The organism is Pseudomonas syringae group sp. 243L2 (assembly GCF_032587875.1).
In the GTDB taxonomy this organism is placed as follows: Bacteria; Pseudomonadota; Gammaproteobacteria; order Pseudomonadales; family Pseudomonadaceae; genus Aquipseudomonas; species Aquipseudomonas amygdali.
This window is the reverse complement of the sequence record NZ_JAWHPL010000040.1, coordinates 1-55,977: the sequence shown is the minus strand read 5'-3', so window position 1 is coordinate 55,977 and position 55,977 is coordinate 1. Positions and strand designations below refer to the sequence as shown.

Below are 55,977 nucleotides of genomic sequence, written 5' to 3'. Positions count from 1 at the left end.
CGGTGACGAGGAAAGCGCGCGTCAATTACTGCGTGAAAAACGCCGTTTTCGAGCCCAGGAACGCCGTCTGGCACATGCTCACGTCAGCCGCCTGCGGCAGAAGGTTGTGCAGAGTATCGAGACCAGTTCGCTGCACCTGGAACTGATTGCCGACATGAAACGCCTGAACTCACTGTTTTGCAGCAGCGCTTATGTGGTACTGGAAACGGCCGACACCGGGGCCTTGTCGAGCGAGAGCGAGCCCGAACGATCACTATGAACGTAAGGGCCGAGGTGAAGTCTGTTAAACATACCGGCCCGCCAGGAAAGCTGTTTTATGCGTTGCCTGCTGTTCGCTTGTCTGCTCCTCGGTTCACTCCCTTCGTTTGCCCTTGACCGCCTTCAGGTCGAGGGCTATCTGCTGCCCAATGGTTTGCAAGTCCTTCTCAAGCCCGGCTCCGAAAAGGGTCACGTCGCTATCCGCCTGGTGGTGGGTATCGGCTTCGATGACTTCCCGTGCCAGGACAAGGAACTGCCGCATCTGCTGGAACACTTGCTGTTCAGCGGCGTGGATGACAGCGGTGAAGGGGGGCTGGAGGAGCGCATGCAGGCACTGGGCGGCGAGTGGAACGCATTCACCAGCAATGCCGATACCACCTTCGTGATTGAAGCGCCCGCGCGAAACCAGCGCAAGGTGCTCGACCTGCTGATGGAGATCATGACCAGAACCGAGCTCAGCCAGGCACGACTGGACGGCGTCAAACGAGTCGTAGAACGAGAAGACGGCGGACACTTTTCACACTTGCAGCGCCTGCTTGACCGGCGTGACTCGGGGCGCAGCGCCAGCAGTCAACTGGCGGTGGAGCTGGGCCTCAAATGCGCCGAGCGTCCTGAAGTGGATGGTATCAAGCTGGGCCATATCGAAGACGTCTTCGCCAACTGGTACGCGCCCAATAACATGACGCTGATCGTGGTTGGCGATCTGGACAAGCTGTTGCCGGCCTATCTGGAGCGCACTTACGGCAAACTGGCACCCACCGACCCCATCGATCACCCGCCGCTGGCGCAAAGCACGGGTTCAGCCGAGCCGCGACGCGAGCTTGAGCGCGGCGGGCTGGGCGAGAGTGCCAAGCTGCACCTGATCTACCCCGAGCCACAACTTGACGACCAGCACGACGAAACCTGGGAACTGGTCAAAGCCTATCTGGACTGGACGCTCTACACTGAGCTGCGTCTGAAACACAGCTTGTCGTACGGTCCTTCTGCCGAGCGGGAAGTGTTCGGCGATGTCGGGTTTTTGAGCCTGAATGCCGATGTCGAACGTGACGATGCCGATGAAGCCGAGCGGGACATCCGCAATATGGTCGAGCGCCTGCAAAAAGAAGGTATGCAGCCCGCTACATTTACGCGGTTGCAACAGCTCGCCATCGACCGGCAATCGTGGGCCACACAGGGCAATAGTGCACTGGCCGACTATTATTGGAGCGCGCTAAATGATTACGAAAACGGGCGCTTTGAGGACCCGGCCAAACGCATCAAGGCGGTGAAACTGGAGACAGCCAGTCAGGCCATGCGCCAGCTGCTCGCCCAGCCGGGCTACATGCGAATTGAAAAGCCTCTGTTCAGTTATGACGGCCTGTATTGGCTGATTGGTGGGGTGCTGGGCCTGATAGCCTTGTTGGCCGTGTGGCGCTGGCGTGTACGCAATAAATAGAATGCTGACGCCGAACTGCATTGGTGGTGTTGGCTGCGCGCCGCGCTTGTTACGCTGCGCGGTTTTTTGTATGAACAGAACCGAGTGAACCCCCGAATGTTTGACGTGAACCGCTATGTGACGCCCGTGCTCAACTTGATGCAGCGCTATCCGGGGCTCATTGCGGCGTTTGGTTTCGTTTCAGGTATCGCCAGTTTTATCCTGGTCGATCGCCAGGCAGGGCTGGCCACCTGGATCGCCGTGGTGATGCTGATCAGCTGGCTGTGGCTGATGGTCGAAAACACCATGGTCGGGCTGCTCAACAAGGCGCTGGGCCGCGAGATTCCGCAGGGTTTGCTGCGCTACGGCACGCAGATGATCCATCAGGAAAGCCTGTTTTTCGTATTGCCGTTCTTTTTCATCACCACCACCTGGAACAGTGGTCAGGCGGTATTCACTGCGGTGCTTGGCGCCGCCGGGCTTATCTCGATCATCGACCCTCTCTACTACAAGTGGCTGGCGCCCAGACGCTGGCTGTTCATGACGTTGCACACTCTGACACTGTTCGCGGCACTGCTGACCGCGCTGCCGATCATCCTGCACCTAACCACCGCCGAGAGTTACAAACTGGCGCTGGGCGTGGCGATGGTGCTGTCGGCACCCAGCCTGATGTCGAACTTCCCGCTCAACACTTGGCGCAGCGCACTGGCCGTGATCAGCATCATCCTGGCCATCGGCGCGGCGGGCTGGTTGCTGCGCTCCTGGGTGCCGCCTGCGACGCTCTGGTTGACCGAAGTGGCGGTCAGCCCGGACTTCGATAACAAGAACCGCACACCAGGCGACAGTATTTCGCTGATCAGCGCCAAACAGCTGCGCAACGGCGGCCTGTATGCGTATACCGCTATCAATGCGCCGCGCGGTCTGGACGAGCGTATCTACCATGTGTGGTGGCATGAAGGCGAAGAGATGGACCGGATCGCGCTGGACATTCACGGCGGACGCAAGGAAGGCTATCGCGCCTGGACGCGCAAGCAAAACTTCCCGGAGGACGTGACAGGGCGCTGGCAGGTGAGGGTGCTGACCGAGGACGGCCAGATGATCGGCGTGCTGCGCTTTGTGGTCACCGACAACGATCAACCGGCCGTGAAACGACCTACAGGCCGGATAATCAAACTCAAGCCGGGCGGCGACTCGGCTGAGGAAGCCACACCTGAATCTGCACCCGCCGATCAGCCGAAGCAGGAAAAGCAGGAGGCAGCGCCTGCCGAGTCGGCACCTGCGGAATCTGCACCTCAGGCTCCGGCGCAGTGAGCTGTCAGGAAGCGGTCGCGCCGAAGAACCAGTAGCAGACGAAGATCGCGGCCACCACACCGGCAAACTCGGCCAGCAGTGCGCAACCCACTGCGTGGCGAGCGCGCTGAATGCCCACGGCGCCGAAGTACACAGCAAGCACGTAGAACGTGGTTTCGGTGCTGCCCTGAATCGTTGCGGCGGCCAATGCCGCGAAGCTGTCGACGCCTTGGGTCTGCATGGTTTCGATCAACAGAGCACGGGCGGCGCTACCGGAGAAGGGTTTGACCATCGCGGTCGGCAACGCATCGACGAAGCGTGTATCCAGCCCCAGCCACTGCACCACATGCCGAATGCCTTCCAGGCCAAAGTCCAGCGCGCCGGATGCGCGCAGTACGCCCACTGCACAGAGCATGGCGACCAGATAAGGCAACAGGCTCTTGGCGACGTCGAAGCCTTCCTTCGCACCTTCGACGAAGGCCTCGTAGACCAGCACCTTGCGTAACGTGCCGATGATCAGAAACATCATGATCAGGCCGAACAGCGTGAGGTTACCCAGAATGGACGACAGTCCCGCCAGCGCAGCTGCCGACAGTGTGCCGAGAAAGGCCATGAAAGTACCCAGCAGCAGGGCGCCGGGGATCAGGTAAGCGAGCACCACCGGGTCCCAAAGCCGCAGGCGCTGCATGAACGCCACCGACAACAGGCCGACGATGGTCGAGACGCTGGTGGCCAGCAGAATCGGCAGAAATACCAGGGTAGGGTCGGGAGCACCCTGCTGGGCGCGGTACATGAAGATCGTTACCGGCAGCAGTGTCAGCGAGGAAGCGTTGAGCACCAGAAACAGGATCTGCGCGTTACTGGCGGCGGTCTTGCTCGGGTTGAGTTCCTGTAGCGAGCGCATGGCTTTCAGGCCAATCGGCGTGGCGGCGTTGTCGAGACCCAGCGCGTTGGCGGCGAAGTTGAGGGTGATCAGCCCCAGTGCCGGGTGGCCGGGCGGCACTTCCGGCATCAGACGCAGAAACAGCGGGCCGAGAACCTTGGCCAGCCAGTCGACGATGCCCGCCTTTTCGGCGATGCGCAAAAAGCCCAGCCACAGCGTCAGTGTGCCGAACAGCAGCACCATCACCTCGACCGACAGCTTGGCCATCGCGAAGATACTTTCGACCATCGCCGCAAAAATGCCGGCGTTGCCCCCCACCAGCCACTGCACCAGCGCGGAAATCGTCGCCACGACAAAAAAACCAAGCCACAGGCCATTGAGCATCGGATAAGTCCCTCACAAGATGCGGCGATGATAGCGGCGAGGTGCGCTGGAGGGAAATCGGCGGAAGCCGTACGGCGCAATCAAGAGCGGACGCAGAGCGTCCAGAACGGCATGCGACGCGGAGCGTCGCACGATAGTAGGGGTCATCGTTCCTCACGCTCCAGCGTGGGAATGCCGTGGGTGACGCTCTGCGTCACAAATCTGCGCTGCGCCGCACACTCAAGAGCGGACGCAGAGCGTCCAGAACGGCATGCGACGCGGAGCGTCGCACGATAGTAGGGGTCATCGTTCCTCACGCTCCAGCGTGGGAATGCCGTGGGTGACGCTCTGCGTCACAAATCTGCGCTGCGCCGCACACTCAAGAGCGGACGCGGAGCGTCCAGAACGGCATGCGACGCAGAGCGTCGCACGATAGTTGAATGGTCGTTCCTCAGGCTAAAGGAATGCCTTGGTTGTATTCAGCGCCCGGCCAGCAGTTCCTGACCGCGGACCACGGCGGCGCGGACCTGTTCGGGTGCGGTGCCGCCGATGTGGTTACGGGCGTTGACCGAGCCTTCCAGGGTCAGCACGGCAAACACGTCCTGCTCAATCTGGTTACTGAACTGACGCAGCTCTTCCAGGCTCATTTCTGCCAGGTCCTTGCCGGTTTCCACGCCATATTTCACGGCATGACCGACGATCTCGTGGCAGTCACGGAACGGCAGACCACGGCGCACCAGATAGTCGGCCAGATCGGTCGCGGTCGAGAACCCGCGCAGCGCGGCTTCACGCATGATCGCGTGCTTGGGTTTGATTGCCGGGATCATGTCGGCAAACGCACGCAGCGAATCACGCAGAGTGTCGGCAGCGTCGAACAGCGGTTCCTTGTCTTCCTGATTGTCCTTGTTGTAGGCCAGAGGCTGGCCTTTCATCAGGGTCAGCAGGCCCATCAGGGCACCGAACACGCGGCCGCTCTTGCCGCGTACCAGTTCAGGCACATCGGGGTTTTTCTTCTGCGGCATGATCGAGCTGCCGGTACAGAAGCGGTCCGGCAGATCAATGAACTGGAACTGCGCACTGGTCCAGAGCACCAGCTCTTCGGAGAAACGCGACAAGTGCATCATCGCGATGGACGCGGCCGAGCAGAATTCGATAGCGAAGTCGCGATCCGATACGCCGTCCAGCGAATTACCGCCCACGACATCGAAGCCCAGCAGTTTGCAGGTCAGTTCGCGGTCGATCGGGTAGGTGGTGCCTGCCAGCGCAGCGCTGCCCAGAGGCATGCGGTTGAGACGCTTGCGGCAGTCGACCAGACGCTCGTAGTCGCGGCTGAGCATTTCGAACCAGGCCAGCATATGATGACCGAATGTAACGGGCTGGGCGGTCTGCAAATGGGTGAAACCGGGCATGATGGTTTCAGCTTCGCGCTCGGCCTGGCCCAGCAGGCCTTGCTGCAGACGCGTGATTTCGCTGAGGATCAGGTCGATTTCGTCGCGCAGCCACAGACGGATATCGGTGGCGACCTGATCGTTGCGGCTGCGACCGGTGTGCAGCTTCTTGCCGGTGATACCAATGCGATCGGTCAGGCGTGCTTCAATGTTCATGTGCACGTCTTCCAGATCGACGCGCCACTCGAAATTGCCGGCCTCGATCTCGGCCTGGATGGTGTTCAGGCCGTCAACGATGGTGTCACGCTCGGCGTCGGTCAGAACGCCCACCTTGGCCAGCATCGTGGCGTGGGCGATGGAGCCCATGATGTCGTGGCGATACAGACGTTGATCGAAGGTGACGGAGGCAGTGAAACGCGCGACAAACGCGTCGACGGGTTCACTGAAGCGGCCGCCCCAGGACTGATTGGTCTTGTCGGTGCTCATGGATTCGCTCGTTGCTAACAGAAAGTGGCGTGCCCGTTACCTGGCACAAGGGCGATTGCGATGATAACAGGGTTGATGCATTTTTATCCCCGGACAGCTTGCCGCTGACGAGGCCAGGGCAGAGACTGGAGGCATGCGAATCGAACCTGTGAAACACGAAGCCCGGCCTGTGCCCGGCAAAGACTTTTTCCTCCCCGAACTGTGCCTGCCGCAGGCATTGCTGGTGCTTGTCGTTCTGGCGGAGCTGCTGGTGCTGGTTCTGGTGCTGGTAGAACCGATGCGTACCGGCTTCGACTGGGTACGTCTGGCGCTGATGTCGCTGTTCGTGCAATGGATCGTGCTGCTGTCCGCAGCGCTGCTGTGTGGTTTGCGACCCTGGCTGGCGCGCCTGACGCCGGGGCTGGCTGGCATGCTCAGTTGCCTGCTGGTGGTCGGCCTGACGTTGCTGTGCACAGCCGTCACCGATGTCTGTCAGCTCACCGGACGGATCTCGATCGGCGGGATGGTCGAGCGCTACCTGCGCTACTCGACCATCGCGTTGATCATGTCCGCCCTGATGCTGCGCTATTTCTATCTGCAGAGTCAGTGGCGCAAGCAGCAACAAGGCGAGCTGCGCGCGAGGATCGAATCGCTGCAGGCGCGGATCCGCCCGCACTTTCTGTTCAATACCCTCAACAGCATTGCCAGCCTGGTTGCCAGCAACCCGGTCAAGGCAGAGCAGGCGGTGCTCGACCTTTCAGACCTGTTTCGCGCCAGTCTGGCCAAACCCGGCAGCCTGGTAACGTGGGGCGAGGAGCTGGCATTGGCAAAACGATATTTATCGATTGAGCAATATCGTCTTGGCGAGCGTCTACAGTTGGACTGGAGGGTGAGTGCAATTCCCGATGACTTGCCGATTCCCCAGCTAACCTTGCAGCCATTACTTGAAAACGCTTTGATTTATGGCATTGCTCCGCGAGTCGAGGGGGGCGTTGTAACGGTCGAAGCGAACTATGAAGGGGGAGAGTTCATATTGAGCGTCAGTAATCCCTATGAAGAAGTTGCCAATCGGCAGACTTCCAACGGTACTCAGCAGGCTCTGACGAATATAGGCGCACGTATTGCGGCACTTTTTGGCCCGCACGCCAGTCTGAGCGTGGAGCGCCGTGACGGTCGTCACTACACCTGTCTACGCTATCCTTGTGCGAGACTCACGCAGGAAGCCAGAGCTATATGAATGTCCTGATCGTTGATGACGAACCCCTGGCCCGCGAGCGATTGAGCCGCATGGTCAATGAGATTGAGGGTTATCGAGTACTGGAACCCAGCGCCTCCAATGGTGAAGAAGCCTTGGCGCTGATTGAAACTCACAAACCGGACGTGGTGCTGCTCGATATCCGCATGCCGGGTCTCGATGGCCTGCAGGTTGCAGCGCGACTGTGCGAGCGGGAAGCGCCGCCTGCGGTGGTGTTTTGCACTGCCCACGATGAATTCGCCCTGGAAGCTTTCCAGGTCAGTGCAGTGGGCTATCTGGTCAAGCCTGTGCGTTCCGAGCACCTCGTCGAAGCATTGAGGAAAGCCGAGCGGCCAAACCGCGTGCAACTGGCGGCGTTGACCCGTCCGGCTGCCGAAAGCGGATCGGGCCCACGCAGCCATATCAGCGCGCGGACTCGCAAGGGTATCGAGCTGATTCCACTCGATCAGGTGATCTACTTCATCGCCGATCATAAATACGTGACCTTGCGTCATGAGGGTGGCGAAGTGCTGCTGGACGAGCCGCTCAAGGCGCTGGAAGACGAATTCGGCGACCGTTTCGTGCGTATTCACCGCAATGCACTGGTGGCCCGTGAGCGAATAGAACGGTTGCAGCGCACGCCGCTGGGGCATTTCCAGCTGTTTCTCAGAGGGCTTAATGGCGATGCGTTGATCGTCAGTCGCCGCCATGTAGCCGGTGTACGCAAGATGATGCAGCAGCTCTAGCGCCTCGCCGCTCTGGAGCCTCTGGGCCCAGACCGAGTCATGGAACGGGAGAGAATTCCGGCTCCATGTGCTTTTCGGCTGGCCTACGCGCAGCCTTTCCAATGCGCCCCTCAGCCACTGCCGATTGATTGATCGGCTCAGTGTCTGACGCAAGTTTCAATCAGCGCCGAAGCCGCCCTGACCGGGATTGAGCTGTTATTATCCGTCGCATTCACTCAGTACGGATTGTTCAATGTCCTCTCGCGAAATCCGCATCGCCACGCGCAAAAGTGCGCTGGCACTCTGGCAGGCAGAATACGTAAAGGCCCGTCTCGAACAGGCTCATCCCGGCCTGCTCGTGACGCTGGTGCCCATGGTCAGTCGTGGTGACAAGCTGCTCGACTCCCCACTGTCGAAAATCGGCGGCAAAGGCTTGTTCGTCAAGGAGCTGGAAACAGCGCTTCTGGAAGACAACGCCGATATCGCCGTGCATTCGATGAAAGACGTGCCGATGGACTTTCCACAAGGCCTGGGCCTGTTCTGCATCTGCGAGCGCGAAGACCCACGCGATGCGTTCGTGTCCAACACCTTTGCCAGCCTGGACGAACTGCCAGCTGGCAGCATCGTCGGCACCTCCAGCCTGCGCCGTCAGGCGCAATTGCTGGCACGCCGCCCCGATCTGCAGATCCGCTTCCTGCGCGGCAACGTCAATACGCGCCTGGCCAAGCTCGATGCCGGCGAGTACGACGCCATCATTCTTGCCGCTGCGGGCCTGATCCGCCTGGGCTTTGAAAATCGTATCACCTCGGCAATCAGCGTCGACGACAGCCTGCCTGCGGGCGGGCAGGGCGCGGTGGGTATCGAATGCCGCAGCGTCGATGCCGAAATTCATGCCTTGCTTGCACCTCTGCATCACGAAGACACCGCCGTGCGCGTGATTGCCGAACGCTCGCTGAACAAGCACCTCAACGGTGGCTGCCAGGTGCCTATCGCCTGTTACGCCGTGTTGGAAGGCGATGACGTCTGGTTGCGCGGGCTGGTGGGGGACCCGGCCGGGAGTGTATTGCTGCACGCCGAAGCCCGCGCGCCACAGACATCCGCCCAGGCGCTGGGTGTGCAGGTGGCCGAAGCACTGCTGGCGCAGGGTGCCGCCGACATTCTGAAAGCGGTGTATGGCGAGGCCAACAACGAATGAGTACCTGGCGCCTGTTGCTGACCCGCCCGGCCGAAGAATCGGCAGCGCTGGCAAAAGTGCTGGCCGAGGCCGGTATCTTCAGCAGCAGCCTGCCTTTGCTCGAGACCGAGCCATTGCCCTTGACGCCTGCACAACGTTCGATCATTTTCGAGCTGCTCAATTATTGTGCAGTGATCGTGGTCAGCAAACCTGCGGCGCGGCTGGCTATCGAGCTGATCGACGAAGTGTGGCCACAGCCACCCATGCAACCCTGGTTCAGTGTGGGTTCAGCAACCGGACAGATACTGCTTGATTACGGGCTCGATGCGAGCTGGCCGGAGCAGGGCGATGACAGCGAAGCCTTGCTCGAGTTGCCGCGCTTGAAACAGGCGATTGCCGTACCGGGAAGCCGTGTGCTGATCATGCGCGGCGACGAAGGACGCGAACTGTTGGCCGAGCAATTGCGCGCGTTGGGGGTGGGAGTTGACTACCTGCCGTTGTATCGTCGCTACCTGCCGCAGCATGCCCCCGACGCCGTGCCGCAACGTGTTGCGGTGGAACGCTTGAACGGGCTGGTGGTCAGCAGTGGGCAGGGTTTTGAACATTTGCTTCAGCTGGCGGGTGATTCTTGGCCAGACCTGGCCGATTTGCCACTGTTCGTACCAAGCCCCCGGGTGGCCAGCATTGCGCAGGCAGCTGGAGCCCGGACCGTTATTGATTGTCGTGGCGCCAGCGCCACGGCATTGCTGGCAGCGTTGCGGGATCAACCTCAGCCTGCCGTCAAGGCGTAATGATCGACACTTGTCGTTTACGCTATTACGCCAAAATGCAAAGGATGGGATACGTGAGCGAAACAGCCTTGCCTAAAGACGAAGAATCGGTGTTGAAAACGCCTGCACCCAAGCCTGACCCAGTACGTGCCGAGCGCACCGGCAGCCGCAGCAGTGGCTTGGTATTCCTGGCCTTGCTGCTCGGTATCGCTGGTGTCGCGGTCGCAGGCTGGGGAGTCTGGCAATTGCGCATGCTGCAAGCCGGCCACCAACAGCAGCGCGGCCAGGTTGAAGACATCGCCGAGCAGACGCTGGTACTGGCTCAGAATGATCAGCAGCTGAGCGCACGCCTTGCGCAATTCCCGCCTGCCGATCAGTTGGCAGACAGCAGACGTCTGGTCGCGCAATTGCAGGGCGATCAGCAGCGTCTCAGCCAGCGACTCGAAACCGTGCTGGGCGCGAGCCGCAAGGACTGGCGCCTGGCCGAGGCCGAGCATTTGCTGCGTCTGGCCAGCCTGCGTCTTTCAGCGCTGCAGGACATCAACAGTGCTCAGGCGCTGGTTCAGGGTGCCGACGAAATTCTACGTGAGCAGGACGATCCCGGCTCCTTTGCCGCCCGCGAGCAACTGGCCAAGAGCCTTGCCGCCTTGCGCAGCGTCGAGCAGCCAGACCGCACCGGACTGTTCCTGCAACTGGCCGCCCTACGCGAACAGGCTGAGCAGCTCAATAAGCTGGCACCTGAATACGAAGACAAGGGCGAGTCTCTTCTGGGCCTGACCGCCGACAAGACTGAACAAAGCCGGTGGACGCAGTGGTGGGACGAAATTTCCCACTACTTCCGTATCGATTTCAACGCCGACAAGGATATACGCCCGGTATTGGCAGGCCAGAGCCTTTCCCAAGTGCGCCTTGCCCTGAGCCTGGCGCTGGAGCAAGCGCAATGGGCGGCGCTCAACGGCGAGCCGCAGGTCTATACCAAGGCCATCACCGAAGCACAGAGCGTTTTGAAGGCCAACTTCGATCAGGACGACCCACAGAGCAAAGTGCTCGCCCAAGGGCTTGAGGCGCTGGCCAATCAGCCTGTGTCGGTCAAGACCCCTGATCTTGCGCAGAGCCTGAGCTCGGTGCAGGCCTACCTTGAACGCCGTCATGCCGCGGGCCAGCCAGCCGAGGCGCAACAGGGGACCAGCCGATGAAGCGCTTTTATGTGCTGTTATTCATCGCTATCGCCGCTGCGGCGCTGATTGGTGTCGCCATCGCCGAGCATTCCGGCTACGTGCTGATCGCCTATCAGAACTTCCGCTATGAATCGAGTCTATGGGCAACGCTGGCATTGCTGGTCGCAGTTCTGCTGGTGATCGCCCTTCTCAGGCTGGTCATCACGCTGCTGACGACGTCAGGCCGCGTGGTCAACCCATGGTCGCGTCGTAACCGCCGTCGCCGTGTGCAACTGGCTATCGAGCATGGCCAGATGGACCTTGCCGAAGGACGCTGGGCCAGCGCACAACGTCATCTGCAACGGGCGGCCGAAGCCGATGCCCATCCATTGCTTTACTACATTGGCGCCGCCCGCGCGGCCAATGAGCAGGGGCGTTACGAAGACTGCGATGCCTTGCTGGAGCGTGCGCTGGAGCGTCAGCCGCAAGCCGAGCTGGCAATTGCCCTGAATCACGCTCAACTGCAACAGGATCGTGGCGACACCGAAGGTGCGCTCACCACGCTGCTGGCAATGAAAGAGCGTCATCCACATAACCCTCAGGTGCTTCGCCAGTTGCAACGGCTCTATCAGCAACGTGGCGACTGGTCCGATGTTGTCCGTCTGATGCCGGAACTGCGCAAGGACAAGGTCCTGCCAGCCAAGGAGCTTGCCGAGCTGGAGCGCCGCGCCTGGGGCGAGAACCTGACCCTGGCGGCCTACCGCGATGGTATCGAAGGCTCACCCACCGGGTTGCCTTCGCTGGAAAGCGCCTGGCAAGGACTCGGCTCCGCACAGCGTCAGGAGCCGCAACTGGTGCTGGCGTATGCCGATCAATTGCGTCGTCTGGGCGCCGAAGCTCAGGCTGAAGAGGTGCTGCGTAGCGCCCTCAAGCGCGAATACAACAGCCATCTGGCGCGTCTGTATGGCTTGGTGCGCGGCAGCGATCCGCTGAAGCAACTGCAAACGGCAGAAGGCTGGCTCAAGCATCATCCTGCCGATCCAAGCCTGTTGCTGAGCCTGGGGCGTATCTGCCTGCAAGGCCGATTGTGGGGCAAGGCGCGGGATTATCTGGAGAGCAGCCTGCGTCTGGAACGCAATCCCGAGACCTGCGCAGAGCTGGCTCGTCTGCTGGCCCAGCTGGGTGAGACGGATCGCAGCAATACGCTGTTTCAGGAAGGCCTGGGCCTGCTCGACGAACGCTTTCTGTCGCGCCCTGTGCCTGTGCTGACCAAAGCATAAAGCTGCCGGAGAGCCCCGTACGAGGGCTCTCCATTCTGTCTCGAAGACCATCAGAAAATAGTGCGTGAGAATCTTCCTACGCCGATGTGTAAAAGAACCACGCAGTAGTGTGTTTGTTTTCCCAGGTAAACAGCGACGTATCCGCACGCCGCCACCTTGAATGCGCCGTACCCTTTCCTCTACCGTAATCGCCTCGTCCTTTGTTACGGATTTGCCATGTATCTGGCTCGCACACGCTTCCTGTTTTTCCTGGCATCGCTGGCCTGTGCATCAATCATTGGCACCGCCTTTTATCTGCAGCAAACCTTCGGCCTCGACCCTTGCGTCCTTTGCCTGATACAACGCGCGGCAATCATCGCCTGCGGTGTGTTGGCATTGTGCGCTGCCTGCCACGCTCCCGGCCCGACAGGCATGCGGCGCTACAGCCTGGGCTTTCTGCTGATCGCGCTGACAGGGCTTGTTACGGCAGGCGCTCAGGTATGGCTGCAAACCGCCTCGGCAGATCAATTGATACCTTTCATTACCAGACTGGAGCATCTGTTAAGCCTGCTCTCACTGGACATGTGCATTGACCGGCTGCGAAGCGATGCAATGTTTTGCGCAGAAATCACCTGGACCCTGTTCGGTATAAGCCTGCCGGAGTGGAGTCTGCTGGCATTTACCGGCCTTGCGCTCTTACCCCTGTATCCTCTTTTCAGCGAATTCAGCCACTGGCTGGCGACCAAAGATCGGGCCAGGTATTAAACGCTTGTATGAACTTTATCTCCTGCGTACCTTGAAGGCCTTGTCGAGCGGGCATAATCTGGCCCGCACGCGTCACTGGAAATATGCTGTCCTGGCGCATCTATCAGGCCAGGTACAGGCTAACCGCCAGGACCGGCCCAGGACTGCATGCCCCTGAAGGGAAGAGAGAAGACCATGCTGGAAAGTTGTCAGAATGCTCAGGAACGCTGGGGCGGAGTCAATAAGCTGATTGATCGCTGGCTTCAAAGCCGCCTCGAACTGGTCGAAGCCTACGATGCGCTGGGCGACACGCCCCAGGCTCTGGCAGCCGACCGTGAAGGCTTGCAGAACTTCTGTGGAGTTCTTGTCGATTACGTCTCGGCCGGCCACTTTGAGGTCTATGAACAGCTGGGTGATGAAGCCCGTGCGTTCAACGACGAGCGTGGGCTCGAGCTGGCTGACACGATCTACCCGCGCCTGGACGTCATTACCAAGTTTGCGTTGACGTTCAATGATCGTTGCGACAAGGGCGACTGCTCGGACGCTACGGTGGTGGCCAAGGAATTCAACCAGCTGGGGCAACTGCTGCACGAGCGCTTCGAGCTGGAAGACTGCCTGATTGAAGTGCTGCACAACTCCCACAAGGAAGAGATCGCCGCGCAGGTGTGACCGCTCGCGTGCAGAGGCTACAAACCGCCAAGGGTGCTTTTGCACCCTTTCGCGTTTCTGGATTCCGGATTTACATCCGCTTACTGTGAAACGGCAATCAGCTCGATTTCAAATACCAGCGGAGTGAACGGATCGATCAGGTCGCCAGCACCCTCAGCGCCGTAGGCTTGATCCGAAGGAATCACCAGTCGCCATTTCGCGCCGGTCGGCATCGTCTGCAATGCGCTGGTCCAGCCGCTGATCACGCTGTCGAGCCGGAACCATTGCGGCTGGGTGCTCTGATCGAAGATCGTGCCGTCCGGCAAACGACCCACATAGCGCACTTCAACCCTGCCATTGGCATCAGGTTTGGGCCCCGTGCCAGGTGTCAGCTCGGTCATGAGAATCCCGTCCGCCAATACCTTCACACCCGGCTTGGCCTTCTCGCTGTCCATGAACGTGCGCTCTGCCTTCAGGGCTGCTTCGGTAGGCGCGTCTGTGCCTGCGGTCTCGGCCTGCGCGATTGCGGCGTCATGCTCACGCAGGACCTGGTCGATACGCTCCTGCTTGAGTGCCAGCGGCTTGCCCTGATAAGCCTGTTTCAGACCGTCGACAAGTGCCTTGAGATCAAGGTCAGGGACTTCCTGATGCAAGCGTTCACCCAGGCTTGCACCCAGGCTGTAGGCGAGATCATGACCATCATCGGCCGCCGCAGGTGGTGCTTCGGCAGCTTGAGCCAGGGGTAGCAAGAGGAACAACGACGTTAACAGGTAGCGCGACATTAATGCTCTCCGGCCTGGGAAGGCAGCGATTATGCCAGCGCCAGCGCGTGTAGTGACGAGTCTTGCCAAGTGAATTTCACAATGCCTGTGCATCGTGTCAGGCAATCATTTTTTGCAGTATGCAACAGCGCCCCCTGGATGCTGTCAAGATGCGCTAGCGGCGATGCGCGCAGAAGCCTAGTATGAGCCGCAATTTCGTCACCCAGGAGGTAAGTCATGTCGGCCAAAAAGAAGCCAGTAAATACTCCGTTGCATTTGCTTCAACAATTATCGGGCAGCTTGCTTGAACATCTGGAAGACGCCTGTTCCCAAGCCTTGGCTGATGCCGAGAAATTGCTCGCCAAGCTTGAGAAACAACGCGGCAAGGCGCAGGAAAAACTGCACAACTCCCGCATCAAACTGCAGGACGCTGCCACCGCCGGAAAATCCAAGGCACAGGCCAAGGCCAAAGACGCCGTTTCCGAGCTGGAAGAGTTGCTCGATGCTCTCAAGGATCGCCAGACCGAAACCCGCACCTACATTCTGCACCTCAAGCGCGATGCCCAAGAGAGCCTGAAGCTGGCCCAGGGTATCGGTCGCGTGAAAGAGGCGGTCGGCAAGATCCTCACCACTCGCAATGCCAAGCCTGCTGCCCCTAAAGCCGCCACCAAAGCAGCGACTGCCGCTACAGCAAAAGCACCCGCAAAAACCGCAGTAAAAGCGGCCGCTGCCAAGCCAGTCGCCAAAACTGCTGCCAAGCCTTCGTCGGTCGCCAAGCCTGCAGCCAAACCTGCGGCAACCAAGGCCCCGGTCAAAGCTGCCGCCAAACCTGCCACCCGGGCAGCGGCAGCAGCCAAGCCTGCCGCGGCAAAAACAGCCGCCGCCAAGCCAGTTACGGCTAAACCTGCCGCCACCCGGCCGGCTGCCAAAGCGGCTGCGGCCAAGGCACCTGTCGCCAAAACGACGGCAAGCAGCGCTGCCAAACCAGCAGCAGCAAAAACTCCGGTAGCTAAACCAGCGGCCAAAGCCCCGGTAAAAGCGCCCGCGAAGGCCGCGACCAAAGCACCAGTCAAGGCACCTGTGAAAGCAGCAGCCAAGCCTGTCGCAAAACCTGCGGCCAAGCCAGCAGCGAAGCCGACCGCCGCCAAACCGGCTACGCCAGCGCCTGCTGCCGCTGCCAAGCCGACGACGCCTGCACCTGCCGCGCCATCTGCTGCACCGGCAACACCTGCCAACGGCGCAACGCCAACCAGCGCTTCCTAAGTCTGGTCGACGGCATGTCCAACCGCGATGCGCAGCACCTGCAGCGCATCGCGGTTTTTTTCTGCCTCTCCGTCAGCGAGCTCGATCAGCCATTCCTCTGCACTTCTCGCCTCACCCGCTGGCCAGTCTCCAGCCAGTGCCTCAAGCTTCAGCATCAGACTCTGTTCGGCCTCCAGCTCCAGCGCCTTGACCTTCATTCGCAACGTCATCAGCACCGCGTCCTCAAGCGCTGCATTGCGCCATTGGTTACGCAAATCCCGCAGCGGACGCACCACTTCATCGTGCCAGGGTGTCGCCAATTGCCTTATTTGCGTTAATCGCTGCGCATTGCACGCCACTTCGCGCGTGCCGAGCCAGACCCCGCAAAGCACCATGCACACGTTGGCCCCGTTGGCTTGCAGCGTCAGACAAGCCTGCTCTACACCCGGACGGGCGTAGAAATCGAGGGTGAAACTCCAGAGCGCTGAAGGCATAGTGATCCACCTGTTCAGGACGAAGCTGGTAGACTCCGCCGCCATTATGATTCGACTTCAAAGCCTTACCTTACAGCGTGGTCCGCAACGTCTGCTAGAAGACGCCGAGCTGACCCTGCACGCCGGCCATAAAGCCGGCCTGATCGGTGCCAATGGCGCCGGTAAATCCAGCCTGTTCGCCTTGCTGCGTGGCGAGCTGACGCCCGATGCCGGTGACTGCCTGCTGCCCGCCGACTGGCGTATCGCGCATATGCGTCAGGAGGTCGACACCCTTGAGCGCCTGGGCGTGGACTACGTACTCGACGGCGACGAGCGCCTGCGCGAGGTGCAGCGTCTGCTGGCCGAGGCGGAAGCCGCGCAGGACGGCGCTGCTCAGGCGCGTCTGCATTCGGAGCTCGACAGCGCCGACGGTTACACCGCAGATGCGCGGGCACGCAAGCTGCTGGCAGGGTTGGGCTTCACCAACGAACAGATGGAACGTCAGGTCGGCAGTTTCTCCGGCGGCTGGCGTATGCGCCTGAACCTCGCGCAAGCGCTGATGTGCCCATCGGACCTGTTGCTGCTCGACGAACCGACCAACCACTTGGACCTGGACGCCATTCTCTGGCTTGAAGACTGGCTCAAAAGCTACCCCGGCACCTTGCTGCTGATTTCCCACGACCGGGATTTTCTGGACGCTGTGGTCGATCACATCGCCCATGTCGAGCAACGCAAGATCACGCTTTACCGTGGCGGCTACAGCGCTTTCGAGCGCGCTCGTGCCGAACGTCTGGCCCAGCAGCAACAGGCCTACGAGAAGCAGCAGGCGCAACGCGCGCACATGGAAAAATACATCGCGCGCTTCAAGGCCCAGGCCACCAAGGCCCGTCAGGCCCAGAGCCGGATCAAAGCACTGGAGCGCATGGAAGAGCTGTCCGCCGCGCACGTCGATTCGCCGTTCAACTTCGTTTTCCGTGAGTCCGACAAGATCTCCAGCCCGTTGCTGGATCTGTCAGACGCGCGTCTGGGTTACGGCGACAAGACCATCCTCGAGAAGGTCAAGCTGCAACTCACGCCCGGTGCACGCATCGGCCTTCTGGGTCCGAACGGCGCAGGCAAGTCGACGCTGATCAAAAACCTCGCCGGCGAGCTCGAGCCGCAAAGCGGTCGGCTGGTGCGTGGCGAAAACCTCACCGTCGGCTACTTCGCCCAGCATCAGCTTGACTCACTGGACGCCAAGGCGACCCCGTTGCTGCACTTGCAGCGCCTGGCACCGACCGAGCGTGAACAGACGCTGCGCGACTTCCTCGGCGGCTTCGATTTCCGTGGCGCACGTCTGGATGAGCCCGTGCTGAATTTCTCCGGTGGCGAGAAAGCGCGTCTGGCGCTGGCGCTGATTGCCTGGGAAAAGCCTAACCTGTTGCTGCTCGATGAACCGACCAACCACCTCGACCTGGAGATGCGTCTGGCGCTGACCATGGCCTTGCAGGAGTTCGGTGGCGCGGTACTGGTGGTGTCTCACGATCGGCACTTGCTCAAGAGCACCACCGATGACTTCCTGCTGGTGGCTGACGGCCGCGTACAGGAGTTCGACGGCGATCTGGATGACTACACGCGCTGGCTGGCCGATTACCGCCTGCGCAACGCGCCGGTCAGCACCACGCCAGTCAACGCCGACAAGACTGACAAGAAAGCCCAACGTCAGCAGGCAGCGGCCTTGCGTCAGCAACTGGCGCCACACAAGCGTGAAGCCGACAAGCTGGAGCGTGACCTTGGGCTGGTGAATGAAAAACTCGCCAAGGTCGAGGAAGCGCTGGCGGACAGCACCAACTACGAGGCGGCCAACAAGGACAAACTGCGCGACCTGCTGGCCGAGCAGGCCAAGCTGAAAGTGCGTGAGTCCGAGCTGGAAGACGCCTGGATGCAGGCGCTGGAACTGCTGGAGTCCATGCAGGCCGAGCTGGAAGCATTGTCGTGAGAGAGGCGGGGGAAGTGATGGACATGTTGGGCCTGCCGGTATCCGCGTACTGGCTTGAACCGCTGCTGGTGGGTGCGCAGATTCTGCTGATCCTGTTGGCCGGTTACGTATTGCAACGCATCGTGGGCGGTTTTCTGACCGGTCTGGGCGAGCGCTATCCATTGCCGCCAGAGCTGCTGGTGCCGGTGCGTGGCGGCCTGCGCTGGTTGATCATGGGCAGCGCGTTTGTTCTCGTCCTCGGCCGCCTCGGAGTTTCGGCCACGGTGCTGTGGACGGCACTGTCCGGCTTTGTAGCCGTCGCGGCGGTGGCGTTCTTCGCCATGTGGAGCGTGCTGTCGAACCTGCTCTGCGCCATTTTGATCTTCACCATCGGCCCGTTCCGCATCGGCGACATGGTCGAGCTGGTCGATACGCTGGACAAGCCCGGGGTAAAAGGTCGCGTGGTCGCTATCAATCTGATGTTCACCACCCTGATCGAGACCCCGGAAGCCGGTGGCGCGCTGGTTCAGGTGCCCAATAGCCAGTTTTTCCAGAAGTCGGTCCGGCGCTGGCGTGGCAGTGATCTGTTTCCACAGATGGTGGTTGCGAAGCAGCCTGACGAGCAGGATTAAAAATAGTTAGCCTTCCAAAGCGTTAACCACTAATTTATCGGGCATTCGACTTTGCTTGAGGTGCGTGATGGCGCTTGAAACGTGGTTGGGCTTCTTTGCGGCCTGCTGGATTATCAGCCTTTCCCCTGGCGCAGGCGCTATCGCCTCCATGTCCTGCGGCCTGCAATACGGTTTCTGGCGGGGCTACTGGAATGCCTTGGGCTTGCAGATCGCGTTGGTGGCACAGATCGCCATTGTCGCGGCAGGTCTTGGCGCAGTGCTGGCGGCCTCGGATATGGCGTTCACGCTGATCAAGTGGTTCGGCGTCGCGTATCTGGTCTATCTCGGCATCAAGCAATGGCGCGCTTTGCCAGCCGACTTGGCCGATGAATCTGCCGTGCGCCCGGTGGGCAAACCGATGACGCTGGTCTTTCGCGGCTTTCTGGTGAATATCAGCAACCCCAAGGCACTGATCTTCATTCTGGCGATCCTGCCACAGTTCATCGACCCGGCCGCTCCGCTGCTCATCCAGTACGCGATCATCGCAGCGACCATGGTGGTGGTCGATCTGATCGTGATGGCGGGCTACACCGGGCTGGCATCCAAGGTGCTGCGCCTGCTCAAGACGCCTCGCCAGCAACGTCGCATGAACCGCACCTTCGCCAGCCTGTTCGTAGGCGCGGCAGGTTTCCTCGCGACGTTGCATCGCGGTACGGCCTGAAACGTGTCGGTCTCGAGCCCTGAACAGACATACGTTCTGTTCAGGGCGATTGAAGGCCGAACGTAAGATTCTGTAACAAAAATAGACCTCGACTATTGAGTAGTGCCGTTGCGGCGTTAACAATGCAACGCTTCGCATTCCCGTCGAGATTCTGCAATGCCCGTCCGTTCTCGTTTTCTTGCCTGGTTACTGTTGCCGCTTCTGGCGCTGGGCAGCTGCATTGCGCTGGCCGACCCGGTCGAGGGTGCCGCCCAGGCGCTGCATCTGCTGGATTACCTGGGGGCCGATTACCCGGCGACCGTGGCGGACGGCAAGGTTGTGGACACCGTCAAGTATCAGCAGCAGGTCGATAGCCTGACTGCGTTGCAGGGCCTCGTCGTTGCCTTGCCGCAACGCGCCGAGCGTGATGCTCTGGAGCAGGCGGTAAACCAGCTGAAAAGCGCTGTGGCAAGTCGACAGGACGCTGCGCAGGTCACTCGTCAGGCGCGGCAGTTGAGTGCGAAGCTCGCGCTTGCCTACGAGGTCAGTCAGGCCCCGGCCATTACGCCGGACCCCGCCCGTGGCGCGCCTTTGTACGCCCAGCATTGCTCGGTGTGCCATGGCGACAGCGGTGCAGGGGATGGACCGGCAGGTATCGGCCTGGAACCGCCACCCTCGAACCTGCGGGATACTGCGCGGCTGGATCGCCTGAGTCTCTACGACCTCTACAACGCGACCGGGCTAGGCATTGCCGGCACCGATATGCCCGCGTTCGCCGACCAGCTGGACGATCGCCAGCGCTGGGACATCGCGACCTATATCGCCAGCTTCAGTGCGCAACCGGTTGCCAACCCAGCCAAGACCTTCAACATCGCCGACCTGGCTCGTCAGACACCTGCCGAAGTTCAGACAGCCGAGGGGCCGGATGCCAGCGCAACCTTTCGTGTCCAGCGCGCGCAGCCGCCACAGGTGCAGCGCGGCCCGGCGCAACTGCTGGATTACACCAGTGTAACGCTGGACAAAAGCCTGGCTGCCTACAAGGCCGGTGATCGCGAGCAGGCCTATGATTTGTCGGTCGCGGCGTATCTGGAAGGTTTCGAACTGGTCGAAAGCTCGCTGGATAACGTAGACGCCAATGTGCGCAAGGACACTGAAAAAAGCCTGATGGCTTACCGACAGTCCTTGCAGGATAGCCTGCCGCTGGCGCAGGTTGCCCAAAAGCTGGAAGCGGCCAAAGGCAAGCTCAAGGAATCGGCGGGGCTGTTGGGCAGCGATGGTCTGAGTCTGTCGCTGAGCTACGTCTCGGGCTTGTTGATTCTGCTGCGTGAAGGGCTGGAAGCGATTCTGGTGCTGGCGGCGATTCTGGCGTTTCTGCGCAATACCGGCCAGCAGTCTGCGGTGCGCAGCGTCAACATCGGCTGGGGTCTGGCGCTGCTGGCAGGGCTGGGTACCTGGGCACTGGCGGCCTATGTCATCGACGTCAGCGGCGCACAGCGTGAATTGCTGGAAGGTGCCACCGCGCTGTTTGCCAGCGTAATGGTGCTCTGGCTTGGTGTGTGGATGCACGACCGTCGTCATGCCGCCGCATGGCAGGACTATGTCAAAAGCAGTCTGGTCGGCGGCGGTGGTCGTTTCGGCTTCGCGGTGCTGGCGTTCTTCTCGGTGTATCGCGAGCTGTTCGAAGTCATCCTGTTCTATGAAACCCTGTGGTTGCAGGCAGGACCCGCCGGGCACGATGCCGTGCTGGCGGGTGGTGCCACGGCGCTGGTGCTGCTCGTGGGCCTGGCATGGGTCATCCTGCGCGGTTCGGCGAAGCTGCCGCTGTCGCTGTTCTTCGGTATCAACGCTGCGCTGCTGTGCGCGCTGTCAGTGGTGTTTGCCGGTCACGGCGTCAAGGCGCTACAGGAAGCGGGCATATTCGGTACCAGGCCCGTGCCGTTCTTCGAGTTCGACTGGCTGGGTATCCACGCCGACCTGTACTCGCTGAGCGCACAGGCCATTGCCCTGATCGCCATTGCGGTGCTGTACGGCAGAAGCCGTCTGGCAGAGAAACGCAGGCTGCAGACAGAAAGCTGAGACTTCAATATATGGACGGACACGTGGCGCCTGCCGCGTGTCCGCAATAGACTAATAAGCATTATTACCGCCCGCCGTTAGATACGTTCCTCCCTGTACAAACAACCACCTGTTACTTCTGCCAGTAGACGTACTTTCTCGTCAGGCCTAGTGTAGCGAAACGCCAACTCGGCTAGCGGGTACTGGCGCATTTACCTGAAAACGAGGTGGGTGATGGTCAAGTACGAGATTCGGTTGTGGGCTGAAGATACCAAGCGACATAACCATCCTGTAATAGCCATTGAGTTTTATGAGGATAATGAACTTCAAGAACATGCCCTGATAAAACTTTATCCTCATGGACGATACGAAATAATAGGAGGCCAACTGGGCAGGGATGAGGAAGTGCTCCATGTTCTGGCGTTGGCGTTCAGGAAGAAGGTCGCTGAGCTGGCGGATTGGTAAGGCCCGGCTTAGGCTTGGCGCAAAACCTTAATTTTTACAGGTGCCGGAAAGGTCCGCAGTGCTGGCATCTCAATCAATAAAAGAGGATTGAGAACATGGCTAATTATGAAATCAGAATTTCTAGTGACGATTTTGAAAGTGATGGAGTTCCTGAGGTTTTGGTGGAGTTCTGGAACCTTGATAAGTCGGTAGGCACCGACTACACGCTTCCTGGGCTCAAGATTTTAGTTACTCAAAAAGGTGAACTATCCCATACGGCTTATGCTACTACACCAGAATTAGGCAAGCCCTACGACACCGTTAAAAGCGGTGCTGATGTCGACGGAGTAGCAGGTGTTGGCCAGGCAGATAATGAACTTGTTCTGGGTCTGGTCAACGCATTTGTAAAACTGAAAATTTCCAGCCAGTAAAGCCGTGCGTGCGAAGACCCTCAGCCTCTATCTTGCGCAAAGGGGCGTTTTATACGCCCCTTTTTAGCGATGGATCAATCAACCCAAATCCACCGGCTTCTTCAACTTCGGATTCGGAAAAAACTGCACACCCTGCACCTTCGGGTCTGCCGGTTTGACCACCACCTTGTTGACCCGCGTACCCAGCTCCTTCGGTATCGAAATACCTTGTTCGTTGAGCGTATCGCTGTAGCCGCAACCCACGCATTCGCGGTGCGGCACGTCGTTTTCGCTCCACATCATGAGCTTGTCAGGCTCGCTGCACGCCGGGCAAACAGCCCCGGCGATGAAGCGTTTCTTGGTAATGATTACCGGTGTATCGGTCATGCTGCCGCATCCTCACTCAAGCCACTGTGACGCAAGAGTGCGTCAATCGACGGCTCGCGTCCGCGGAAGTCGACGAACAGCACCATCGGTGCCTGTGAACCGCCACGGGCCAGAATGGCTTCGCGGAAGGCGCGACCGGTTTCGGCGTTGAGCACACCGTCTTCCTCGAATTTCGAGAACGCATCGGCAGACAGCACTTCGGCCCACTTGTAGCTGTAATAACCGGCTGCGTAACCGCCTGCGAAGATGTGCGCGAAGCTGTTTGGGAAACGGTTATAGGCAGGCGGACGCATCACCGAAACCTCGTCACGAATGCCTTCCAACACCTCCAGCACGCTGCGGCCGTCGCCGTGGGTGGCGTGCAATTCAAAGTCGAACAGCGAGAACTCCAGCTGACGCACCATCATCAGGCCGGACTGGAAGTTCTTGGCGGCGAGCATTTTCTCCAGCAGGTCCTGCGGCAATGGCTCGCCGGTTTCGTAATGACCGGAGATCAGCGCCAGGCCTTCGGGCTCCCAGCACCAGTTTTCCATGAACTGGCTCGGCAACTCGACGGCGTCCCAGGCCACGCCGTTGATACCGGATACGCCGGCATGATCGATGCGGGTCAGCAGATGATGCAGGCCATGACCGAATTCGTGGAACAACGTGGTGACTTCATCGTGGGTCAGCAGCGCAGGCTTGCCCGCGACCGCAGGCGTGAAGTTGCACACCAGATTGGCCACCGGGCTTTGCAGAGTACCTTCAGCCGTGCGACGGCGATCACGAGCGCCGTCCATCCAGGCACCGCCACGCTTGTTGGCGCGCGCATACAGGTCGAAGAAGAAACGCCCGACGTGCTGGCCGTTTTCCTTGATCTCGAACAGACGAACATCCGGGTGCCAGGTGTCGAAGCCTTTTTGCTCGGCAATCTCGATGCCGTACAGACGCTGGACGATAGCGAACAGACCGCCGAGCACTTTATCGATGGGGAAGTAGGCACGCAGGATTTCCTGGGAAACGCTGTAGCGCTGTTCGCGCAGCTTCTCGCCGTAGAAACCGCTGTCCCAGCTTTGCAGATCCGGGCAACCCTGTTCGGCGGCGTAGGCCTTGAGCTGCTCCAGGTCCTGGGCCGCGAACGGCTTGCTGCGCTTGGCCAGGTCACGCAGGAAACTCAGCACCTGATCGCTGGACTCGGCCATCTTGGTTGCCAGGCTCAGCTCGGCAAAGTTCGCATAGCCAAGCAGTTGCGCCAGTTCCTGACGCAGGTCGAGGATCTGCTCCATGACAGGGGTATTGTCGTTCTTGCCCGCATTCGGGCCTTGATCCGACGCGCGAGTGCAGTAAGCCGCATAGACTTCTTCACGCAGTGCGCGGTCTTCGGCGTAGGTCATCACCGCGTAGTAGCTCGGAAATTCCAGCGTGATCAGGTAGCCTTCCAGATCCTTGGCCTTGGCGGCGGCAGCCATCTGCTGTTTGGCAGAATCGGTCAGGCCGGCGAGGGCGGACTCATCGGCGACCAGCTTGGTCCAGGCCTGAGTGGCATCGAGCAACTGGTTGGAAAACTGGCTGCCCAGCTCCGACAGTTTGCTCTGCACTTCAGCGTAACGCTTCTGCTGTTCAGGCGGCAGATCGATGCCGGACAGGCGGAAATCGCGCAGCGATTGCTCCAGAATGGTCTTCTGACCGACGTCGAAGGTGGCGGCTTCAGGACCGTTGGCCAGCGCTTCATAGGCCTGAAACAGTGCGCGATTCTGGCCCATCTCGGTGGAGTAGGCGCTCAACGCCGGCAGGCACGACTCATACGCTTCGCGCAGCTCAGCGCTGTTGCACACGGCGTTCAGGTGGCTGACCGGGCTCCAGGCAGCGCCCAGGCGGTCATTCAATTCGTCCATCGTCAGGACCAGCCCGGCCCAGGTCGGTGTCGACCCCTGTTTAGCGAGGATGTCGGCAATCGCGGCACGGTTGTCCGCCAGGATTTTTTCAACAGCAGGTTTGACATGTTCGGCACGAATCGCCGAAAAGGGTGGCAGGTCGTACGATTGCAGAAGAGGGTTGTTCGCGCTCACGGTTTTGCACCTTGGCTGGAAGAAACACCCAGCCATCTTAATTACAATCGACGCCGACCGCAGCAACCAAACCCGCTCTGCACGCCTATCACTGCCAAAGAAGGAGCCTATCGTGGCCATTCGCAAGTTTCAGGACCACTCCCCAGCCCTCGCCGAACGGGCCTTTGTCGACCATTCAGCGGTGGTTATCGGCGATGTTGAAATCGGAGCCGACAGCTCCGTCTGGCCGCTGACGGTGATACGCGGCGACATGCACCGCATCCGCATCGGTGCCCGCACCAGTGTGCAGGACGGCAGCGTGCTGCACATCACCCACGCAGGCCCCTTCAACCCGGACGGTTTCCCGCTGCTGATCGGCGACGAAGTGACCATCGGCCACAAGGCCATGCTGCATGGCTGCACAATCGGCAACCGCATCCTGGTCGGCATGGGCACGACGATCATGGACGGCGCGGTTGTCGAAGACGAGGTCATCATCGGCGCAGGCAGCCTGGTGCCACCGGGCAAAGTGCTGGAAAGCGGCTTTCTGTACGTTGGTCGCCCGGTCAAACAGGTACGTGCATTAACCGACAAGGAAATCGCCTTTTTTCCGTACAGCGCCACTAACTACGTGAAGCTCAAGGATCAGCATCTGGCTGAGGGGTTTGATAAGGCCTGACTATCGTTCCTGCGCTCCAGCGTAGGAATGCATCCCGTGACGCTCTGCGTCACAAATCTGCACAGCGCCGCTCACTCGAGACCGGACGCAGAGCGTCCAGAAAGGCATTACCACGCGCAGCGTAGTAACAATAATCGCACTCAGGGCATCAACCGCTGCAACGCCGCCTTGCGCGCCTCGACCGGCAGCCCTCCCAGCTTTTCCACGGCATTGAAAAACGCCACCCAATCGCCATTCACCTGCCTGAACAACGCTGCAAACGCTGGCACCCACTGATCATAAAGACCAAATGGCAGCAGCTTGGCGTTGTTCATCGGGCTGTTGATCCAGGCATCAAAACGCTTGTCGCCTGCCCATTGTTCATCGCGTAACTTGCGGTAGTCACTGCGCAACCGCTCGAACTCTTCAGCCTTGCGCGCGCGCATCACCTCAGCCGACAACGGCTGACGATACAACGCCTTGAGCCGCTCCCGAGTGTCGAGCACCAACCGGATAAACTGGTCACGCCGTGCGGACTGCGAAACACTCTCCGGCGGCAAACCCCGCGCCGCACGCCACTGCCGCGTACCTTCCTGTTCGACGAAGCTGGCGTAGGACTCGTTGAACTCGGTGTCGTCTTTCACATAAAACCGCTGATGCGCCAACTCATGAAAAATCAGCGTCGCCAAACGCTCATCTCCCCAGCCCATCATCGAACTGAGAATCGGGTCATTGAACCAGCCCAGTGTCGAATAGGCCTCCACACCGCTCAAATACACATCCTTGCCCGCCTGCCTCTGCAACGCCGCCTCACCACGCGCCCCGCCAGGGCTGTAATAACCGCGATACGCGACACAGCCGGCAATCGGAAAACAATGCGTAACAGGCTCCAGCGAAAACTCATCCGTCGCGAACACATTCCACACCACATAAGGCCGCCCCAGATCCGCATACAGGCGATAGCTCTGGTTATCCGGCAGATGCAAATGTTCACTGGCAAACGTCCGCGCCAACTGCGACCGGGCCAGACGCTCACGCAACCCGGCATCCCGCTTCGGGTCAGCGACTATCTTCGCCACCGGTTCGCGAGCCTGCAGCAATTGCCACTGTCCTTGAGCCAACTGGCCGTAATAGGAAACGCTGGAGCAGCCGGCGAACAGCGTAACGGCCATCAGTGAAAGGACGCGGCAAAGGCGTGGGGCGGTCAGCGTGGACATGAGCGGGAGGGCTTTGGTGATTTGGACAGGGTGATGTTATGCCGGACGGGCAGGGAGATGTGCAACTGTCGAGATTCGCCGATTAAAAAGTGATTCGACAAAATCGAACCTTGCGCCGATAGCCGTGCGTCGCACGTGTGGTTTATGAAGCGCTTACGGCGAACGCTGGAACCGGAGGGCACAGCAAAGCCTGAAGAAAGTACGTCAGCCCGGGTGCACGCTCACCAGGAGAGTGCGCCCGGGCTGCCAGGTTAGGGGAGTGCTATCCGTGAATGGTCGGATCAGGACGTTGTTCTCGCCAGCCACGGGAATGTGGACCGGGGCAGGTAATAAACGTGGAGACTCCAGTTGCAGCCTCGATCATAGTTGCTTTCAACGTAGAAGGACCCTGATGTTTTCCCAATCATCGCACCGTTGGACTTCCAGTCGCCGTTGGTTTCACTGTTCCAGCCGTTTTGAATGTACCAGCCGGTAATAATAGCCCCCCCTTCAGACGGGTCGAACGGGAACGAGAAGGTGTGGCTTTGGTGGCCGATTGTCCAGTCAGCGCTGTAATGCTGACTGTCCTCCTGAATTGAAACATTGGTAAGTTCGGTGGATTTGATCCCGGCCGACGTCGAATAGACACCGCTCGCTAACTCATTCGGCGGTGAGAGCGTCAGGCTCTGATAGAAAGAGAACAACGCGAGCGAAGGTTGAAGGCTTCTGGTCAGCTCAGAGACTTGCTGACTTAACTGACTTGCCGCGTCAGGCTCGTAAAGCAACGTTCCGATACGTGCGCTGTACTGATTCGTTAAGTATTGCTGCGTGTCCGCTACAGTATTGATGCCTTGAACGGGCGGGGTGAGGCTGTAGGGCTGGGTGGAGTAATAGCCCGGAATGGCCGACGTGAGTGACTCCAGTTCCTGCAACTGAAACGCGATGGTCTTGACCTTGGCAAAGTTATCGGGGTTTAGCGGTAACGTATTGGGAATGCGGTTATCGATCTGGGAATAATGAATCAGCCTGGCACGACGCGGAACAGGCTGCAGGTTTTCTGTAAACCACGTCAATAGAGTGGGAATGCTGTTAGCGTCAGCCCCGACAGGAGGCGCTTTTCCTGACGTCCCGTTCATGGTGACCGCCACCTTCACATGGACATCGCTTGAGCTTGCCAGCGACTCGAATTCCGCAGCCCCGGACGCGCTTAATATGTCTTTCTTACCGGCAACGGCTGCTTTGAAAGTCTGCAGTTCAGTAGTCGTCGTTGTGCTGCACGTATAAGTAGCCACGAAGCGCGAGCCGAATTTCGCGGTGGCAACGAAGTAATCGCCATACGTGTCCCGAAAGCCAGCCGGGTTCGAGCTTGCCAACTCACTGGCCTGAGGGGTGAAGGCTGGCGCTGGACTCAGCGAGGCATAATCCGCGTCCGTCACGTCATAGAAAGCCAATATCGTCAACGAGGTTTCAGAGTACGTGACATTGGACAAATATGACGCGGATGCCGATGCACTGGCAGCACCTACATTGTATTCGCCCTGAGCTTCCGCTTTGAAAAGTCGGCTATAGTCGTCAGCGGTCGCAATCACTTCGTACTTCTGAACTGTGTTTTTGGCCCTACCAGGTTCTGGTGTAATGGGGCTAACTGCTTGTACAGCAAACGCACCGCTTTCGGCATTGATTCCCAAGCCGAAAGAATAGTCATTCCATGGCTGATCATTCAAAGTTCCCGCCAGATTGGTAACTAGCGACTCGCTTTTTTCACCCCGTTTACTCCACATTTTTCACATCCCTAATGTTTTTTTGATTGAGACAGTTTCTGCCATCAACAAAAGCTGTCTATTCCTTGACACATGCTTTGAGGTCACAAGGCACTTAATAAAAATGCACAATCGACAACCAGGAATCAAGAAAATTTTATAAGACCTCAATAAAATTATTCTATCAATTGACTGTAGAAATCAAAATTCGCGACTGACTATTCAAGCGGGCTTATATAGCTGGACGCAAAGGTGCCAACGCATGAAGCTGATTCACACGCACTTTGAAATGCCATCTTTGTGTGCGAGCTTGCTCGCGAACGCTAATTTTCAGTCGAAGTATCTTAAGATGCCTGTCACGCTTATGGCAGGGCAGGCCTGCCGCCATACATAAACTCACACATCCCGGAACCGCCAAAATGCGCATCACAGCCCCGATAACCGCATTAGCCCTGACAGCTCTCTCCGGATGTGCAGGTCCCTTGCCTGCGGTCAGCCCGGACATGGCGTGGGTCGACATGCGCACCATCACCGGCCAGTTGATCATGGGCGACAAGCTGGATGGCGAGAACACCTACGACGGGCGCTATTTTCAGGTGACGCCGGGCAGCCATGAGTTACAGGTGCGTTATGACTATGAGTACCGGTCGGGCGGCATGGGGATGATCGGCGACGAGTACACCGAGATCACGTGTTACGTCAGTGTTCGTTACGACCACTTCGCTGCCGGGCAGCGTTATGTGCTGGAGGTACGCTCACTGGCGAACAGTGTCGACGCCTGGCTTTACGATGCAGAGCGCAAGGTGGTGGCCGAGGAGGAAGAAGAGGGCGGGGTGCACTGCATCTGATCAGCGACCGTTGAGCTGGTAGATGATTTTTTTCGTACCGTTGTCGCAGCTGCCGACGATCATGCTGGGATCGGAAGCCTCTTCGTTGCCAACAATTTCCAGCGTGTAGGACGTGACGTTGTTGGCCTGGATCTTGGCTTCGATTTCATCCTTGAGTTCTTCACAGGATTTCGGCGCCGCCAGGGCGCTGGTTGCCAGCAGGGTGCAGGTTACTGCCAGAATAAAACGTTTCATGCTCGACTCCTGATCAAAATCAAACCATGCGCCAATGAACGCATGACCGATGAAGCAAGCCAGCTTTATACAGGAGATGAAGGAGCGCACAAGGCGCTCCCGCAAAGCTCGCTGTGGATCAGCTCAACAACGTAGCATCCAGAGTGATCTTGGCGTTCAGCACCTTGGAAACCGGGCAGCCTTCTTTGGCTTGCTTGGTCAGTTCGTCGAACTTCTCCTGCGTTGCGCCTGGCACTTTGGCCTTTAGGGTCAAATGCACAGCGCTGATTTCAAAACCGCCTTCAATCTGGTTAAGCGTCACGTCAGCCTGAGTGTCGATGCTCTCAGCAGTCAGGCCTGCACCGCCCAGAATCATGGACAATGCCATCGAGAAGCAGCCTGCGTGGGCCGCGCCGATCAATTCTTCAGGGTTGGTGCCTTTACCGCCTTCAAAACGAGCCTTGAAGCCGTAAGGCGCTTCTTTCAACACGCCGGTTTCCGTGGAAATGCTGCCGATACCGTTTTTCAGATCACCTTCCCAGTGGGCGGATGCTTTCTTGACGATGCTCATGGTGGCTCCTTCTTGGGATGAATTTGGATCAATGCTGTTACAAGGTTCTGAGGATAGACGGCTCTGGAAAGTTCAACCGTCGGAAAGACCAAGCGTTTAAGTAGGTTTTTATCCGCCTGCCATTGAAAAGCCAGACTTGCGCCCGCACTGCTGTTTCATCGTGGGCAGCTCCAGCAGCCAGCCCATCACAATTCGAGGAGCTACCCCGGCCTATGAAACGTCTGGCAGATGTAAAAATTTCCACCCTTGATCTGGTGCCGGTGCGCCACGACAAAGGGCCCGCCGATTCCCTGCGCAACTCGCTCAACCTTGCCCAGCATGTTGAAAAGCTGGGTTACAACCGCTTCTGGGTGGCCGAGCACCACAACATGGACGGCATCGCCAGTTCAGCGACCTCGGTGCTGCTCGCCTACCTGGCAGGCGGCACGTCGACCATTCGTGTCGGGGCTGGCGGGATCATGCTGCCCAACCATGCACCACTGGTGGTTGCCGAGCAGTTCGGCACGCTGGCCAGCCTGTATCCCGGTCGGATTGATCTGGGGCTGGGTCGCGCGCCGGGTTCCGATCAGATGACCGCTCGCGCCTTGCGCCGCGAACGCTCCGGCAGCGCCGAAGATTTTCCGGATGACGTCACCGAGCTGATGGAATATCTGGGGCCGCGTACGCCTGATCAAAAAGTGATCGCTGTTCCTGGCTCAGACACCAACGTGCCGATCTGGCTACTGGGCTCAAGCCTGTTCAGTGCTCAACTGGCAGGCATGCGCGGTTTGCCGTATGCCTTCGCGTCGCATTTTGCGCCGCGTTACATGCATGAGGCGATTCGCGTGTACCGCAATCACTTCCAGCCATCGGCCGTGCTCGACAAACCCTACGTGATGCTCGGCGTTCCGCTGTCCGCGGCAGACACCGACGAGCACGCCGAATACCTCGCGACATCTGTTTACCAGCGCATCCTCGCGCTGATGCGCGGGCACAGTCTGATGCAGCGCCCACCGGTCGAATCCATGGACGGCCTGTGGCTGCCGCATGAACGTGAAGCGGTGGCGAGCTTCCTGGGGCTGGCGATGGTTGGCGGCCCGGACAAGATCCGCGCCAAACTGGATGTGCTGCTTGAACAGACCGATGCCGATGAACTGATCTTCACGTGCGACATGTATGAGCACGAGGACAGGCTGCGGTCCTACGAGATTCTGGCGCAGGTCGCACAAGGCTGATAGCAACCTTTCGGGTCACAACGCGGGCTTCAAAAACAGCATCGCCCCGGACTGGATGACAGTCCGGGGCGATGCTGTTCGTGAAACCTGCAAACGGGATTAGCCGGGCGAACCGACCTGAGTCAGGCCCGGCTGGCAATCAACCGCGCTGGTAAACGACTTCCTTGGTGCCGCCTTCGCAGGTGCCGACGACTTGCTTGTCGGACGCGCTGCCTTTCTCGACCACTTCCAGCGTGTAGGACGTTACGCCCTTCGCCTGGAGTCTGGCGTCGATTTCACTTTTCAACTCTTCACATGGCTTGCCTGCCGCGAGGGCAGTACCTGCAATGCTCAGCAAGCCTACAGCCAACAAAAACTTCTTCATGGGTAATCCCTCTCGTCCGGCCAAATGAAGACGCCATCGGAACAGGCGCCCATTGAAAACCCCCACGCCCACACATCAACCGTGTGGTCATATCAGTGTGTGTGTAGCGCAGGTTATGGCAATCGGCCAGCCGAAAGGTTCAGAAGGGCATCAGCTATTGGTAATGCGGAAGCCGACTTTCAAGGTGACCTGGAAATGCGCGACTTTGCCGTTTTCGATATGGCCGCGGGTTTCGGTCACCTCAAACCATTCCATCAGGTCGAGGCTTTTGCTGGCTTCGGCCAGGGCGTTGTTGATGGCGTCTTCGATAGTGGTAGTGGAAGAGCCTACGATTTCAACTTTTTTGTACGTGTGATGATCGGTCATGGCAGTTCTCCTGAAGGTCTGGAAAAGACGCGATATAGACCGCGCTCCCTGCTTCTGTCAGGAGAACGCGCGCAAAAGTTCAGCGCTTTGCAAAAATCCCATCGCACTTTCCAAAAAGCCCGGAGTCGGAAACAACACGCCCACTCATCATTGCAGGAGAAACACCATGGCTACTACGTCACTTCGCAAAGCCTCGTTGCAGAGTATGGAAGCTGAGATCGAGAGCCTCCTGAAGTCCCTCGAGGGCCTGAAAGCCGACGCTACCGACGAGTCGCGCAAGACACTGAAAAATCTGAAAGCCAATGCTGAAAGCGCACTGAGCCATTCGCGCAGCCTGCTCAGCGATGTCTACGAAGACGTTAAAGAGAAAACCCGCGAAAATGCACTGGCAACTCGTGACTATGCTCAGGAGCACCCTTGGACCACCGCTGGTGTTGCGGTAGGTGCCATTGGCCTGATCACTGCCTACATGCTGTTCAAGCGCGGTAACTGATCAGATTCTGATCGGGTCCTCAGACCGCTTCAGCTCATTTTTCAACCACTGAGCAAGCTGGCGCGCCCGTCCATCGGCCGCACGTCTGGGTACCCAAAGCGCCAGCTGCGCCGGGGTTTCGCTGAAGCCCCATGGCGCAGCCAGGCGACCGGCTTTAAGGTCATCGATGACCAAAGGCTCCGGCGCAATCGCAATGCCCAGGCCCGCCACAGCCGCCTCCAGCAAATAATACAAATGCTCGAAACCCTGCCCGTAACGTAATGATCGCGGATCGATGCCGTTGTGCTGCGCCCAGCTTGGCCAGGCTTGCGGACGTGAGGTGGTTTGCAACAGTGATTCTTTGAGCAGTGCTGCGGCGGGTGCATCGCGCAGACTTTCGAATCGCGCGAAGCGTGGGCTCAAGACCGGCCCTATTCGTTCGCTCGCCAGTTCGAAAACCTGCATGTCTGCAGGCCACGGCGGCTCGGCGAATACCAGCAATGCATCCAGGCCGGGCCGGCGCGGATCAAGGTCGCCTTCACCTGCCGACAGGTGCAGGCGCAGGTCTGGCAACTCGGCATTAAGACGGCTCAAACGCGGTATGAACCAGCGCGCCAGCAGGCTGCCGGAACATCCCAACACGAATGGCGCGTCTGCGCTGCCCTTGCTCAGTTCGACACATACGCCGCGCAATCGATCGAATGCTTCGCCACTCACATCGCGTAACCGAATGCCTGCATCTGTGAGTTTCAAGCCTCGTCCGTCCTTGCTGAACAGGCTTACACCCAAGTGTTCTTCAAGCACTTTTAATTGGCGACTGACAGCACCATGCGTCACGTTCAGCTGTTCGGCCGCCTGACTGACACTGCCAAGTCGGGCGGTGCTTTCGAAGGCACGCAGGGCGTTGAGGGGAGGAAGGTCGCGGCTCATAATCTGTGAGTTTTCCTGACAGGTTGCAGCGATCTTATCGGTTTTCATCCAGCCGTGCGCTGGTTAAAGTGGACCCATTGCCGATCCGGCTCAATTCATTCGCCCAATACTGCAACTGGAGCACTTCATGACCCAGACCAACTTCCGCAGCGGCCCCGACGCCAACGGCCTGTTCGGCTCATTCGGCGGCCGCTACGTGGCTGAAACCCTGATGCCGCTGGTGCTAGACCTCAACCGCGAGTACGAAGCCGCCAAGGCCGACCCGGAGTTCGCCAAGGAAATGGCCTACTTCCAGCGCGATTACGTGGGCCGTCCAAACCCGCTGTACTTCGCCGAGCGCCTGACCGAATTCTGTGGCGGCGCGAAGATCTACTTCAAGCGCGAAGAGCTGAACCACACCGGCGCGCACAAGATCAACAACTGCATCGGCCAGGTATTGCTGGCCAAGCGCATGGGCAAAAAACGCCTGATTGCGGAAACCGGCGCGGGCATGCACGGCGTTGCTACCGCTACCGTCGCGGCGCGCTTTGGCTTGCCTTGCGTGATCTACATGGGCGCGACCGACATCGAACGTCAGCAGGCCAACGTGTTCCGCATGAAGCTGCTGGGCGCTGAAATCGTGCCGGTCACTTCCGGCACCGGCACCCTGAAAGATGCGATGAACGAAGCCCTGCGTGACTGGGTGACCAACGTCGACGACACCTTCTACCTGATCGGCACTGTGGCAGGTCCGCATCCGTATCCGGCGATGGTGCGTGATTTCCAGGCCATCATCGGCAAGGAAACCAAAGAGCAGATGCAGGAGAAGGAAGGTCGTCTGCCGGACAGCCTGATCGCCTGCGTGGGTGGCGGCTCCAACGCCATGGGCCTGTTCCATCCGTTCCTCGATGACGCCAGCGTAGAAATCATCGGCGTTGAAGCGGGCGGTCACGGCGTGGATACCGACAAGCACGCGGCCAGCCTCAATGGCGGCGTACCGGGCGTGCTGCACGGCAACCGTACCTACCTGCTCCAGGATGGCGACGGTCAGATCACAGACGCGCACTCGATCTCTGCTGGTCTGGACTATCCGGGTATCGGCCCGGAGCACGCCTTCCTGCACGAAGTGAAGCGCGTCGAGTACGTCAGCATCACCGATGACGAAGCGCTGGATGCCTTCCATCAATGCTGCCTGCTCGAAGGCATCATCCCGGCACTGGAAACCGCTCACGCACTGGCCGAAGCCATGAAGCGGGCAACCAACCTGCGCGACGACCACCTGATGGTCGTGTGCCTGTCCGGGCGCGGTGACAAAGACATGCAAACCGTCATGAACCATATGGCAGCCGCCGAAAAAACTCAGGAGAAGCTGGTATGAGCCGTCTCGAACAACGTTTCGCCCAGCTGAAAACCGAAGGTCGTGCGGCGCTGGTCACTTTCATCACCGCCGGCGACCCAGGCTACGACACCTCGCTGCAAGTCCTGAAGGGCTTGCCTGCTGCGGGTGCTGACGTGATCGAGTTGGGCATGCCGTTCACTGATCCGATGGCAGACGGTGTGGCGATTCAGCTCGCTACGCTACGCGCTCTGGACGCGGGCCAGACCCTGCAGAAAACCCTGCAGATGGTCAGCGAATTCCGTGTCGACGATCAGACCACGCCGATTGTGCTGATGGGTTACTACAACCCGATCCACCGCTTTGGCGTCGAAGCCTTCGTGGCGCAGGCAAAAGAAGCGGGCGTCGACGGTCTGATCATCGTTGACCTGCCTCCTGAGCACGACGCCGAACTGGCAACGCCTGCTCAGGCATCCGGTATCGACTTCATCCGCCTGACCACGCCAACCACCGACGATGCGCGCTTGCCGCGTGTGTTGGAGCGCAGCTCCGGGTTTGTCTACTACGTGTCGGTTGCCGGTGTAACTGGTGCTGGCTCGGCGACCACCGAGCACGTTACTGAAGCCATCGCACGCCTGCGTCGCCACACCAGCCTGCCGATCAGCGTCGGTTTCGGTATCCGCACACCCGAGCAGGCAGCGGCCATTGCTCGTCTGGCAGACGGCGTTGTAGTGGGCTCGGCGTTCGTCGATAAGATCGCCACTGCCGAGTCGCCTGAAAAGGCAATCGATGGCGTGTTGACTCTGTGCGCCGCATTGGCCGAAGGCGTACGTAACGCACGCTTCGGCTGAGGGTAAAGTTTCTGATACAGAGGAATCAAAGCGCTATCAGCGGTTCTATGTAGCACGACACAAGGGGTTCATGACCAATGTCATGAACCCCTTTTTGCTGCATTGAGTGAAGCTGAGGAAGCACCATGAAACTGCCAAACCGTTTTATCACCGGGCTGGGTATCTTGATGATCAGCGCCAGCCCGCTATTGCAAGCGGCGCCGCCTGACCAGCGCGGTAATGGCCCGGACGACAACCGCGGCGGCCAGCAGCAGGGACCGCAGAACAACGGCGGGCATAACGAGCGTGGCAATGACCGTGGCCCTGGCAATGACAATGGCCGAGGTCCGGATAAAGGCCCGGCCAGTCAGCCAGGCAGACAGGCCCATCAGGACAACCGTGGCGGCAACCGCCCACCGCAGGATTTCGGCCCGGTACGCGAGACCTTCCAGCAGCACCGCGACGTCATCGGCCGAGGCCAGCCGCTGCCACCTGGTGTACACATCGCCAAAGGCCGTCCGTTGCCACCTGGTTACGGTAAACGCCTGGACAGCCGCTCGCTGCAATACCTGCCACATTATGACGGCTACGAATGGCGCCGCCTGGGCACCGACGTCGTACTGATCGCCGTGGGTTCGGGAATTGTTTACGCGATTCTGGATGGTGTGTTGAATTGATGGTCTGCTGACGCCCTTGAATGCGCGGTGACACACAGACTTGTGACGCGGAGCGTCACGAACGGCATTCCCACGCTGGAGCGTGCGGAACGATCATCCAACTATCGTGCGACGCTCCGCGTCGCATGCCGTTCTGGACGCTCCGCGTCCGATCTTGAGGGCCCAGCGCAGAAACCAGCCCACCTCAACCCTGCTGCTGATTAACCCGCGCCAAAAACGTCATCAGCGCCCCTGACACAAAATCCGGGTTTTCCAGATTGGCGATATGACCCGCTTCAGGCACCAGCACGTAAGGGCAGCCAATCAGGCTGGCCATCTCACGGGTTTCTTCAGGCGGACGCGGGATGTCAGCATCGCCACACATTACCAGCGTGGTGTCTGCATTCAATTGCTCTATCAACCCAAGCCGATCGTCACGACCAAAGATCATTCGCCCCAGAGGTACGACAGTCTGGCGCAACTGCTCTGCATTCATACCCGCCAATGCGGAGCGGAACGCCTGATACACCGGCGATTGCGGGTCAATGCCAGGCCGGAAGAAGATCGGCACCACAATGTCCAACAGCGGCTCAGGAAAGGCACCGGCCTCTTCCAGCTTGTCGAGCAACGAGAAATAGTAGGCTTTCTTGGCTTCCGACTCTTTGCCCAGATAAGTGTCCATCAGCACCAGCCCGGTGATCCGCTCTGGCGCGAGCAGCGCAGCAATCGCACCCCACATGCCGCCCACCGACAGCCCGACGATGCTGCAACGCTCGATATTCAAATGATCCAGCAGCGCCAGCGCATGACGGGCGAGATCATCGAGATTGCGGGTGCCTTCCGGAAAACCGCTGGAATCTCCATGCCCCCAAAGGTCCGGCACAATCACCCGATACCGGCTGGTCAGCGTGTCGATCTGCGCACTCCACATCGCCTTGTCCCAAAGGTAACTGTGACCGAGCAAGACAACCGGCCCGGTGCCTTGGTCAGTGTAGTGAAGGGTCTTACCGTCGATGAGTAGATCCGGCATTTCTGATGATCCTCTGTCTGGTCTTTCAGCATTCATTTCAGGCAGCCCGTGAAAGGCGGCTTATCGATGTTGACGCGTATGCATGACCATTTTGTTGAAATTTGCGCTGCAACGGACCGAGTGGTCATTTTTCAGCGGAGCTATCTTACACCGATCTTTTCGACGAGGAATGCGCTTGTAATTGCTGAAGGAAAACGGCCGAGAAGCTGGCTATCAGCCACTTAGAGCGCCCAGATTCAAAGGCCGAACCGCGCCCATCCAGATGGCATGGTCGGTATGGTCGCGCAGCTCATCGCCCGTCAACGGATGCAGAAAAACCACCAATCCATCGCGATTAAGCGCGAGCCATAAAGTGACGTCAGCCAACTGCTCATGCCCAAACGCCAACTGGCAACTCCAGTCCGGATGCGGCCCAACCAGCTTTTGGTGAACGCGGCCCATCTGCAGCGCAAATTTCTCGGTCGCGGCTTCGCACAGGGCTCGGGCCTGGTCCAGGGTCTGGGCGTTGAAATAGATATGGGCGTGGTAGCCGTGGGTGTCTTGCATGTATGAGTCCTTCCTGACCAAAAAATGAACGCCTGCTTACACCGCAATCGACGGCAACGGCCTGCCCGCCAGCGAAACCCCGCTCAACGCCTGCTCACTCGCCAGCCAGTCCAAGAACTGCTGAACGATTTGCACGCGCCGTTTGCGCTGGGGCAAAACCACGTAATAGCCCTGGCCGGAAATGGCGGCTCCGGCGATGGGGCGGCAGAGCAGGCCTTGGTCGAGGAGGTCGTCGACCAGGTGTTTCCAGCCGATGGCGATGCCTTGTCCGCCAATCGCAGCCTGGATGAGCAGGGTGTAGTTGTCGAAACGCAGCTGGCCGGGGGTAGGGGCCTGGGGGATGTCGAGGGCGCGGAATACGCCCGCCCAGTCGAACCAGTTGTTGCTGCTTTCGCCGCGCAGGTGCAAGAGCGGAAAGTCGCGCAGTGCCTCGTTGGGCAGCGGCGTCTGGCGACCCGTGATCAGTTGCGGGCTGCACACTGGAAAGACTTCTTCGCTGAACAGCCAATGGCTTTCGCCTTGCTTGAAGCGCCCGTCGCCGAACAGTACGGCAACGTCGATATCTGCGCGTAACATGCTGTGGGTACGCTCGCTGGTGACCAGGCTGACATCCACGTCCGGGTTGACCTTGTGGAAACGGTGCAGACGCGGCATCAGCCAGTAGGCGGCGAAGGCAAAGTCGGTCGCCACTTGAAGCACTTCGTGCTGGTGCTGTTCGGTGATCGCTATCAGTCCGCTGTCGATGGATTGCAGGCCAGCCTGCACATGGCTGAACAATATTTCACCGGCTTCGGTAAGCTCGATGCCGCGATAGATCCGGTCAAACAGGCGGGTGGCCAGCTGTTCTTCAAGGCGCTTGATCTGCTGGCTGACGGCAGGCTGGGTAGTACCCAGTTCGATAGCCGCCGCAGTGAAGCTGCGCAAGCGAGCCGCGACTTCAAAGGCACGTAGCAGGTCGAGAGACATGTCGCCAAAAGCTTCAAACATAAGCGGTGCTTATCCTAGGCATTGCTGCGCATGGGCTTTACTATCAAACACGACGACTTCATCCTCATACCCAACACTTTCGCATAACTTTTCACAATGGGATGCAGCGATTACATGAAGCGCAAAAATATTCTGTTCATCATGGCCGATCAAATGGCCGCGCCAATGTTGCCGTTTTACTCCCGGTCTCCAATCCTGATGCCGAATCTGAGCCGCCTTGCTGCCGACGGCGTGGTGTTCGATTCAGCGTATTGCAACAGTCCTCTGTGCGCGCCATCGCGTTTCACACTGGTCAGCGGTCAGCTACCAAGCAAGATCGGCGCGTACGACAACGCAGCCGATTTCCCAGCTGATATTCCAACCTACGCTCACTATCTGCGTGCGCTGGGCTACAAGACCGCTCTGGCAGGCAAGATGCATTTCTGTGGGCCGGATCAGCTGCACGGTTACGAAGAGCGCCTGACCAGTGACATTTACCCGGCCGACTATGGCTGGTCGGTCAACTGGGACGAGCCGGACGTGCGTCCGAGCTGGTATCACAACATGTCCTCAGTGTTGCAGGCCGGCCCGTGCATTCGTACCAACCAGCTGGATTTCGATGAAGAAGTGCTGTTCAAGTCCCAGCAGTATCTGTACGACTACGTACGCCAGGACGGTGATGTGCCTTTCTGCCTGACCGTTTCCATGACTCATCCTCATGATCCGTACACCATTCCCAAGCCGTTCTGGGACCTGTACGCCGACGAAGAGATCCCGATGCCGCCGCCGCACGCCAATCAGGCCGCGCTGGACCCGCATTCGCAACGGCTGCTCAAGGTCTATGACCTGTGGGACAAGCCCATGCCGACCGACAAGATTCGTGATGCGCGCCGCGCCTACTTTGGCGCGTGCAGCTACATCGACCTCAACGTCGGCAAGCTGATGCAGACGCTGGATGAAGTCGGGCTGGCGGAAGACACCATCGTGGTGTTCTCCGGCGATCACGGCGACATGCTGGGCGAGAAGGGCCTCTGGTACAAAATGCACTGGTTCGAAATGGCCGCCCGCGTGCCGTTGGTGGTGTATTCGCCGGGCCAGTTCAAGCCAGGGCGGGTCAGTGCGTCGGTGTCGACTGCCGACTTGCTGCCGACCTTTGTCGAAATGGCCAACGGCAAACTGGACGCAGGGTTGCCACTGGACGGACGCTCTCTGATGCCGCACCTGAAACGCAAGGGCGGGCACGATGAGGTGTTCGGCGAGTACATGGCCGAAGGCACGACCAGCCCGTTGATGATGATCCGTCGCGGCACTTACAAATTCATCTATTCGGAGCAGGACCCGTGCCTGCTCTTCGATGTGAAGAAGGACCCGAAAGAGCAGAATGATCTGAGCCAGTCACCCGCCCATGAAAAGCTGTTCAATGACTTCCTGGCTGAAGCTCGAGCCAAGTGGGATATCCCGGCGATACACCAACAGGTGCTCGCCAGCCAGCGCAGAAGGCGCTTCGTCGCCAAATCGCTGGCAACCGGCAAGCTGAAGAGTTGGGATCACCAGCCACTGGTCGACGCCAGTCAGCAGTACATGCGCAACCATATTGATCTGGACGATCTGGAGCGTAAGGCACGTTTTCCGCAACCTTGACCCTGCCCACACCAAAAAAATCAAAAGGGGTACATCAATGAAGAAGTTATCCACAGCCGTTGCGGTCGCGGTCATGGCATTCGGCAGCCTTGCGGCGCAGGCAGAGGACGCAAGTTGCAGCACCGTGAAAATGGCCGATCCGAGCTGGAGTGACATTGGGGCCACCAATGCTATCGCCAGCGTGGTGCTTGAAGGTCTGGGCTACAAGGCCAAGGTCGACACCCTGGCCGTGCCGATTGCCTATGGCGGCCTGAAAGACGGCAAGCTGGATGTTTTTCTGGGTAACTGGATGCCGGCGCAGCAGGGCTTTTACGACAAGTTCGTGGCGACCGGCGATGTGACGCAATTGGCCAGGAACCTTGAAGGCACCGAGTTCACCCTGGCCGTGCCGGACTATGTGTGGGACGCCGGCGTGCATGATTTTGCCGACCTGAATAAATTCGCTGACAAGTTCGACCAGAAGATCTATGGCATTGGCTCTGGCGCACCTGCCAACCTGTCGCTGCAGGAGATCATCAAGAAGAATGAATTCGATCTGGGCAAATGGAAGCTGGTCGAGTCGAGCGAGACCGCGATGCTCGCCGAGGTCAATCGCAATGTGAAGAAGAAAGCGTTTGTGGTCTTCCTCGGCTGGACCCCGCATCCGATGAACGTGCAGATCAAAGGTATGCATTACCTCAAGGGCGGCGAGAAATACTTTGGCGATACCGGCTCGGTCTTCACCCTGACTCGCAAGGGTTATGCGCAAGCCTGTCCGAACGTCGGCAAGCTGCTGACCAATCTGAGCTTCACCCTGGACATGGAAAACAGCATCATGGCCGAAGTGGCGAACAGCAAGGTCAGCAACAGCGCAGCGGCAAAGGCCTGGATCAAGGCCAATCCCGCAGTGCTGGACACGTGGCTGGAGGGCGTGAAGACGTTTGATGGCAAGGATGGGCTGGCGGCGGTGAAGGCCAGGTTGTAGGCGTAAGGTCTTGAGTGCGCAGCGTGGCGCAGATCTGTGACGCGGGGCGTCATCCAAGGTATTCCCACGCTGGAGCGTGAGGAACGATAGGTGTCCGACTATCGTGCCCATGCTCCGCGTGGGTATGCCGTTCTGGACGCTCTGCGTCCTCTACGTTCAATTCACTCGAGGGACCGATGCGCTGGCTAAATCGCCATAAAATTCTACCGTTTCTAGCCTGGCTGCCGCAGCAGAGCCGCGCCAGTGTCGGGCGTGATGCGCTGGTGGGCCTGAGCGGTGCCATTCTGGCCCTGCCGCAGTCCATCGCTTACGCACTCATCGCCGGGCTGCCTCCGGAGTACGGTCTGTACGCCGCCATTGTTCCTGTTCTGATCGCCTGCCTGTGGGGCTCGTCCTGGCACCTCATCTGTGGGCCGACTGCGGCTATTTCCATCGTGCTGTATGCCAGTGTCAGTCCGCTCGCCGTTCCGGCCAGTCAGGACTACATAATGTTGATCCTGCTGCTGACGTTCATCGCCGGTATATTCCAGCTATTGCTGGGGATGATGCGCTTCGGTGCGCTGGTGAATTTCGTTTCGCACTCAGTGGTGCTCGGTTTCACACTGGGCGCTGCAATAGTCATTGCACTCGGGCAGATGCCCAATCTGCTGGGCATTGACCTGCCGAGTCAGACCACCGCCCTTAGAAGCCTGACCGCCGTGTTAGAACATCGTGGAGAGGTCGATCTACCTTCACTGACACTGGGCCTGTTGACCCTGGCGCTGGGCATCGGGCTCAAACTCCTGGTGCCCCGCTGGCCAACCTTATTGATTGCATTGGTATCGAGCAGCCTGTTGGTGTGGCTGTGGCCGGCGATGTTCGGCCATGTCCGTGTGGTCAGTGCCTTCGTTGGCCATCTACCGCCTTTCAGCCCGCTACCGCTGGACCTTGAGCTGATCCTCAAGCTGCTGCCGACAGCAGTGGCGGTGGGCATGCTGGGGCTGGTCAACAGCCTGTCGATTGCCCGCTCGCTGTCGGCACGTTCGCAGCAGATGCTCAACGCCAATCAGGAAGTCCGTGCGCAAGGTCTGTCGAATATGGTCGGCTCGCTGTTTTCCGGCTACCTGTCAGCGGGCTCGTTCACCCGTGCGGCGCTGAGTTACGAGGCGGGTGCGCGTTCGCCGTTGGCGGGCGTTTTTTCGGCACTATGGGTGGCATTGTTCGCGGTCGCCGGAGCCTCGTTGATCTCGCACATTCCAATCCCGGCCATGGCCGCCTCAATTCTGCTGATCTGCTGGGGCCTGGTGGATCGTCGTGGCATTCGCGCACTGTTCCGTGTCAGCCGCGCCGAGTTTTTCGTGATGGCGCTGACCTGTCTGGCCACCCTGCTGCTGGAGCTGCAAACCGCGATTTATGCCGGTGTGCTGGCCTCGCTGTTCTTCTACCTCAAACGCACTTCACAACCGCGCGTGCAGCAATGGCGCGAAGGCGATGAGGATGTGCTGCGGGTCGGCGGCTCGATCTTCTTCGGTGCCAGCCACTACCTGCAAACCCGCCTGCAACGCACTGAAGGGCTGCGTGTGGTAATCGATGCGCAGCAGATCAACTTCATCGATTACTCAGGCGTGGAAATGCTTCATCAGGAAGCGAGACGTCTGGGCCGTCAGGGGCGATTACTGATCCTGCGCAATGCCAGGCCGCAAGTGATCGAGGAATTGCACAAGCTGGAAGGGCCGCAGAACTGCCCGATTCTGTTTGAGGATTGAGCCATAACTCATCGTCCCGACGCTCTGCGTTGCAAGAGGACGCGGAGCGTCCAGAACGGCATGCCAACGCGGAGCATTGGCACGATAGTCTCTCAGTCAACCAGCCGCCAGCAGCCTGCGCAACTCGGCCAGTACCGGAGCCGAGTCCGGGCGCACGCCGCGCCATAGCAGGAAAGCTTCTGCCGCCTGCTCCACCAGCATACCCAAGCCATCAACCGACTGTGCCGCACCCTGTTCAGTGGCCCAGCGGCAAAAGGCGGTGGGCTCTTTGCTGTACATCATGTCGTAGCAGAAGGTCGCACCGGGCTGGATAAGGCTCGGGGAAATCGGTGGCAGCTCTCCGGCCAGACTGGCAGAGGTGGCATTGATGATCACGTCCACTGGCTCTTCAAGCCAGTCGAAGCTGCTGGCAAACACAGGGCCAAGATCCGCAAATTCCTGAGCCAGTCGTTCGGCTTTTTCAACGGTGCGATTGGCAATCACCAGCACTGAGGGTTGCTCCGCCAGCAAAGGCTCCAGCGCGCCACGCACAGCACCACCCGCACCCAGCAACAGAATGCGCTGACCACGCAGGCTACGCCCGCAATTGACTGTCAGGTCGCGCACCAGCCCGGCACCGTCGGTGTTGTCACCCAGCAGCGTACCGTCATCGAGCTTGCTCAAGGTGTTCACGGCTCCCGCACGCTGCCCGCGCTCGGTCAGGCTATGAGCGAGGCGATAGGCTTCTTCCTTGAACGGCACAGTCACGTTGGCACCACGTCCGGTCTGGAAAAACGCCTGGGCAAATGCGGTGAAATCATCCAAAGGTGCCAGCGACGTCTGGTAATCCAGCGCCTGCCCGGTTTGCTCGGCGAACAGGCGATGAATCAACGGCGACTTGCTGTGGCCAATGGGGTTACCGAAGACGACGTACCGATCCATCAGTTGTCCGCCAGCCAGTCGCGATCAGTCAGGAAGTATTCGGTCAGACGCGCCTCCTCACTGCCCGGAGCGGCTTTCCAGTCATAACCCCAGCGCACTTGCGGCGGCAGCGACATAAGGATCGATTCGGTACGGCCACCCGATTGCAGACCGAACAGCGTGCCGCGGTCGTACACCAGGTTGAACTCGACGTAGCGCCCCCGACGGAATTCCTGAAACTCGCGCTGCTGCACCGTATAGGCCGCGGCCTTGCGACGACGCACGATCGGCAGGTAGGCATTGATAAACGCATCACCGATGGCGCGGATGAAGGCAAAGCTGGTATCGAAATCCCATTGGTTCACGTCATCGAAAAACAGACCACCGATACCGCGTGGCTCATCACGATGCTTGAGGTGGAAGTAACTGTCGCACCATGCCTTATAGCGCGGGTAGACATCGTCGCCGAAGGGCGCACAGGCGCGTTCGGCCACCCGGTGCCAGTGTACGCAGTCTTCCTCGACGCCATAGTAGGGCGTCAAATCGAAACCGCCACCAAACCACCAGACCGGCTCCTCGCCTTCTTTCTCGGCAATGAAGAACCGCACATTGGCGTGGGACGTCGGCACATGCGGGTTGTGCGGGTGAATCACCAGCGACACGCCCAGCGCCTCGAAACCACGCCCGGCCAGCTCAGGCCGGTGGGCACTGGCCGACGGCGGCAGGTTGCTGCCGAACACGTGGGAAAAATTGACACCACCTTTCTCGATGACCGCACCATTCTCGATCACCCGCGTGCGACCACCGCCGCCCGCCGGACGCGTCCAGGCATCTTCCACAAAGTGTGCGTTGCCATCTTCCTGCTCGAGCGCGGTGCAGATCCGGTCTTGCAGGTCGAGCAGGTAGGCTTTTACGGCCTCGGTACGGGTACTCATGAGGATCCCTTACGGCTGACGTCAAACGGCTGAGCCCCCGCAGCAAAAGAGGCGCAGGCAAATTGGCGCGTAGCATACCATCGGCAGCGCGGGCTGGCAGTTGACGAAGGCCGGGGGAAGGAGTCCGATAGGTGCTTTCGGAACTTGTTTTAACCATCAAGGAGAGAGCACATGGCAAAGCGTATCCAGTTCAGCACTGTCGGAGGACCCGAGGTTCTTGAATATGTCGATTTCGAGCCGGAGGCTCCGGGGCCGCAAGCGGTGGTTGTGCGCAACAAGGCCATTGGCCTGAATTTCATTGATACCTATTACCGTAGCGGGCTGTATCCGGCGCCTGAGTTGCCTTCCGGGCTTGGTGCTGAAGGGGCAGGCGTGGTCGAGGCGGTGGGTGATGAGGTGACGCGCTTCAAGGTCGGTGATCGTGTCGCCTATGGCACCGGGCCTCTGGGTGCGTACAGCGAGGTGCATGTGCTGCCTGAGGCGAATCTGGTGAAGCTGGCGGACTCGGTCAGTTTCGAGCAGGCCGCTGCGTTGATGCTCAAGGGCCTGACCGTGCAATACCTGTTGCGCCAGACCTATCAGGTGAAGCCGGGCGAGATCATTCTGTTTCATGCGGCGGCGGGTGGTGTTGGCTCGTTGGCCTGTCAGTGGGCCAAGGCATTGGGCGCGAAGCTGATCGGCACGGTCAGCTCACCGGAGAAGGCCGCTCACGCCAACGCGCTGGGTGCCTGGGAAACCATCGACTATAGCCACGAAGACGTCGCCAAACGTGTGCTGGAGCTCACCGACGGCAAGAAGTGCCCGGTGGTCTACGACGGCGTGGGGCAGGACACTTGGCTGACCTCGCTCGACAGCGTGGCACCGCGTGGGCTGGTGGTGAGCTTCGGCAATGCGTCCGGACCGGTCTCAGGTGTGAATCTGGGGATTCTGGCGCAAAAGGGCTCGGTGTATGTCACCCGCCCGACGCTGGGCACCTACGCAAACAATGCGCAGAACCTGCAAGCCATGGCTGACGAGCTGTTCGACATGCTCGCCAGCGGCAAACTCAAGGTCGACAACATTCAGCAGTACGCCTTGAAGGACGCCGCCAAGGCGCAAACCGAGCTGTCCGCTCGGCGCACCACTGGCTCGACCATTCTGATTCCCTGAGCCTGCGTCAGCCAGCGCGCATGACCTGGCCGGTCGCGATATCACGGATCACGCTGGGGTTTCGGCGGCCGCCCAGGCTGCCGCCCAGCACACCGTCGATCTGACCCCGGAAGTACTGCTCGACGCGCAATCGCGAACGGGCAGCCGGGCGACCTGCCGGGTTGGCCGATGTGGAAATCAACGGGCCGACCAACGCGCACAGTTCGCGCACCGTAGGGTGGTCGGTGACGCGCAGCGCCACGGTTTCATGAATGCCAGTAATCCACTCGGGCAGCAGGTTCTGATGCGGCACCAGCCAGGTATTGGGCCCTGGCCAGGTGCTGGCCATGCGGTCGAGCCACAATTGGGGGAAGTCTTCGAACAGAAAGTCGAACTGGCGAATGTTGTCGGCGATCAGGATCAGGCCTTTTTCCACTGGCCGTGACTTGATCGCCAGCAAACGATAAACCGCTTCTTCATCCCATGGATCACACCCCAGGCCCCAGACTGCCTCGGTCGGGTAAGCAATCACCGCACCGGCTCGAATATCCTGAGCGGCTTGTTGCACACGCCAACTGCTGACCATTGTTTGTCTCTCCGCTAAATCCTGACGGCAGTTTAACCTCAGGGCGCTCTGGCGAACCATCGTCCCGCTTCACAGCTTATTCTGCCGTCCAGTTCCAGCTCGGTCAGGCCCGCCAGTACCTTGGGCAACGGCCAGCCGCTGGAGACCGATAACCCCTCGCTGGTATGCGGCGCAGCGTGCAGCAGCGCCAGAAGTGGATGGTCGCAAGGCACCGGTTTGGCAGGTGTCTCGGGCGGTGCAGCGGGCGCAACGCTCTTCCAGTGCTGCAAGCCTTCAAGAATGTGCTCAACGGTCTCGACCAGCGTTGCGCCATCGCGTATCAACTGGTGGCAACCCTTGGCACCCGGATGGTGAATCGAACCCGGTATCGCATAAACCTCTCGCCCTTGCTCAGCGGCCAGGCGTGCGGTAATCAAAGAGCCACTGGCAACACTGGCCTCGACCACCAGTACGCCGAGCGACAGGCCGCTGATGATTCGGTTGCGCCGCGGGAAGTTGCTGGGCTGTGGTTCAGCGTCCAGCGGGAACTCGGAAATCACCGCGCCACCTTGTGCCGCCATCTGCGCTGCAAGCGCACGATGCTGCTGTGGATAAAGTTTTTCAAGCCCGGTGCCCAGCACACCGATTGTATGCCCACCGACATCCAGTGCGCCCTGATGCGCGGCTCCGTCAATGCCGCGCGCCAGACCGCTGGTGATCACAAAACCGGCACCCGCCAGGCTGCGCGCAAAAGCTCTGGCAGTGTCCAGCCCGGGTCTGGAAGCGCGACGACTGCCGACCATTCCCAACTGCGGACGCTCGAGGATTGAAGGGTCGCCGGCAATGAAGATCAGCGGCGGAGGGTCGGCGATTTCGGCCAGCAGCGCGGGGTAGCAAGGGTCGTCCCACATCAGCAAATGCTGGGCCGGACACTCCAGCCAGGCCAATGCAGCACTCGCACCGTCCCTGACGGAAGGGGCTCGACGCGCCTCGGCGCAGGCACCTGGAATACCCAGCGCACGCCACGCACTGGCCGGTGCGCTCAGCGCAGACGACGCAGAACCAAAGGCTTCGATCAGCCTGGAAAAGCGTTTCGGTCCGATCTCGGGCAAGCGATGCATGCGCAGACGGGCTTCCAGCTCTGCTGGCGAAGAGAGGGCATTTTCGAACAGTGGCATGAGATCGTCCCTGATCCATTGCGCATCTCAGACGATGCACAAACCTGTGGATAACTCTGTTGACAACAATTTGATAAGTGTCTGGCTCGTCACACAAATCCGTAGCAGAACTGAAACATACCTTTAAGGATTTCGAACCTTGTCCATGATGGCCAAAGATCGGTTGGCTTGCAGGACCAAGGCGTAACTAAGCTTGTCGTACGTACGGAAAACCATGAGCAGGCCAGACCGTTCGTCAGGGATTTTTACCTGTTCACCGGTGATCCGGTCGCGCACTGTCTCGCTGGTTTTGTAGATCGCCAGCACATTCCCCTCGGCCAGGCCGTCACGTTTGCCTTTGTTGAGAGTGACCACATCCAGCACGCTGACCTGGGTTACGCCGCGTGGCACATCCAGAATCAAACCTTCTATCGGCGTTTGCGGGGCGCTGGGCAGGAAAGTCGAGTTGATCGCTCGCTCTTCGCTGCTGAACAATCGGTCGCCCAGGCGCACTTCCTGCGTAGAGCGCTGCAAAACCAGGGTCGAGACGTCGCCCTCGGAGGCAACCACTTCAGCGCTGCCGATGTCATCCGCGTTGATCCCCAGCACTTCCTTGGTCTGTGGGTCGGTGTAGGTCTTGCCCTGTCGGAAAATGCCGTAGACGGTGTGCGCCGGGTCCAGCGTGCCCCGTGCATAGGCCCGGTCACCGCTACCGCTGAGCACGCGCTCGGCATTGCCCGCGACGATGTAGGGGGCCTTTTCGAACTGCTCGGCATTGTCGACGATGCGATTGCTGATCAGGAATGCGTTGATCGCCCCCAGCGGAATGCTCGGAATGGCCTCGACCATCGGCGTACTGCGCACACGCGGTGACAATTTGATGGTCCCGCGCGACTCGCCCCGATTGAGCGTCACACGCGGCTGACCATCGACCCAGGTCAGCGCAAGGGTGTCACCGGGGTAGATCAGGTCAGGATCATGGACTTGCGGATTGGCCCGCCATATCTCGCGCCATTTCCACGGTTCACGCAAAAACTTGCCGGAAATGTCCCAGAGTGTGTCCCCGGCGACAACGGTGTAGCTCTGCGGATAGCCTTCCCTGAGTTGCACTTGCGCCTGAGCAAGACCGCTGGCGGTCAGCAGCAGCAGGGCGAGTAGTGATTTCCTCATGCGGTGAATCCCTTTATCATGTTGCCTCACGCGAACCCTAGAGTCCTGTCCTGGGCTGCCTGCCTTGAACTCCCGGGCCCGGCACCCAACATTGACTTTACCTTAACAGTGCAGCTCTTACGTATATGGCCATTCTAAACATCCTCGAATTTCCCGATTCGCGCCTGCGCACCATCGCCAAACCTGTGGCGATGGTAGACGAAGGCATTCGCCAGTTGGTCGACGACATGTTTGAAACCATGTACGAAGCGCCCGGCATCGGGCTGGCAGCCACGCAGGTCAATGTCCACAAGCGTGTGGTCGTCATGGATCTGAGCGAAGACCGCAGCGAACCGATGGTCTTCATCAACCCTGAAATCGAAAAACTGACCGATGAAATGGATCAGTATCAGGAAGGCTGCCTGTCGGTACCCGGTTTCTACGAGAACGTCGACCGCCCGCAAAAGGTCCGCGTCAAGGCGCTGGACCGTGACGGCAAGCCTTACGAACTGGTTGCCGAAGGCCTGCTCGCCATCTGCATCCAGCATGAGTGCGATCACCTGAACGGCAAGCTGTTCGTTGATTACCTCTCTAACCTCAAGCGCGACCGGATCAAGAAAAAACTCGAGAAACAGCACAAGCTGAACGCTTGATCCTTCGTCCCTCCAAAAGGCCTGCACAAGGCCTTTTTGTTTTTTACAACGAGAAGCCCATGACTGAGCCACTGCGCATCGTCTTCGCCGGCACCCCGGAATTTGCCGCCGAACACCTCAAGGCCCTGCTAGACAGCCCTTACCAGATCGTCGCCGTGTACACCCAGCCTGATCGCCCGGCCGGTCGTGGACAAAAGCTGATGCCCAGCCCGGTCAAGCAACTGGCACTGCAGCATGACATCCCGGTCATGCAGCCGCCCACGCTACGCGCCCCTGACGCGCAGACCGAACTGGCCGCGCTCAAGCCTGATTTGATGGTGGTGGTCGCCTACGGCTTGATCCTGCCGCAAGTGGTGCTGGATATTCCGCGTCTGGGCTGCATCAACAGCCATGCCTCACTGCTGCCACGCTGGCGCGGAGCTGCGCCGATTCAGCGCGTGGTGCAGGCCGGCGACGCCGAAAGCGGCGTGACCGTGATGCAAATGGAAGCTGGTCTGGACACCGGGCCGATGCTGCTCAAGGCTGTCACCCCGATCACCGCACAGGACACCGGTGGAACGCTGCATGACCGTCTTGCCGAACTCGGCCCACCAGCGGTGTTGCAGGCCATTGCAGGGCTGGCGGATGGTTCGTTGGTCGGCGAGGTTCAGGACGACAGCCTGGCCAATTACGCTCATAAATTGAACAAGGATGAGGCGCGTCTCGACTGGACACGTTCGGCCGATGAGCTGGAACGTCTGATCCGCGCCTTCAACCCGTGGCCGATCTGCCACAGCACGTTGAACGAAGAAACCCTGAAAGTGCTGGCTGCCGATCTGGCCGAAGGGCAGGGCGCGCCGGGAACTGTACTCAGCGCCAGCAAGGACGGCCTGATCGTCGCCTGCGGCCAGAACGCCCTGCGCCTGACCCGTCTGCAACTGCCGGGCGGCAAGCCGCTGAATTTTGCTGATCTGTTCAACAGCCGTCGCGAGAAATTCGCCATCGGCACGGTGCTGGGCCAATGAACCCGCGTCTGGCCGCCGCCAAGGCACTGGCTGCCGTGCTCAGCGGCAAGGCATCGCTGAACAGTTCGCTGCCCACGCAACTGGACAAGGTCGAGGTGCGTGATCGCGGCCTGACTCAGGATCTGGCGTTCGGCACCGCACGCTGGCAGCCACGCCTGTCGGCACTGGCGGCCAAACTGTTGCAAAAACCCTTCAAGGCCGCCGATGCCGACGTCGAGGCGTTGCTGCTGGTAGGTCTTTACCAGCTGTTTTACAGCCGAATTCCTGCGCATGCGGCCATTGGTGAAACCGTTGGCTGCGCTGACAAGCTGAAAAAACCGTGGGCCAAAGGCTTGCTCAACGCCGTACTACGCAACGCGCAACGCGATGGCGAAGCGCTGTTGATTGAGCTGGAACACGACCCGGTGGTGCGCACCGCCCACCCGCGCTGGTTGCAAAAAGCCCTGAAAGCGGCGTGGCCGGAGCAATGGGAAGCGATCTGCGCAGCCAACAATGCGCATCCGCCGATGATTTTGCGGGTCAACCGTCGGCATAACAGCCGCGATCAGTACCTCGAGCTGCTGAACACTGCTGGGCTGCAAGCCAGCGCGTGCACCTTCAGTCAGGACGGCATCGTACTTGCAGAGCCCTGCGACGTGCGCTCGCTGCCGGGCTTTACCGAAGGCTGGATCAGCGTTCAGGACGAAGCCGCGCAACTGGCCGCCGACCTGCTGGAGCTCGCACCCGGGCAACGCGTACTCGACGCGTGCTGCGCGCCAGGTGGCAAGACCTGCCATTTGCTGGAAGTGCAGCCGCAATTGAGCGGCGTAGTCGCGGTGGACCTCGAAGCCAAGCGCCTGGTGCGCGTGCGTGAAAACCTTGATCGTCTGGGGCTGGACGCCGAGCTGATCGCTGCCGACGCCCGCGAAACGGCGCAGTGGTGGGACGGTAAGCCTTTCCAGCGCATCCTGCTCGACGCACCATGCTCGGCGACAGGTGTAATCCGTCGCCACCCGGACATCAAGCTGACCCGCCAACTGGATGACATCGCCGCGCTCGCTAGCCTGCAGGGCGAACTGCTCGACGCGCTTTGGCCTACGCTGCAAGTAGGGGGCATGCTGGTGTACGCGACCTGCTCGACACTGCCGACCGAAAACACCGACGTCATCGAGGCGTTTCTGGCCCGTACCTCCGGGGCCAGAGAACTGGATATCGCCGGGCAGGCCGGACAGCCACCCGCAGGTATCAAGCAAGCCCATGGTCGCCAGCTGCTTGCCCAGCAAGGCGGCCACGACGGTTTCTACTACGCCAAACTGATCAAGATCGCGGATCAAGGTCGAGGCGGCGCGGGAGTAAGCAGGTGAAAATCATCATTCTGGGTGCAGGTCAGGTAGGCGGTACGCTGGCCGAGCATCTGGCGGGCGAAGCCAACGACATTACCGTGGTCGACACCGATGGCGACCGGTTACGCGATCTGGGCGACCGCCTGGACATCCGTACCGTGCAGGGCAAGGGCTCCTATCCCGCAGTCCTGCGCCAGGCGGGCGCGGACGACGCCGACATGCTGGTCGCGGTGACCAGCAGCGACGAAGCCAATATGATCGCCTGCCAAGTGGCCCACACGCTGTTCCACACGCCGACCAAGATCGCGCGCATCCGCGAAGCGGCGTACCTGACACGCGCGGGCCTGTTCGATAAAAACGCGATTCCGGTCGACGTGTTGATCAGCCCGGAACAGGTGGTCACCAATTACATCAAGCGCCTGATCGAGTACCCCGGCGCGCTACAGGTCATCGATTTCGCTGAAGGCAAGGCACAACTGGTCGCGGTCAAAGCCTATTACGGCGGTGCCTTGGTGGGCCAGCAGCTGCGCCAGTTACGTGCGCACATGCCCAATGTCGACACCCGTATCGCGGCGATCTATCGGCGCGACCGGGCGATCCTGCCCCACGGCGATACGGTCATCGAAGCCGACGACGAGGTGTTCTTCATCGCCGCCAAGGCCGATATTCGTGCGGTGATGGGTGAGCTGAGGCGTCTGGACGAGAACTACAAGCGCATCGTCATCGCAGGCGGTGGCAACATCGGCGAGCGTCTGGCTGAAGCCATTGAAAGCCGCTATCAGGTAAAGATCATCGAAGTGAACCCGGCGCGCTGCCGCTATCTGTCGGAGCATCTGGACAGTACGGTGGTGCTACAGGGCAGCTCATCGGACCGTGATTTGCTGATGGAAGAAAACATCAACAATACCGACCTGTTCCTGGCGCTGACCAACGACGATGAAGCCAACATCATGTCGTCGCTGCTGGCCAAACGGCTGGGCGCACGCAAGGTGATGACCCTGATCAACAACCCCGCCTACGTCGATCTGGTCCAGGGCGGCGAGATTGATGTGGCGGTCAGCCCGCAACTGGCAACCATCGGCACGCTGCTGGCTCATGTACGACGGGGCGATATCGTCAGCGTGCACTCGTTACGGCGCGGTGCAGCCGAAGCCATCGAGATCGTCGCGCACGGCGACCCGAAATCCAGCAAAGTGGTCGGTCGCGCCATCAAGGACATCAACCTGCCGACCGGCACGGCAATCGGTGCGATCATCCGCGACGAACAAGTGCTCATCGCCCATGACATCACCGTGATCGAATCCGGTGACCATGTGATCATGTTCCTTGTGGACAAGAAGTGCATCCGCGAGGTTGAGCGGCTGTTTCAGGTCGGCCTGAGCTTTTTCTGAACCGCTCCTGAACAGGGTGTGACCCTGACTGAACCTCTTGCCGACCTGTCTGGTCGGCAACGCTCGTCGACTCGGACGAATTCTCTCTGAGCCCGTGCATCTCAGACACACGAGCTTCATGCCTGCACGGGCTTTATGAGAGAGAACGCACCCCATGTCCGAATCGGAAAATTCCCGGGCCCCGCTTCAAGGATCACAGACCGACGGCACACCTGCGGGTGGCTGGCCTGCGCTCAGTGCGGTCAACAAGCACCTGTTGCACCAGCATGTGCTGATCAAGGGCAACCGCACGCTGCTGTCCATGAACAAGCCCGGCGGCTTTGATTGCCCCAGCTGCTCCTGGCCGGACCCAAAAAAACCGCACACGTTTGAATACTGCGAGAACGGTGCCAAGGCACTGGCTTGGGAATCGACCAAAAAACGCGTGACGCCTGAGTTCTTCGCCCGGCATACAGTCAGCGAACTGGCGACCTGGAGCGATCACGAGCTGGAAGCAGAAGGCCGTATCACCGAGCCGATGCGCTACGACGCCGCCACAGACAAATACCTGCCCGTCACCTGGGACGAAGCGTTCGCCGAGATCGGCGCAGAGCTGCGCGGCCTGAGCGATCCGTGGAAGCTGGAGCTTTACACCTCCGGGCGCACGTCGAACGAAGCCGCCTTTCTGTATCAGCTGTTCGGTCGGCTGTACGGCATGGCAAATTTCCCTGACTGCTCGAACATGTGCCATGAAACCACCACTGCGGCGCTGCCCGAGTCGATCGGGGTCGGCAAGGGCACCACGACGCTGAAAGATTTCGAGAACGCCGACGCGATTTTCATCATTGGTCAGAACCCCGGAAGCAACAGCCCGCGCATGATGTCCGAGCTGCATGCGGCCGCAAAACGGGGTGCCAGCATCATCTCGTTCAACCCGCTGCGGGAAAGGGCGCTGGTACGCTTTGCGGCGCCGCAGGACCCGCGCGACATGCTCAGCCTTCATGGCGTAGAGATCAGCTCGCAGTACCATCAAGTGAGAATCGGCGGCGACATGATCGCCCTGCAAGGCGTTTGCAAGGCCGTGATCGAAGCCGACGACGTGGCGCAGCGTGAAAACCTGCCGCGCGTCCTTGATGTGGCGTTCATTGAAGAACACACCCATGGTTTTGAGCAGTACGCCAATTATTGCCGACAGTTGCCCTGGGACATCATCGAGCGCCATTCGGGCCTGACGCGCCAGGCCATCGAAGAGGTGGCTGCGGTTTATAAGCGCTCGAAGGGGGTCATCTGCTGCTGGGGGATGGGCATCACTCAGCACAAGCGTGGCGGTGATGCGATGCAGCAGATCATCAACCTGCTGCTATTGCGCGGCAACATCGGCAAGCTCGGTGCGGGGGCTTGCCCGGTGCGGGGGCATTCCAACGTACAGGGCGACAGGACGATGGGCATCTATGAAAAGGCCGGCGAACCGTTTCTGGCCAGCATGAGCAAGGTGTTCGGTTTCGAGGCGTCCAGAAAAAAAGGCCATGCCGTGGCCCAGACCTGCGAAGCCCTGTTGCGTGGCGAGGTGGAAGCACTCATTTCCATGGGCGGTAATTTATTCCGCGCCATTCCGGACACCGATGTGATCTGCCCGACCGTCAGCCGTTTGAAAATGACGGTGCTGGTCAACACCAAACTCAACCGCAGCGCGACGGTGCATGGTCAGAAGGCCTTTCTGCTGCCATGCGTGGCGCGTTCGGAACGCGACCTGCAGAACGGCGTGGCGCAGACCATTACGGTGGAGGACGCGATGTCGATGGTGCACGGCTCGACCGGCATGCTCGAGCCTGCGTCGAAGCATCTGATTTCCGAAGTCGCCATCATCGCCGGTATCGCCAAAGCGACGCTTGCGCCCAATCCCAAGGTGGATTGGGACAGTTATGTGGGCGACTACGCCAGGATTCGCGACAAGATCGAAGAAGTGTTGCCCGAGCAGTTTTATGACTTCAATCAGCGCATCCTAGAACCCGGAGGTTTTCGATTGCCCAATGCCGCCAGTGAGCGCAAGTGGGACACCGAGTCGGGCAAGGCCAACTTTCTCTTTCCTGAAGGCGTCTACGACGAAGACGACACGCCGCCGGGCGCGGAGCATTTGCAGTTGATGACGATCCGCAGCCATGACCAGTTCAATACCACGGTGTATTCCAACGATGACCGTTATCGGGATATCTACGGCGACCGCATGGTGGTGATGCTCAACCCACAGGACATCGAACGCCTGGGGCTGAAGGCCGGGGACTACATTGAGTTTCAGACAGCGCTCGACCCGACCACGACGCGGCGTGCACCGGGTTTCAAAGTCATCCCCTACGACGTGCCGCAAGGCTGCTGCGCAGCCTACTACCCGGAAACCAACGGGCTGCTGCCACTGGCCAACCGGGATAAACACGGCAACACCCCTGCGGCCAAATCCATCCCGGTGAACCTGGTGCGGATGAGTTCGGAGGGGACGCAAGTGGCGCTGGAACGGCGCGGGTTGATTGCGGCGGCCAGTTGAGGGAAACACTATCGTGCGGCGCTCCGCGTCCGATCTTGAATGCGCGGCGCGGCGCAGATCTGTGACGCGGAGCGTCACGCACGGCATTCCCACGCTGGAGCGTGCGGAACGATAACCTGACTATCGTGCGG

At 59.7% G+C, this 55,977-nt stretch carries 55 protein-coding genes (1 of these 55 only partly in view); 34 read left to right on the top strand and 21 right to left on the bottom strand.

The features are described 5' to 3' along the window. From RYB66_RS23320 to RYB66_RS23310, 3 genes are all read left to right on the top strand, one after another. On the top strand, positions 1–259 hold the end of the coding sequence (locus tag RYB66_RS23320) for a Na/Pi cotransporter family protein (protein WP_005732788.1). 1,394 nt of this gene lie to the left of the window's left edge; 259 of the gene's 1,653 nt are visible here — the last part of the coding sequence; its start codon lies off the left edge, out of view; the stop codon is at positions 257–259. A gap of 57 nt (positions 260–316) precedes the next feature. Then, positions 317–1,693: a M16 family metallopeptidase gene (locus RYB66_RS23315; RefSeq protein ID WP_005743903.1), complete on the top strand. Its 1,377-nt coding sequence runs from the start codon at positions 317–319 to the stop codon at positions 1,691–1,693. 96 nt (positions 1,694–1,789) lie between these two features. Continuing rightward, positions 1,790–2,983, top strand: coding sequence for a DUF5924 family protein (locus tag RYB66_RS23310; protein ID WP_005743904.1), 1,194 nt, complete (start codon positions 1,790–1,792; stop codon positions 2,981–2,983). 4 nt (positions 2,984–2,987) lie between these two features. On the opposite strand, the gene RYB66_RS23305 is transcribed toward RYB66_RS23310, so the two are convergent. Then, positions 2,988–4,229, bottom strand: a complete 1,242-nt coding sequence (locus RYB66_RS23305) for a nucleoside recognition domain-containing protein (RefSeq protein ID WP_005743905.1) — start codon at positions 4,227–4,229, stop codon at positions 2,988–2,990. Positions 4,230–4,687: 458 nt separating this feature from the next. After that, positions 4,688–6,082: an argininosuccinate lyase gene (argH, locus tag RYB66_RS23300; RefSeq protein WP_016980491.1), complete on the bottom strand. Its 1,395-nt coding sequence runs from the start codon at positions 6,080–6,082 to the stop codon at positions 4,688–4,690. Positions 6,083–6,215: 133 nt separating this feature from the next. Between argH and RYB66_RS23295 the strand changes: the two genes are divergently transcribed. From RYB66_RS23295 to RYB66_RS23260, 8 genes are all read left to right on the top strand, one after another. Continuing rightward, positions 6,216–7,298: a sensor histidine kinase gene (locus tag RYB66_RS23295; RefSeq protein WP_002551375.1), complete on the top strand. Its 1,083-nt coding sequence runs from the start codon at positions 6,216–6,218 to the stop codon at positions 7,296–7,298. Then, positions 7,295–8,041: a LytR/AlgR family response regulator transcription factor gene (locus tag RYB66_RS23290; protein WP_002551374.1), complete on the top strand. Its 747-nt coding sequence runs from the start codon at positions 7,295–7,297 to the stop codon at positions 8,039–8,041. The genes RYB66_RS23295 and RYB66_RS23290 overlap by 4 nt, the downstream gene beginning before the upstream one ends. A gap of 232 nt (positions 8,042–8,273) precedes the next feature. Beyond that, entirely contained in the window at positions 8,274–9,215 is a 942-nt protein-coding gene (hemC, locus tag RYB66_RS23285; RefSeq protein ID WP_002551373.1) for a hydroxymethylbilane synthase, read from the top strand. Continuing rightward, positions 9,212–9,985, top strand: a complete 774-nt coding sequence (locus RYB66_RS23280; RefSeq protein WP_002551372.1) for a uroporphyrinogen-III synthase — start codon at positions 9,212–9,214, stop codon at positions 9,983–9,985. Before hemC ends, RYB66_RS23280 begins: the two co-directional genes overlap by 4 nt. Positions 9,986–10,038: 53 nt before the next feature. Further along, positions 10,039–11,160 carry a uroporphyrinogen-III C-methyltransferase gene (locus RYB66_RS23275; protein WP_004662896.1) on the top strand — a complete coding sequence of 374 codons (1,122 nt, stop codon included), beginning with the start codon at positions 10,039–10,041 and terminating at the stop codon, positions 11,158–11,160. Then, positions 11,157–12,401 (top strand): heme biosynthesis protein HemY, encoded by a 1,245-nt coding sequence (locus RYB66_RS23270; protein WP_004667181.1) that lies wholly within the window; start codon positions 11,157–11,159, stop codon positions 12,399–12,401. Before RYB66_RS23275 ends, RYB66_RS23270 begins: the two co-directional genes overlap by 4 nt. 216 nt (positions 12,402–12,617) lie before the next feature. After that, positions 12,618–13,145, top strand: coding sequence for a disulfide bond formation protein B (locus RYB66_RS23265; protein WP_005732781.1), 528 nt, complete (start codon positions 12,618–12,620; stop codon positions 13,143–13,145). Between the two features lie 174 nt (positions 13,146–13,319). Next, positions 13,320–13,793: an Rsd/AlgQ family anti-sigma factor gene (locus RYB66_RS23260; RefSeq protein ID WP_002551368.1), complete on the top strand. Its 474-nt coding sequence runs from the start codon at positions 13,320–13,322 to the stop codon at positions 13,791–13,793. Between the two features lie 80 nt (positions 13,794–13,873). Here the strand turns inward: RYB66_RS23260 and RYB66_RS23255 are convergent, their stop codons facing one another. Continuing rightward, positions 13,874–14,554, bottom strand: coding sequence for an FKBP-type peptidyl-prolyl cis-trans isomerase (locus tag RYB66_RS23255; protein ID WP_002551367.1), 681 nt, complete (start codon positions 14,552–14,554; stop codon positions 13,874–13,876). A 216-nt stretch (positions 14,555–14,770) separates the two neighbouring features. Between RYB66_RS23255 and RYB66_RS23250 the strand changes: the two genes are divergently transcribed. Continuing rightward, positions 14,771–15,796 (top strand): AlgP family protein, encoded by a 1,026-nt coding sequence (locus RYB66_RS23250; protein WP_316885013.1) that lies wholly within the window; start codon positions 14,771–14,773, stop codon positions 15,794–15,796. Here the strand turns inward: RYB66_RS23250 and RYB66_RS23245 are convergent. Beyond that, entirely contained in the window at positions 15,793–16,269 is a 477-nt protein-coding gene (locus RYB66_RS23245; protein ID WP_316885015.1) for a TIGR02444 family protein, read from the bottom strand. The genes RYB66_RS23250 and RYB66_RS23245 overlap by 4 nt on opposite strands. Before the next feature lie 46 nt (positions 16,270–16,315). Between RYB66_RS23245 and abc-f the strand changes: the two genes are divergently transcribed. The 6 genes from abc-f to RYB66_RS23215 all read left to right on the top strand — a co-directional run bounded on the left by abc-f (position 16,316) and on the right by RYB66_RS23215 (position 22,446). Continuing rightward, a complete protein-coding gene (gene abc-f / locus RYB66_RS23240; protein ID WP_005743916.1) occupies positions 16,316–18,226 on the top strand; it encodes a ribosomal protection-like ABC-F family protein in 1,911 nt (636 codons plus the stop codon). A 17-nt stretch (positions 18,227–18,243) separates the two neighbouring features. Next, positions 18,244–18,837, top strand: coding sequence for a mechanosensitive ion channel family protein (locus RYB66_RS23235; RefSeq protein ID WP_002551363.1), 594 nt, complete (start codon positions 18,244–18,246; stop codon positions 18,835–18,837). A 67-nt stretch (positions 18,838–18,904) separates the two neighbouring features. After that, complete coding sequence (locus RYB66_RS23230) at positions 18,905–19,537, top strand: LysE family transporter (RefSeq protein ID WP_003432697.1); 633 nt, start codon at positions 18,905–18,907, stop codon at positions 19,535–19,537. 156 nt (positions 19,538–19,693) lie between these two features. Next, entirely contained in the window at positions 19,694–21,592 is a 1,899-nt protein-coding gene (locus tag RYB66_RS23225; RefSeq protein WP_316895570.1) for a cytochrome c/FTR1 family iron permease, read from the top strand. A gap of 213 nt (positions 21,593–21,805) precedes the next feature. Then, complete coding sequence (locus tag RYB66_RS23220; protein ID WP_005743920.1) at positions 21,806–22,036, top strand: hypothetical protein; 231 nt, start codon at positions 21,806–21,808, stop codon at positions 22,034–22,036. 95 nt (positions 22,037–22,131) lie between these two features. Continuing rightward, positions 22,132–22,446, top strand: a complete 315-nt coding sequence (locus RYB66_RS23215; protein WP_005743921.1) for a hypothetical protein — start codon at positions 22,132–22,134, stop codon at positions 22,444–22,446. 78 nt (positions 22,447–22,524) lie between these two features. On the opposite strand, the gene RYB66_RS23210 is transcribed toward RYB66_RS23215, so the two are convergent. Both RYB66_RS23210 and prlC read right to left on the bottom strand, forming a co-directional pair. Further along, complete coding sequence (locus RYB66_RS23210) at positions 22,525–22,812, bottom strand: YheV family putative zinc ribbon protein (protein ID WP_005743922.1); 288 nt, start codon at positions 22,810–22,812, stop codon at positions 22,525–22,527. Next, positions 22,809–24,896 carry an oligopeptidase A gene (prlC, locus tag RYB66_RS23205; protein WP_187126165.1) on the bottom strand — a complete coding sequence of 696 codons (2,088 nt, stop codon included), beginning with the start codon at positions 24,894–24,896 and terminating at the stop codon, positions 22,809–22,811. The genes RYB66_RS23210 and prlC overlap by 4 nt, the downstream gene beginning before the upstream one ends. A 76-nt stretch (positions 24,897–24,972) precedes the next feature. On the opposite strand from prlC, the gene RYB66_RS23200 reads away from it, so the two are divergent. After that, positions 24,973–25,518 (top strand): gamma carbonic anhydrase family protein, encoded by a 546-nt coding sequence (locus RYB66_RS23200; RefSeq protein ID WP_005743924.1) that lies wholly within the window; start codon positions 24,973–24,975, stop codon positions 25,516–25,518. A 140-nt stretch (positions 25,519–25,658) separates the two neighbouring features. On the opposite strand, the gene RYB66_RS23195 is transcribed toward RYB66_RS23200, so the two are convergent. Both RYB66_RS23195 and RYB66_RS23190 read right to left on the bottom strand, forming a co-directional pair. Continuing rightward, on the bottom strand, positions 25,659–26,714 hold the full coding sequence (locus tag RYB66_RS23195; RefSeq protein ID WP_005743925.1) for an aminopeptidase: 1,056 nt from the start codon (positions 26,712–26,714) through the stop codon (positions 25,659–25,661). Between the two features lie 281 nt (positions 26,715–26,995). Then, the gene (locus RYB66_RS23190) at positions 26,996–28,474 is read right to left on the bottom strand and encodes a hypothetical protein (RefSeq protein ID WP_060403460.1); all 1,479 of its coding nucleotides are present in this window, start codon (positions 28,472–28,474) and stop codon (positions 26,996–26,998) included. Positions 28,475–28,935: 461 nt separating this feature from the next. Between RYB66_RS23190 and RYB66_RS23185 the strand changes: the two genes are divergently transcribed. After that, positions 28,936–29,301 (top strand): hypothetical protein, encoded by a 366-nt coding sequence (locus RYB66_RS23185; protein ID WP_161795788.1) that lies wholly within the window; start codon positions 28,936–28,938, stop codon positions 29,299–29,301. Here RYB66_RS23185 and RYB66_RS23180 read toward each other — a convergent pair whose 3' ends face one another. Beyond that, on the bottom strand, positions 29,302–29,535 hold the full coding sequence (locus RYB66_RS23180; protein WP_029240811.1) for a DUF1161 domain-containing protein: 234 nt from the start codon (positions 29,533–29,535) through the stop codon (positions 29,302–29,304). Positions 29,536–29,653: 118 nt separating this feature from the next. Further along, positions 29,654–30,085 carry an OsmC family protein gene (locus RYB66_RS23175; RefSeq protein ID WP_002551353.1) on the bottom strand — a complete coding sequence of 144 codons (432 nt, stop codon included), beginning with the start codon at positions 30,083–30,085 and terminating at the stop codon, positions 29,654–29,656. A 212-nt stretch (positions 30,086–30,297) separates the two neighbouring features. On the opposite strand from RYB66_RS23175, the gene RYB66_RS23170 reads away from it, so the two are divergent. After that, entirely contained in the window at positions 30,298–31,299 is a 1,002-nt protein-coding gene (locus tag RYB66_RS23170) for an LLM class flavin-dependent oxidoreductase (protein WP_004660365.1), read from the top strand. Between the two features lie 139 nt (positions 31,300–31,438). On the opposite strand, the gene RYB66_RS23165 is transcribed toward RYB66_RS23170, so the two are convergent. Continuing rightward, positions 31,439–31,663, bottom strand: coding sequence for a DUF1161 domain-containing protein (locus RYB66_RS23165; RefSeq protein WP_002551351.1), 225 nt, complete (start codon positions 31,661–31,663; stop codon positions 31,439–31,441). A 150-nt stretch (positions 31,664–31,813) separates the two neighbouring features. Further along, positions 31,814–32,029, bottom strand: coding sequence for a dodecin (locus RYB66_RS23160; RefSeq protein WP_002551350.1), 216 nt, complete (start codon positions 32,027–32,029; stop codon positions 31,814–31,816). Positions 32,030–32,195: 166 nt separating this feature from the next. Here RYB66_RS23160 and RYB66_RS23155 point away from each other — a divergent pair, with 166 nt between their 5' ends. Then, the gene (locus RYB66_RS23155; RefSeq protein ID WP_002551349.1) at positions 32,196–32,522 is read left to right on the top strand and encodes a YqjD family protein; all 327 of its coding nucleotides are present in this window, start codon (positions 32,196–32,198) and stop codon (positions 32,520–32,522) included. Here the strand turns inward: RYB66_RS23155 and RYB66_RS23150 are convergent, their stop codons facing one another. Then, positions 32,523–33,479, bottom strand: coding sequence for a LysR family transcriptional regulator (locus RYB66_RS23150; RefSeq protein ID WP_005732767.1), 957 nt, complete (start codon positions 33,477–33,479; stop codon positions 32,523–32,525). A gap of 79 nt (positions 33,480–33,558) precedes the next feature. Here RYB66_RS23150 and trpB point away from each other — a divergent pair, with 79 nt between their 5' ends. From trpB to RYB66_RS23135, 3 genes are all read left to right on the top strand, one after another. Further along, a complete protein-coding gene (gene trpB / locus RYB66_RS23145; protein ID WP_002551347.1) occupies positions 33,559–34,788 on the top strand; it encodes a tryptophan synthase subunit beta in 1,230 nt (409 codons plus the stop codon). Next, positions 34,785–35,597, top strand: a complete 813-nt coding sequence (gene trpA / locus RYB66_RS23140; RefSeq protein WP_316895566.1) for a tryptophan synthase subunit alpha — start codon at positions 34,785–34,787, stop codon at positions 35,595–35,597. Before trpB ends, trpA begins: the two co-directional genes overlap by 4 nt. A gap of 125 nt (positions 35,598–35,722) precedes the next feature. After that, positions 35,723–36,253, top strand: a complete 531-nt coding sequence (locus RYB66_RS23135; RefSeq protein WP_316895563.1) for an anti-virulence regulator CigR family protein — start codon at positions 35,723–35,725, stop codon at positions 36,251–36,253. A 184-nt stretch (positions 36,254–36,437) separates the two neighbouring features. Here RYB66_RS23135 and RYB66_RS23130 read toward each other — a convergent pair whose 3' ends face one another. The 3 genes from RYB66_RS23130 to RYB66_RS23120 form a co-directional block, all read right to left on the bottom strand. Further along, a complete protein-coding gene (locus tag RYB66_RS23130; protein WP_316895561.1) occupies positions 36,438–37,262 on the bottom strand; it encodes an alpha/beta fold hydrolase in 825 nt (274 codons plus the stop codon). Positions 37,263–37,475: 213 nt separating this feature from the next. Further along, complete coding sequence (locus RYB66_RS23125) at positions 37,476–37,808, bottom strand: DOPA 4,5-dioxygenase family protein (protein WP_005743933.1); 333 nt, start codon at positions 37,806–37,808, stop codon at positions 37,476–37,478. A 36-nt stretch (positions 37,809–37,844) separates the two neighbouring features. Beyond that, positions 37,845–38,795 carry a choline sulfate utilization transcriptional regulator gene (locus tag RYB66_RS23120; protein WP_316895559.1) on the bottom strand — a complete coding sequence of 317 codons (951 nt, stop codon included), beginning with the start codon at positions 38,793–38,795 and terminating at the stop codon, positions 37,845–37,847. 114 nt (positions 38,796–38,909) lie between these two features. Here RYB66_RS23120 and betC point away from each other — a divergent pair, with 114 nt between their 5' ends. The 3 genes from betC to RYB66_RS23105 all read left to right on the top strand — a co-directional run bounded on the left by betC (position 38,910) and on the right by RYB66_RS23105 (position 43,124). Continuing rightward, positions 38,910–40,415: a choline-sulfatase gene (gene betC, locus RYB66_RS23115; protein WP_316895557.1), complete on the top strand. Its 1,506-nt coding sequence runs from the start codon at positions 38,910–38,912 to the stop codon at positions 40,413–40,415. A gap of 37 nt (positions 40,416–40,452) precedes the next feature. Next, positions 40,453–41,379 carry a choline ABC transporter substrate-binding protein gene (locus tag RYB66_RS23110; protein WP_316895555.1) on the top strand — a complete coding sequence of 309 codons (927 nt, stop codon included), beginning with the start codon at positions 40,453–40,455 and terminating at the stop codon, positions 41,377–41,379. 176 nt (positions 41,380–41,555) lie between these two features. After that, a complete protein-coding gene (locus RYB66_RS23105; protein WP_316895553.1) occupies positions 41,556–43,124 on the top strand; it encodes a SulP family inorganic anion transporter in 1,569 nt (522 codons plus the stop codon). A gap of 96 nt (positions 43,125–43,220) precedes the next feature. Here RYB66_RS23105 and aroE read toward each other — a convergent pair whose 3' ends face one another. Then, entirely contained in the window at positions 43,221–44,045 is an 825-nt protein-coding gene (aroE, locus tag RYB66_RS23100) for a shikimate dehydrogenase (RefSeq protein ID WP_316895551.1), read from the bottom strand. Continuing rightward, positions 44,045–44,959, bottom strand: a complete 915-nt coding sequence (gene hemF, locus RYB66_RS23095; RefSeq protein WP_002551339.1) for an oxygen-dependent coproporphyrinogen oxidase — start codon at positions 44,957–44,959, stop codon at positions 44,045–44,047. Before hemF ends, aroE begins: the two co-directional genes overlap by 1 nt. 171 nt (positions 44,960–45,130) lie before the next feature. On the opposite strand from hemF, the gene RYB66_RS23090 reads away from it, so the two are divergent. Then, complete coding sequence (locus RYB66_RS23090; protein ID WP_057405202.1) at positions 45,131–46,108, top strand: NADPH:quinone reductase; 978 nt, start codon at positions 45,131–45,133, stop codon at positions 46,106–46,108. A gap of 7 nt (positions 46,109–46,115) precedes the next feature. On the opposite strand, the gene RYB66_RS23085 is transcribed toward RYB66_RS23090, so the two are convergent. The 3 genes from RYB66_RS23085 to RYB66_RS23075 form a co-directional block, all read right to left on the bottom strand. Beyond that, positions 46,116–46,673 (bottom strand): L-threonylcarbamoyladenylate synthase, encoded by a 558-nt coding sequence (locus RYB66_RS23085; protein WP_004662860.1) that lies wholly within the window; start codon positions 46,671–46,673, stop codon positions 46,116–46,118. A gap of 38 nt (positions 46,674–46,711) precedes the next feature. After that, complete coding sequence (gene dprA, locus RYB66_RS23080) at positions 46,712–47,830, bottom strand: DNA-processing protein DprA (protein ID WP_054089085.1); 1,119 nt, start codon at positions 47,828–47,830, stop codon at positions 46,712–46,714. A 123-nt stretch (positions 47,831–47,953) separates the two neighbouring features. Next, positions 47,954–48,979: a LysM peptidoglycan-binding domain-containing protein gene (locus RYB66_RS23075; RefSeq protein WP_002551334.1), complete on the bottom strand. Its 1,026-nt coding sequence runs from the start codon at positions 48,977–48,979 to the stop codon at positions 47,954–47,956. 125 nt (positions 48,980–49,104) lie between these two features. Between RYB66_RS23075 and def the strand changes: the two genes are divergently transcribed. The 5 genes from def (at position 49,105) to RYB66_RS23050 (ending at position 55,846) form a co-directional block, all read left to right on the top strand. Next, entirely contained in the window at positions 49,105–49,611 is a 507-nt protein-coding gene (def, locus tag RYB66_RS23070) for a peptide deformylase (RefSeq protein ID WP_005732754.1), read from the top strand. Positions 49,612–49,670: 59 nt separating this feature from the next. Further along, entirely contained in the window at positions 49,671–50,615 is a 945-nt protein-coding gene (gene fmt / locus RYB66_RS23065) for a methionyl-tRNA formyltransferase (protein WP_316895549.1), read from the top strand. Continuing rightward, positions 50,612–51,958 (top strand): 16S rRNA (cytosine(967)-C(5))-methyltransferase RsmB, encoded by a 1,347-nt coding sequence (rsmB, locus tag RYB66_RS23060; protein ID WP_117139776.1) that lies wholly within the window; start codon positions 50,612–50,614, stop codon positions 51,956–51,958. The genes fmt and rsmB overlap by 4 nt, the downstream gene beginning before the upstream one ends. After that, complete coding sequence (trkA, locus tag RYB66_RS23055) at positions 51,955–53,328, top strand: Trk system potassium transporter TrkA (RefSeq protein WP_005732751.1); 1,374 nt, start codon at positions 51,955–51,957, stop codon at positions 53,326–53,328. Before rsmB ends, trkA begins: the two co-directional genes overlap by 4 nt. A 154-nt stretch (positions 53,329–53,482) precedes the next feature. After that, complete coding sequence (locus RYB66_RS23050; protein ID WP_316895547.1) at positions 53,483–55,846, top strand: FdhF/YdeP family oxidoreductase; 2,364 nt, start codon at positions 53,483–53,485, stop codon at positions 55,844–55,846. The last annotated feature ends 131 nt before the right edge of the window (positions 55,847–55,977 follow it).

Bases quoted from the DNA above. Each gene is read 5' to 3' on its own strand.
- RYB66_RS23130 (WP_316895561.1), bottom strand. From the start codon at position 37,262: ATGCCGGATCTACTCATCGACGGTAAGACCCTTCACTACACTGACCAA.
- RYB66_RS23270 (WP_004667181.1), top strand. From the start codon at position 11,157: ATGAAGCGCTTTTATGTGCTGTTATTCATCGCTATCGCCGCTGCGGCG.
- RYB66_RS23245 (WP_316885015.1), bottom strand. From the start codon at position 16,269: ATGCCTTCAGCGCTCTGGAGTTTCACCCTCGATTTCTACGCCCGTCCG.
- hemC (WP_002551373.1), top strand. From the start codon at position 8,274: ATGTCCTCTCGCGAAATCCGCATCGCCACGCGCAAAAGTGCGCTGGCA.
- RYB66_RS23180 (WP_029240811.1), bottom strand. From the start codon at position 29,535: ATGAAACGTTTTATTCTGGCAGTAACCTGCACCCTGCTGGCAACCAGC.
- RYB66_RS23195 (WP_005743925.1), bottom strand. From the start codon at position 26,714: ATGTCCACGCTGACCGCCCCACGCCTTTGCCGCGTCCTTTCACTGATG.
- RYB66_RS23110 (WP_316895555.1), top strand. From the start codon at position 40,453: ATGAAGAAGTTATCCACAGCCGTTGCGGTCGCGGTCATGGCATTCGGC.
- RYB66_RS23190 (WP_060403460.1), bottom strand. From the start codon at position 28,474: ATGTGGAGTAAACGGGGTGAAAAAAGCGAGTCGCTAGTTACCAATCTG.
- RYB66_RS23170 (WP_004660365.1), top strand. From the start codon at position 30,298: ATGAAACGTCTGGCAGATGTAAAAATTTCCACCCTTGATCTGGTGCCG.
- RYB66_RS23090 (WP_057405202.1), top strand. From the start codon at position 45,131: ATGGCAAAGCGTATCCAGTTCAGCACTGTCGGAGGACCCGAGGTTCTT.
- RYB66_RS23050 (WP_316895547.1), top strand. From the start codon at position 53,483: ATGTCCGAATCGGAAAATTCCCGGGCCCCGCTTCAAGGATCACAGACC.
- RYB66_RS23215 (WP_005743921.1), top strand. From the start codon at position 22,132: ATGGCTAATTATGAAATCAGAATTTCTAGTGACGATTTTGAAAGTGAT.
- RYB66_RS23250 (WP_316885013.1), top strand. From the start codon at position 14,771: ATGTCGGCCAAAAAGAAGCCAGTAAATACTCCGTTGCATTTGCTTCAA.
- RYB66_RS23085 (WP_004662860.1), bottom strand. From the start codon at position 46,673: ATGGTCAGCAGTTGGCGTGTGCAACAAGCCGCTCAGGATATTCGAGCC.
- abc-f (WP_005743916.1), top strand. From the start codon at position 16,316: ATGATTCGACTTCAAAGCCTTACCTTACAGCGTGGTCCGCAACGTCTG.
- RYB66_RS23075 (WP_002551334.1), bottom strand. From the start codon at position 48,979: ATGAGGAAATCACTACTCGCCCTGCTGCTGCTGACCGCCAGCGGTCTT.
- trpB (WP_002551347.1), top strand. From the start codon at position 33,559: ATGACCCAGACCAACTTCCGCAGCGGCCCCGACGCCAACGGCCTGTTC.
- RYB66_RS23265 (WP_005732781.1), top strand. From the start codon at position 12,618: ATGTATCTGGCTCGCACACGCTTCCTGTTTTTCCTGGCATCGCTGGCC.
- RYB66_RS23125 (WP_005743933.1), bottom strand. From the start codon at position 37,808: ATGCAAGACACCCACGGCTACCACGCCCATATCTATTTCAACGCCCAG.
- RYB66_RS23175 (WP_002551353.1), bottom strand. From the start codon at position 30,085: ATGAGCATCGTCAAGAAAGCATCCGCCCACTGGGAAGGTGATCTGAAA.
- RYB66_RS23120 (WP_316895559.1), bottom strand. From the start codon at position 38,795: ATGTTTGAAGCTTTTGGCGACATGTCTCTCGACCTGCTACGTGCCTTT.
- fmt (WP_316895549.1), top strand. From the start codon at position 49,671: ATGACTGAGCCACTGCGCATCGTCTTCGCCGGCACCCCGGAATTTGCC.
- RYB66_RS23260 (WP_002551368.1), top strand. From the start codon at position 13,320: ATGCTGGAAAGTTGTCAGAATGCTCAGGAACGCTGGGGCGGAGTCAAT.
- RYB66_RS23160 (WP_002551350.1), bottom strand. From the start codon at position 32,029: ATGACCGATCATCACACGTACAAAAAAGTTGAAATCGTAGGCTCTTCC.
- RYB66_RS23305 (WP_005743905.1), bottom strand. From the start codon at position 4,229: ATGCTCAATGGCCTGTGGCTTGGTTTTTTTGTCGTGGCGACGATTTCC.
- RYB66_RS23220 (WP_005743920.1), top strand. From the start codon at position 21,806: ATGGTCAAGTACGAGATTCGGTTGTGGGCTGAAGATACCAAGCGACAT.
- RYB66_RS23155 (WP_002551349.1), top strand. From the start codon at position 32,196: ATGGCTACTACGTCACTTCGCAAAGCCTCGTTGCAGAGTATGGAAGCT.
- RYB66_RS23210 (WP_005743922.1), bottom strand. From the start codon at position 22,812: ATGACCGATACACCGGTAATCATTACCAAGAAACGCTTCATCGCCGGG.
- prlC (WP_187126165.1), bottom strand. From the start codon at position 24,896: ATGGCTGGGTGTTTCTTCCAGCCAAGGTGCAAAACCGTGAGCGCGAAC.
- RYB66_RS23135 (WP_316895563.1), top strand. From the start codon at position 35,723: ATGAAACTGCCAAACCGTTTTATCACCGGGCTGGGTATCTTGATGATC.
- RYB66_RS23290 (WP_002551374.1), top strand. From the start codon at position 7,295: ATGAATGTCCTGATCGTTGATGACGAACCCCTGGCCCGCGAGCGATTG.
- RYB66_RS23225 (WP_316895570.1), top strand. From the start codon at position 19,694: ATGCCCGTCCGTTCTCGTTTTCTTGCCTGGTTACTGTTGCCGCTTCTG.
- RYB66_RS23315 (WP_005743903.1), top strand. From the start codon at position 317: ATGCGTTGCCTGCTGTTCGCTTGTCTGCTCCTCGGTTCACTCCCTTCG.
- betC (WP_316895557.1), top strand. From the start codon at position 38,910: ATGAAGCGCAAAAATATTCTGTTCATCATGGCCGATCAAATGGCCGCG.
- RYB66_RS23255 (WP_002551367.1), bottom strand. From the start codon at position 14,554: ATGTCGCGCTACCTGTTAACGTCGTTGTTCCTCTTGCTACCCCTGGCT.
- argH (WP_016980491.1), bottom strand. From the start codon at position 6,082: ATGAGCACCGACAAGACCAATCAGTCCTGGGGCGGCCGCTTCAGTGAA.
- trpA (WP_316895566.1), top strand. From the start codon at position 34,785: ATGAGCCGTCTCGAACAACGTTTCGCCCAGCTGAAAACCGAAGGTCGT.
- def (WP_005732754.1), top strand. From the start codon at position 49,105: ATGGCCATTCTAAACATCCTCGAATTTCCCGATTCGCGCCTGCGCACC.
- aroE (WP_316895551.1), bottom strand. From the start codon at position 44,045: ATGGATCGGTACGTCGTCTTCGGTAACCCCATTGGCCACAGCAAGTCG.
- RYB66_RS23295 (WP_002551375.1), top strand. From the start codon at position 6,216: ATGCGAATCGAACCTGTGAAACACGAAGCCCGGCCTGTGCCCGGCAAA.
- dprA (WP_054089085.1), bottom strand. From the start codon at position 47,830: ATGCCACTGTTCGAAAATGCCCTCTCTTCGCCAGCAGAGCTGGAAGCC.
- RYB66_RS23230 (WP_003432697.1), top strand. From the start codon at position 18,905: ATGGCGCTTGAAACGTGGTTGGGCTTCTTTGCGGCCTGCTGGATTATC.
- RYB66_RS23235 (WP_002551363.1), top strand. From the start codon at position 18,244: ATGGACATGTTGGGCCTGCCGGTATCCGCGTACTGGCTTGAACCGCTG.
- hemF (WP_002551339.1), bottom strand. From the start codon at position 44,959: ATGAGTACCCGTACCGAGGCCGTAAAAGCCTACCTGCTCGACCTGCAA.
- RYB66_RS23165 (WP_002551351.1), bottom strand. From the start codon at position 31,663: ATGAAGAAGTTTTTGTTGGCTGTAGGCTTGCTGAGCATTGCAGGTACT.
- RYB66_RS23150 (WP_005732767.1), bottom strand. From the start codon at position 33,479: ATGAAAACCGATAAGATCGCTGCAACCTGTCAGGAAAACTCACAGATT.
- rsmB (WP_117139776.1), top strand. From the start codon at position 50,612: ATGAACCCGCGTCTGGCCGCCGCCAAGGCACTGGCTGCCGTGCTCAGC.
- RYB66_RS23105 (WP_316895553.1), top strand. From the start codon at position 41,556: ATGCGCTGGCTAAATCGCCATAAAATTCTACCGTTTCTAGCCTGGCTG.
- RYB66_RS23280 (WP_002551372.1), top strand. From the start codon at position 9,212: ATGAGTACCTGGCGCCTGTTGCTGACCCGCCCGGCCGAAGAATCGGCA.
- RYB66_RS23310 (WP_005743904.1), top strand. From the start codon at position 1,790: ATGTTTGACGTGAACCGCTATGTGACGCCCGTGCTCAACTTGATGCAG.